This is a genomic window from Burkholderia sp. SR8, from assembly GCF_052851275.1.
The window spans coordinates 1-57,671 of sequence record NZ_JAULUC010000017.1 but is presented as its reverse complement, the minus strand read 5'-3'; the positions used below and the strand labels follow the sequence as shown (position 1 = coordinate 57,671).

At 68.0% G+C, this 57,671-nt stretch carries 47 protein-coding genes (1 of these 47 running past the window's edge); 23 read left to right on the top strand and 24 right to left on the bottom strand.

Going from position 1 to position 57,671, the window contains the following annotated elements; all coding sequences use genetic code 11:
- Window positions 1-530, bottom strand: partial view of an MFS transporter gene (locus Q3A80_RS21195; RefSeq protein WP_060097608.1) — the 5' portion only. It extends 808 nt beyond the left edge of the window; 530 of the gene's 1,338 nt are visible here — the first part of the coding sequence; its start codon is at window positions 528-530; its stop codon lies off the left edge, out of view.
- Window positions 531-809: 279 nt separating this feature from the next.
- On the opposite strand from Q3A80_RS21195, the gene Q3A80_RS21190 reads away from it, so the two are divergent.
- From Q3A80_RS21190 to Q3A80_RS21170, 5 genes are all read left to right on the top strand, one after another.
- Window positions 810-1,772, top strand: coding sequence for a PDR/VanB family oxidoreductase (locus Q3A80_RS21190; RefSeq protein WP_446330845.1), 963 nt, complete (start codon window positions 810-812; stop codon window positions 1,770-1,772).
- Window positions 1,773-1,858: 86 nt separating this feature from the next.
- Complete coding sequence (locus tag Q3A80_RS21185) at window positions 1,859-3,190, top strand: Rieske 2Fe-2S domain-containing protein (protein WP_446330844.1); 1,332 nt, start codon at window positions 1,859-1,861, stop codon at window positions 3,188-3,190.
- 16 nt (window positions 3,191-3,206) lie between these two features.
- Entirely contained in the window at window positions 3,207-4,385 is a 1,179-nt protein-coding gene (locus Q3A80_RS21180) for a Gfo/Idh/MocA family protein (protein ID WP_446330843.1), read from the top strand.
- A gap of 413 nt (window positions 4,386-4,798) precedes the next feature.
- The gene (locus Q3A80_RS21175) at window positions 4,799-6,652 is read left to right on the top strand and encodes an ABC transporter ATP-binding protein (protein ID WP_446330842.1); all 1,854 of its coding nucleotides are present in this window, start codon (window positions 4,799-4,801) and stop codon (window positions 6,650-6,652) included.
- A 199-nt stretch (window positions 6,653-6,851) separates the two neighbouring features.
- Complete coding sequence (locus Q3A80_RS21170; protein ID WP_446330841.1) at window positions 6,852-8,024, top strand: porin; 1,173 nt, start codon at window positions 6,852-6,854, stop codon at window positions 8,022-8,024.
- 73 nt (window positions 8,025-8,097) lie between these two features.
- Here Q3A80_RS21170 and Q3A80_RS21165 read toward each other — a convergent pair whose 3' ends face one another.
- From Q3A80_RS21165 to Q3A80_RS21150, 4 genes are all read right to left on the bottom strand, one after another.
- A complete protein-coding gene (locus Q3A80_RS21165; RefSeq protein WP_446330840.1) occupies window positions 8,098-8,568 on the bottom strand; it encodes a hypothetical protein in 471 nt (156 codons plus the stop codon).
- A gap of 155 nt (window positions 8,569-8,723) precedes the next feature.
- Window positions 8,724-9,191, bottom strand: coding sequence for a sodium:proline symporter (locus tag Q3A80_RS21160; protein ID WP_446330839.1), 468 nt, complete (start codon window positions 9,189-9,191; stop codon window positions 8,724-8,726).
- 40 nt (window positions 9,192-9,231) lie between these two features.
- Window positions 9,232-9,894, bottom strand: coding sequence for a nitroreductase (locus Q3A80_RS21155; protein WP_446330838.1), 663 nt, complete (start codon window positions 9,892-9,894; stop codon window positions 9,232-9,234).
- A gap of 162 nt (window positions 9,895-10,056) precedes the next feature.
- Window positions 10,057-11,037, bottom strand: coding sequence for a LysR substrate-binding domain-containing protein (locus Q3A80_RS21150; RefSeq protein ID WP_446330837.1), 981 nt, complete (start codon window positions 11,035-11,037; stop codon window positions 10,057-10,059).
- 57 nt (window positions 11,038-11,094) lie between these two features.
- On the opposite strand from Q3A80_RS21150, the gene Q3A80_RS21145 reads away from it, so the two are divergent.
- The 3 genes from Q3A80_RS21145 to Q3A80_RS21135 all read left to right on the top strand — a co-directional run bounded on the left by Q3A80_RS21145 (window position 11,095) and on the right by Q3A80_RS21135 (window position 14,167).
- Window positions 11,095-11,997 carry a DMT family transporter gene (locus Q3A80_RS21145; protein ID WP_446330836.1) on the top strand — a complete coding sequence of 301 codons (903 nt, stop codon included), beginning with the start codon at window positions 11,095-11,097 and terminating at the stop codon, window positions 11,995-11,997.
- A gap of 624 nt (window positions 11,998-12,621) precedes the next feature.
- A complete protein-coding gene (locus tag Q3A80_RS21140) occupies window positions 12,622-13,776 on the top strand; it encodes a branched-chain amino acid ABC transporter substrate-binding protein (protein ID WP_446330835.1) in 1,155 nt (384 codons plus the stop codon).
- A gap of 88 nt (window positions 13,777-13,864) precedes the next feature.
- Window positions 13,865-14,167: a hypothetical protein gene (locus Q3A80_RS21135; RefSeq protein ID WP_038571482.1), complete on the top strand. Its 303-nt coding sequence runs from the start codon at window positions 13,865-13,867 to the stop codon at window positions 14,165-14,167.
- A 132-nt stretch (window positions 14,168-14,299) separates the two neighbouring features.
- On the opposite strand, the gene Q3A80_RS21130 is transcribed toward Q3A80_RS21135, so the two are convergent.
- Window positions 14,300-17,896, bottom strand: a complete 3,597-nt coding sequence (locus Q3A80_RS21130) for an indolepyruvate ferredoxin oxidoreductase family protein (RefSeq protein ID WP_446330834.1) — start codon at window positions 17,894-17,896, stop codon at window positions 14,300-14,302.
- A gap of 103 nt (window positions 17,897-17,999) precedes the next feature.
- Between Q3A80_RS21130 and Q3A80_RS21125 the strand changes: the two genes are divergently transcribed.
- On the top strand, window positions 18,000-18,905 hold the full coding sequence (locus tag Q3A80_RS21125; protein ID WP_446330833.1) for a LysR family transcriptional regulator: 906 nt from the start codon (window positions 18,000-18,002) through the stop codon (window positions 18,903-18,905).
- Between the two features lie 90 nt (window positions 18,906-18,995).
- On the opposite strand, the gene Q3A80_RS21120 is transcribed toward Q3A80_RS21125, so the two are convergent.
- The 4 genes from Q3A80_RS21120 to ydiJ form a co-directional block, all read right to left on the bottom strand.
- Window positions 18,996-20,441, bottom strand: a complete 1,446-nt coding sequence (locus Q3A80_RS21120) for an MFS transporter (RefSeq protein ID WP_446330832.1) — start codon at window positions 20,439-20,441, stop codon at window positions 18,996-18,998.
- 67 nt (window positions 20,442-20,508) lie between these two features.
- A complete protein-coding gene (locus Q3A80_RS21115; RefSeq protein WP_446330831.1) occupies window positions 20,509-22,482 on the bottom strand; it encodes an aconitase family protein in 1,974 nt (657 codons plus the stop codon).
- A 107-nt stretch (window positions 22,483-22,589) separates the two neighbouring features.
- Window positions 22,590-23,477 carry a LysR family transcriptional regulator gene (locus tag Q3A80_RS21110; protein WP_446330830.1) on the bottom strand — a complete coding sequence of 296 codons (888 nt, stop codon included), beginning with the start codon at window positions 23,475-23,477 and terminating at the stop codon, window positions 22,590-22,592.
- Between the two features lie 187 nt (window positions 23,478-23,664).
- A complete protein-coding gene (ydiJ, locus tag Q3A80_RS21105; protein WP_446330829.1) occupies window positions 23,665-26,736 on the bottom strand; it encodes a D-2-hydroxyglutarate dehydrogenase YdiJ in 3,072 nt (1,023 codons plus the stop codon).
- Window positions 26,737-26,889: 153 nt separating this feature from the next.
- On the opposite strand from ydiJ, the gene Q3A80_RS21100 reads away from it, so the two are divergent.
- Entirely contained in the window at window positions 26,890-27,780 is an 891-nt protein-coding gene (locus tag Q3A80_RS21100; RefSeq protein WP_446330828.1) for a LysR substrate-binding domain-containing protein, read from the top strand.
- Between the two features lie 22 nt (window positions 27,781-27,802).
- Here the strand turns inward: Q3A80_RS21100 and Q3A80_RS21095 are convergent, their stop codons facing one another.
- On the bottom strand, window positions 27,803-28,654 hold the full coding sequence (locus tag Q3A80_RS21095; protein WP_446330827.1) for a LysR substrate-binding domain-containing protein: 852 nt from the start codon (window positions 28,652-28,654) through the stop codon (window positions 27,803-27,805).
- Window positions 28,655-28,760: 106 nt separating this feature from the next.
- Here Q3A80_RS21095 and Q3A80_RS21090 point away from each other — a divergent pair, with 106 nt between their 5' ends.
- Window positions 28,761-29,408, top strand: coding sequence for a LysE family translocator (locus Q3A80_RS21090; protein ID WP_446330826.1), 648 nt, complete (start codon window positions 28,761-28,763; stop codon window positions 29,406-29,408).
- Between the two features lie 189 nt (window positions 29,409-29,597).
- Here the strand turns inward: Q3A80_RS21090 and sfnG are convergent, their stop codons facing one another.
- Window positions 29,598-30,701 carry a dimethylsulfone monooxygenase SfnG gene (sfnG, locus tag Q3A80_RS21085; RefSeq protein WP_446330825.1) on the bottom strand — a complete coding sequence of 368 codons (1,104 nt, stop codon included), beginning with the start codon at window positions 30,699-30,701 and terminating at the stop codon, window positions 29,598-29,600.
- 36 nt (window positions 30,702-30,737) lie between these two features.
- Complete coding sequence (msuE, locus tag Q3A80_RS21080; protein ID WP_446330824.1) at window positions 30,738-31,298, bottom strand: FMN reductase; 561 nt, start codon at window positions 31,296-31,298, stop codon at window positions 30,738-30,740.
- A gap of 522 nt (window positions 31,299-31,820) precedes the next feature.
- On the opposite strand from msuE, the gene Q3A80_RS21075 reads away from it, so the two are divergent.
- The gene (locus Q3A80_RS21075; protein ID WP_446330823.1) at window positions 31,821-32,945 is read left to right on the top strand and encodes a sigma-54 interaction domain-containing protein; all 1,125 of its coding nucleotides are present in this window, start codon (window positions 31,821-31,823) and stop codon (window positions 32,943-32,945) included.
- A 219-nt stretch (window positions 32,946-33,164) separates the two neighbouring features.
- Here Q3A80_RS21075 and Q3A80_RS21070 read toward each other — a convergent pair whose 3' ends face one another.
- Window positions 33,165-34,463: a collagen-like triple helix repeat-containing protein gene (locus tag Q3A80_RS21070; protein WP_446330822.1), complete on the bottom strand. Its 1,299-nt coding sequence runs from the start codon at window positions 34,461-34,463 to the stop codon at window positions 33,165-33,167.
- A gap of 327 nt (window positions 34,464-34,790) precedes the next feature.
- Between Q3A80_RS21070 and Q3A80_RS21065 the strand changes: the two genes are divergently transcribed.
- Window positions 34,791-36,491, top strand: a complete 1,701-nt coding sequence (locus Q3A80_RS21065) for a dihydroxyacetone kinase family protein (protein ID WP_446330821.1) — start codon at window positions 34,791-34,793, stop codon at window positions 36,489-36,491.
- Between the two features lie 19 nt (window positions 36,492-36,510).
- Here Q3A80_RS21065 and Q3A80_RS21060 read toward each other — a convergent pair whose 3' ends face one another.
- Complete coding sequence (locus Q3A80_RS21060; protein WP_446330820.1) at window positions 36,511-36,798, bottom strand: DUF1330 domain-containing protein; 288 nt, start codon at window positions 36,796-36,798, stop codon at window positions 36,511-36,513.
- Window positions 36,799-37,060: 262 nt separating this feature from the next.
- Here Q3A80_RS21060 and Q3A80_RS21055 point away from each other — a divergent pair, with 262 nt between their 5' ends.
- Window positions 37,061-38,443, top strand: coding sequence for an MFS transporter (locus Q3A80_RS21055; protein ID WP_446330819.1), 1,383 nt, complete (start codon window positions 37,061-37,063; stop codon window positions 38,441-38,443).
- 439 nt (window positions 38,444-38,882) lie between these two features.
- Here Q3A80_RS21055 and Q3A80_RS21050 read toward each other — a convergent pair whose 3' ends face one another.
- Window positions 38,883-39,857, bottom strand: a complete 975-nt coding sequence (locus Q3A80_RS21050) for a LysR substrate-binding domain-containing protein (RefSeq protein ID WP_446330818.1) — start codon at window positions 39,855-39,857, stop codon at window positions 38,883-38,885.
- Window positions 39,858-39,988: 131 nt separating this feature from the next.
- Here Q3A80_RS21050 and Q3A80_RS21045 point away from each other — a divergent pair, with 131 nt between their 5' ends.
- From Q3A80_RS21045 to Q3A80_RS21035, 3 genes are all read left to right on the top strand, one after another.
- Window positions 39,989-40,843: a class I SAM-dependent methyltransferase gene (locus tag Q3A80_RS21045; protein WP_446330817.1), complete on the top strand. Its 855-nt coding sequence runs from the start codon at window positions 39,989-39,991 to the stop codon at window positions 40,841-40,843.
- Window positions 40,840-41,676: an MFS transporter gene (locus Q3A80_RS21040; RefSeq protein ID WP_446330816.1), complete on the top strand. Its 837-nt coding sequence runs from the start codon at window positions 40,840-40,842 to the stop codon at window positions 41,674-41,676. Before Q3A80_RS21045 ends, Q3A80_RS21040 begins: the two co-directional genes overlap by 4 nt.
- 206 nt (window positions 41,677-41,882) lie before the next feature.
- Window positions 41,883-42,644 carry a hypothetical protein gene (locus Q3A80_RS21035; protein WP_446330815.1) on the top strand — a complete coding sequence of 254 codons (762 nt, stop codon included), beginning with the start codon at window positions 41,883-41,885 and terminating at the stop codon, window positions 42,642-42,644.
- Between the two features lie 141 nt (window positions 42,645-42,785).
- Here the strand turns inward: Q3A80_RS21035 and Q3A80_RS21030 are convergent, their stop codons facing one another.
- From Q3A80_RS21030 to ehuR, 8 genes are all read right to left on the bottom strand, one after another.
- The gene (locus Q3A80_RS21030) at window positions 42,786-44,180 is read right to left on the bottom strand and encodes an aminotransferase (protein WP_446330814.1); all 1,395 of its coding nucleotides are present in this window, start codon (window positions 44,178-44,180) and stop codon (window positions 42,786-42,788) included.
- A gap of 20 nt (window positions 44,181-44,200) precedes the next feature.
- The gene (locus Q3A80_RS21025; protein WP_446330813.1) at window positions 44,201-45,679 is read right to left on the bottom strand and encodes an NAD-dependent succinate-semialdehyde dehydrogenase; all 1,479 of its coding nucleotides are present in this window, start codon (window positions 45,677-45,679) and stop codon (window positions 44,201-44,203) included.
- Between the two features lie 123 nt (window positions 45,680-45,802).
- On the bottom strand, window positions 45,803-46,273 hold the full coding sequence (locus tag Q3A80_RS21020) for an Lrp/AsnC family transcriptional regulator (protein ID WP_446330812.1): 471 nt from the start codon (window positions 46,271-46,273) through the stop codon (window positions 45,803-45,805).
- A gap of 13 nt (window positions 46,274-46,286) precedes the next feature.
- Window positions 46,287-47,312 carry a N(2)-acetyl-L-2,4-diaminobutanoate deacetylase DoeB gene (gene doeB / locus Q3A80_RS21015; RefSeq protein ID WP_446330811.1) on the bottom strand — a complete coding sequence of 342 codons (1,026 nt, stop codon included), beginning with the start codon at window positions 47,310-47,312 and terminating at the stop codon, window positions 46,287-46,289.
- 4 nt (window positions 47,313-47,316) lie between these two features.
- On the bottom strand, window positions 47,317-48,525 hold the full coding sequence (gene doeA / locus Q3A80_RS21010; RefSeq protein ID WP_446330810.1) for an ectoine hydrolase DoeA: 1,209 nt from the start codon (window positions 48,523-48,525) through the stop codon (window positions 47,317-47,319).
- A gap of 10 nt (window positions 48,526-48,535) precedes the next feature.
- Window positions 48,536-49,540 carry a cyclodeaminase gene (locus tag Q3A80_RS21005; RefSeq protein ID WP_446330809.1) on the bottom strand — a complete coding sequence of 335 codons (1,005 nt, stop codon included), beginning with the start codon at window positions 49,538-49,540 and terminating at the stop codon, window positions 48,536-48,538.
- 1 nt (window position 49,541) lies between these two features.
- Window positions 49,542-50,513 (bottom strand): hydroxyectoine utilization dehydratase EutB, encoded by a 972-nt coding sequence (eutB, locus tag Q3A80_RS21000; protein ID WP_446330808.1) that lies wholly within the window; start codon window positions 50,511-50,513, stop codon window positions 49,542-49,544.
- Between the two features lie 105 nt (window positions 50,514-50,618).
- Entirely contained in the window at window positions 50,619-52,031 is a 1,413-nt protein-coding gene (ehuR, locus tag Q3A80_RS20995; protein WP_446330807.1) for a MocR-like ectoine utilization transcription factor EhuR, read from the bottom strand.
- Between the two features lie 238 nt (window positions 52,032-52,269).
- Here ehuR and Q3A80_RS20990 point away from each other — a divergent pair, with 238 nt between their 5' ends.
- From Q3A80_RS20990 to Q3A80_RS20965, 6 genes are all read left to right on the top strand, one after another.
- Entirely contained in the window at window positions 52,270-52,431 is a 162-nt protein-coding gene (locus Q3A80_RS20990) for a hypothetical protein (protein WP_446330806.1), read from the top strand.
- Between the two features lie 49 nt (window positions 52,432-52,480).
- A complete protein-coding gene (locus Q3A80_RS20985) occupies window positions 52,481-52,960 on the top strand; it encodes a MarR family winged helix-turn-helix transcriptional regulator (RefSeq protein ID WP_446330805.1) in 480 nt (159 codons plus the stop codon).
- The gene (locus tag Q3A80_RS20980; protein ID WP_446330804.1) at window positions 52,957-55,107 is read left to right on the top strand and encodes an FUSC family protein; all 2,151 of its coding nucleotides are present in this window, start codon (window positions 52,957-52,959) and stop codon (window positions 55,105-55,107) included. Before Q3A80_RS20985 ends, Q3A80_RS20980 begins: the two co-directional genes overlap by 4 nt.
- 34 nt (window positions 55,108-55,141) lie before the next feature.
- Window positions 55,142-55,354 carry a DUF1656 domain-containing protein gene (locus Q3A80_RS20975; RefSeq protein ID WP_446330803.1) on the top strand — a complete coding sequence of 71 codons (213 nt, stop codon included), beginning with the start codon at window positions 55,142-55,144 and terminating at the stop codon, window positions 55,352-55,354.
- Window positions 55,355-55,356: 2 nt separating this feature from the next.
- The gene (locus Q3A80_RS20970; RefSeq protein ID WP_446330802.1) at window positions 55,357-56,322 is read left to right on the top strand and encodes an efflux RND transporter periplasmic adaptor subunit; all 966 of its coding nucleotides are present in this window, start codon (window positions 55,357-55,359) and stop codon (window positions 56,320-56,322) included.
- Window positions 56,319-57,671, top strand: a 1,353-nt coding sequence (locus Q3A80_RS20965; RefSeq protein WP_446330801.1) for an efflux transporter outer membrane subunit, incomplete at its 3' end; no start/stop codon positions are given. The genes Q3A80_RS20970 and Q3A80_RS20965, both read left to right, overlap by 4 nt.

Below are 57,671 nucleotides of genomic sequence, written 5' to 3'. Positions count from 1 at the left end.
CCCGACAGCGGACCGCCGATGATGCCGGCGACCGCGATCGCGAGCAGGAACCGCGACGTGATGCGCGCGCGCCGTTTCGCCGGATACCAGTACGACAGATACAGAATGATCCCCGGCCAGAACCCGGCCTCCGCCGCACCCAGCAACGTGCGCGCCAGATAGAACTGCCACGGCGCGGTCATGAATGCCATCGCCGTGGAGATCGTGCCCCATAGCAGCATGATGCGAGTGACGGTGCGGCGCGCGCCGATTCGCCTGAGCAATAACGTGCTCGGCACTTCCAGCAGGATGTAGCCGATGAAGAACAGGCTCACGCCGAGCCCGTATGCGGCATCGCTCAGGCCGAGATCGTGCTTCAACTGCAATTGCGCGAAGCTGACGTTGACGCGATCGAGATAGTTCAGCACCCAGCAAAGGAACAGGAAGGTCATCAATCTCAGGGTGACCTTGCGATAAGTCGCTTCCACGACTGCCGAATCGGCGACCGGAGGTCGGGTCGCGTCGTCGTAGCTCAACGTTGAATCTGCCATTTCTGCATGTCTCCGGGTGTCACTCATGGGGTCGGCGAAAGCGGGCGGGCACGCTCGCCGAGTATCGGACACGTCGCGTTGTATCGCGTCCGCATCAATATAATTAGAAATCTAACTATAAGACTACGAAGCGCCGTCACCGATGACAAGAGCGGGTTTATACCGACGGGCGAAACACGCCGATTCCCGCGTCGCACACTTGCATTGTTAGATCTCTAGCAATATGATGCGCTCATGGCTGGTGCCGAACGACACAGGATCGGACAGAAGGAGACGGACATGACGACGGACGAAGACGGTTTTCTGCATCTGAAGATTGCGGAAAAGCACAACATTGCGCGCGACATCTGGCGCTTCGAGCTGGTCGACCCGCACGGCGCACTGCTGCCGCCGTTCGAGGCCGGCGCGAACCTGACCGTCGTCGTGCCCAACGGCGCGCGCCGCAGCTATTCGCTGTGCAACGATTCGCAGGAGCGCAACCGCTACGTGATCGCGGTGAAGCGCGATGCCAACGGGCGCGGCGGCTCGATGAGCGTCGTCGACGAGACGTGCGTCGGCGACACGATCGCGGTCTCGCTGCCGCGCAACGAATTTCCGCTCGACGAACGCGCGAAGGCCTTCACGCTCGTTGCGGGCGGCATCGGCATCACGCCGATGCTGTCGATGGCGCGGCAGCTGAAGACGGAGGGACTCAGGCCGTTCCGGCTCATCTACGTCGCACGCGATCCTGAAAGCACCGCGTTTCTCGACGAACTGGCCAGCGACGACTGGCGCTCGGTGGTCACGATTCACCACGACTTCGGCGATCCGTCGAAAGCATTCGATTTCTGGAAACTGTTCGAGCGGCCGAAGGCGGAACACGTCTACTGCTGCGGCCCGCAGCCGTTGATGGACGCCGTGCGCGACATGACCGGCCACTGGCCGTCCGGCAGCGTCCACTTCGAAAGCTTCGGCGCGAGCGGCACGGCCGCACGCGACAACACGCCGTTCACCGTTCGCCTGAAAAGCAGCGGCGCTTGTTTCGAGATCCCGAACGATCGCTCGATCCTGGACGTGCTGCGCGCCGCCGACGTCCGCGTGCCGAGTTCATGCGAAAGCGGCACGTGCGGGTCGTGCCGGACCGGGCTCTGCGCAGGCGAGGCCGATCATCGCGACCTCGTATTGCGCGACGACGAGAAGGACACGCAGATCATGGTCTGCGTGTCGCGTGCGCGGTCCGGCGAACTGGTGCTGGATCTCTAGACGCGGGGCCGGCCGCGCGCGGCGCAAACCCGATCCGCTTTGGACACACCCATTGACAGAGGCGACCTATCGCCAGGAGACATCCGATGTTGACCCACGAAGAAAACGAACTGCTGTGCCGCGTCGAAGGCGATGCCCCGATGGGGCAACTGATGCGCCGCCACTGGACGCCTGTGTGCCTGATCGAGGAAGTGAGCGAGCCGGACGGTGCGCCCGTGAAGGCGCGCGTGTTCGGCGAAGACCTCGTCGTGTTCCGCGACACCGCAGGCCGCGTCGGCGTGATGGACGAGTATTGCCCGCACCGCCGCGCGTCGCTCGTCTACGGCAGAAACGAGGACTGCGGGCTGCGCTGCCTGTATCACGGGTGGAAATTCGACGTGAAGGGTAACGTGATCGAGATGGTGTCGGAGCCGGCCTCCAGTTGCATGACGGACAAGGTCAAGCACAAGGCCTATCCGACGCACGAATGGGGCGGCATGGTATGGGCGTACATGGGGCCGCAGGATGCGGTGCCCGAATTCGTCGCGCCTGCATGGGCGCCGACCGCCGACACGCGCGTGAGCATCGCGAAAGCACTTTTGCCGTGCAACTGGGCGCAGATCCTCGAAGGCGCGATCGACTCCGCGCACAGCTCGAGCCTGCATTCGTCGGACTTCGTGCCCGCGCGCGTCGGCGGCGCGGAAGCCACGTCGAAGAACTGGCTGCGTCCGTCCACCGACAAGGCGCCGCGCCTGCAGGTCGAGCGCACCGGCTACGGCTTCCGCTACGCGGCACTGCGCCGTCCGATCGTCAACGCGACGACGCACGACTACGTGCGTTCGACCGTGTTCGTCGCGCCGGCCACCGTGCTGATTCCGCCGAACAACCTGTACAACGTCGCGAACATCAACGTGCCGATGGACGACACGAACACCGCGTTCTACTTCATCGCATGGGGCGATGCCGAGACCACGCCGGAAACCGAGACCTGGCGCAAGTTCCTGCGTCAGCAGGTCGGCGTCGACCTCGACGAACGCTACCGTCCGCTGCGCAATCACGAGAACCGCTTCTGGCAGGACCGCGCGGCGATGGCGGCCGGCAATTTCACGGGAATTGCCGGCTTCCCGAACCAGGACATCGCGATGTGGGTGACGATGGGGCCGATCGCGAACCGCTCGGACGAGCGGCTCGGCGCGAGCGATCTCGCGATCGTCGAATTCCGGCGCCGCATGCTGGATGCGATCGCCGACTTCCGGCAAGGCAGCGATGCGATCGGCACCGGTGCGCATGCGATTCCGCCGGAGATCTGCTCGTACCAGGCGATCGTGCCGAAGGAAATCGACTGGCGCACGCACGCGGTCCGCTATGTCAGCGCGAAGCATCCGCAACCGGCCGGCGAGCCGACGGTCGCCGCGACCGACTATCAGGTGTCGCAATAACCGGAGGGACAGCATCATGACGCAGCGCCGCTTGCGCATCGGAGTAGCGGGACTCGGCCGGGCATTCTCGCTGATGCTGCCGACGTTCCTGCGGGATCCGCGGGTTCAGCTGGTCGCCGCATGCGACCCGCGTGCCGAGGCACGCGACCGGTTCGCGGCCGACTTCGGCGCGCGAACGTATGCGGACGTGCCGGAACTGGCGAACGATCCGGACGTGGAGGTGATCTACGTCGCGAGCCCGCACCAGTTCCATGCGCGGCATACGGAGATCGCCGCATCGAAGGGCAAGCACGTGCTCGTGGAAAAGCCGATGGCGCTCGACGCTGCCGACTGCGACCGGATGATCGCCGCGTGCCGCACGGCAAACGTGAGCCTGATCGTCGGCCATTGTCACAGCTTCGATACGCCGTATCTGCGCACACGGGAGCTGATCGGCCTCGGCGATTTCGGCGCGGTGAAGATGATCCACGCGTTCAACTACACCGACTATCTGTACCGTCCGCGACGCCCCGAAGAACTGCTGACGGCCGAAGGCGGCGGCGCCGTGTTCAGCCAGGCCGCGCATCAGGTCGACATCGTGCGGCTGCTCGCCGGTTCGCGTGCGATCAGGCTGCGCGCGAGCGTCGGCCGGTGGGATCCGTCGCGGCCGACCGAGGGTGCGTATTCGGCGCTGATCTGGTTCGAGAATGGCGCGCATGCGTCGCTGTCGTACAACGGCTACGGCCACTTCAACAGCGACGAGTGGACCGGCTGGATCGGCGAGATGGGCGAACATACCCGGCCCGACGCATATGGTGCGGCGCGCCGCCGTCTCGCGACGCTCGCGTCGTCGCACGATGAAGCGCGGTTGAAGGCGGCCGGCACCTATGGCGGGGCGGCGTACCAGCCACCACCATCCCCCGGCGACGAGCCGCCGCGCCACCATCAGCATTTCGGCCCGGTTATCGTGTCGTGCGAACGCGCGGACCTGCGGCCGCTGCCCGATTCGATCGTCGTGTATGGCGACCAGCGGCGCGACACGCTGCCGCTGCTCGCGCCCGCCGTGCCGCGCGCCGAAGTCATCGACGAACTGTACGGCGCCGTCGTCGCAGGACACGCGCCGCTGCACGACGGCGAATGGGCGAAGGGCACGCTGGAAATCTGTATCGCGATCCTGCGATCGAGCGAGAGCGGCGAAGACGTGGCGCTCGGATAATCAGAAAGAAACCCACTGCCGCAAACCGGGCGGCAGTGGCCGCACCGTGCGCCGACGCCCGTTTTGCAGCGTCGTCTCCGCGGACGGGACGCAAAGTCCCGCTCGAACACCGTCCACCCGCATCGCCGCTGCGGGCTCGGATTCACTTCATCGACACGCGCGCGCCGCCGCCTGAGCAGCCGTTTTCCCCGCCTGGCCGGGCCATCCGGCCACACGCACGCGATGCAGCAGCCCCCCTTCGGCGTGCCGTCCCGCGCACGCACCCTGCCCCGTCGCGCCGCCCTCCCCCAACCGCCATGCAGCCGAATCGAATCGATGCGACACTCGCAGCCGAACCGGCGATATCGCGCCGGTCACCGAACGTGCATGACCGCGCAGGCCGCCCGCCCGCGCCGCATCAAGGAGAGGTATCAATGTTTTCGTGGTTTGAACGGCGCTTGCCGACATTCCCGCTCGAAGATCCCGTCACGCCGCCGAAGGGCTTCTTCTCGTTCGTCTGGGCGTGCACGAAAGGCGCGCGCAGCTGGATCCTGCTGATCGCGCTGACGTCGGCCGCGCTCGCCGCGTACGAGGCCGCGCTGTTCGCGATGATGGGGCGCGTGGTCGACTGGCTGTCGTCCGCGACGCCGGCCGACTTCGGCAGCCGCCATTTCGGCACGCTCGCCGGCTTCGCGGCGATTCTCGCCGGCAGCGCGCTGCTGATCGCGCTGCATACGATGGTCAAGCATCAGGTGCTCGCGATCAACTTCCCGATGCGGCTGCGCTGGCTGTTTCACCGGCTGATGCTCGACCAGAGCCTGTCGTTCTACGCGAACGAGTTCGCGGGCCGCGTGACGACCAAGATCATGCAGACCGCGCTCGCGGTGCGCGACGCGCTGTTCATGTCGGTCGACGTCGTGATCGGCGTCGCCGCGTACCTGATCGGCATTCTCGCGCTCGCGGCAAGCTTCGACTGGCGGCTGATGATTCCGCTCGTGCTGTGGGCGCTCGGCTATGGCGCCGCCTGCGCGTTCTTCGTGCCGCGCCTCGGCCGCGTCGGCAGCCAGCAGGCCGACGCGCGCGCGCTGATGACGGGCCGCATCACCGATGCCTATTCGAACATCACGACCGTGAAGCTGTTCTCGCACACGCGCCGCGAAGCCGATCACGCGCGCCGCGCGATGGAGGCGTTCAAGGTCACGGGCGATGCGCAGATGCGGCTCGTCAGCGCGTTCGAGATCGTCAACCACCTGCTGTCGACGCTGCTGCTGGTCGGCTCGACCGGCCTCGCGCTGTACCTGTGGCTGCACGGCGAGGCGAGCGCGGGCGTGGTCGCGGCCGTGATCGCGATGGCGCTGCGGCTGTCGAGCTATTCGCACTGGATCATGTGGGAAATGACCGAGCTGTTCGAGAACGTCGGCACGATCCAGGACGGCATCAACACGCTGACGAAGGTGCGCAGCGTGGTCGACGCGCCCGGCGCGAAGACGCTCGCGGTGCCGCGCGGCGAAATCGTGTTCGACGACGTGCGTTTTGCGCACGACGACAACGACACGCCCGTGTTCGACGGACTGAACCTGACGATCCGGCCCGGCGAACGGATCGGCCTGATCGGCCGCTCGGGCGCCGGCAAGTCGACGCTCGTGAACCTGCTGCTGCGCTTCTACGACGTCGACGGCGGCACGATCCGGATCGACGGGCAGGACATCGCGCACGTGACGCAGGACAGCCTGCGCGCGGCGATCGGGATGGTCACGCAGGACACGTCGCTGCTGCACCGGACGATGCGCGAGAACATCCTGTACGGCCGCCCCGACGCGACCGAGCACGAGATGCGCGACGCGGCCGTGCGCGCGGAGGCGTCGGACTTCATCGAGCGGCTGCGCGACCGGCATGGGCGCAGCGGCTACGACGTCGAGGTCGGCGAGCGCGGCGTGAAGCTGTCGGGCGGCCAGCGGCAGCGCGTCGCGATCGCGCGCGTGATGCTCAAGGACGCACCGATCCTCGTGCTCGACGAAGCGACCAGCGCGCTCGATTCCGAAGTCGAGGTCGCGATCCAGCGCAGCCTCGACAGCCTGATGAGCGGCAAGACCGTGATCGCGATCGCGCACCGGCTGTCGACGATCGCGGCGATGGACCGGCTGATCGTGCTCGACGAAGGCCGCATCGTCGAGGAAGGCACGCACCTTCAGCTGCTGCAGGCCGGCGGCATCTATGCGGCGCTGTGGGCGCACCAGAGCGGCGGCTTTCTCGGCGAAACGGCGGAAGCGGAAGGCGCGGAACAGTAACGCGTGCCGAGGCTTCGGGCGTTCCGCGCACGACGCGGCGCTCGAAGCCATGCAACAGCGAACCGGTTGCTCGCGCAACGAAACGGCGACCGCCGCCGCCCTTCATAACGATTCGACAATTTATTGGTTCCCTTGACGATGCGCGGTCCGTATCGTTCACCGATTCGTCAGACTTATCGACCAACGGGGGAATCCAGCAATGAAACGAATCCGGTCACTCGCGCTGCTCGCCGTTCCGGCGTCGCTCTGCGCCACCGTCGCGCACGCGCAAAGCAGCGTCACGCTGTACGGCATCGCCGATGCGGGCATCGCGTACGTGCATAACGTGCAGAACGCCAACGGCAGCAACGCGTCGAACCTCGTCAGGTTCAGCAGCGGGAATCTGTCCGGCAGCCGCTGGGGGCTGCGCGGCATCGAGGATCTCGGCAGCGGGCTGTCCGCGCTGTTCCAGCTCGAGAACGGCTTCAACCTCGGCACCGGCGCGCTCGGCCAGGGCCAGCGCGAATTCGGCCGCAAGGCCGTCGTCGGCCTCGCGAGCAGCACGTACGGCACCGTGACGCTCGGCCGCCAGTACGATCCGGTCGTCGATCTCGTGCAGGGCCTCACCGAGGACAACTATTTCGGCGGCGTGTTCGCGACGCCGGGCGACCTCGACAACTACGACAACAGCCTGCGCGTCAGCAACTCGGTGAAATACACGAGCCCGCTGATTTCGGGCTTCCAGTTCGCCGCGCTGTACGGTTTCGGCGGCGTCGCGGGCGCGACCGGCAGCGGCCGCACCTACAGCTTCGGGCTGAGCTACGCGAACGGCCCGCTGTCGCTCGGCGCAGGCTACTTCTTCGCGAACGGCGGCTCGAGCGTCGCGAGCGGCGTGCGCACGTGGTCGAGCAGCTCGGACACGCTGTTCAATACCGTGATCAACCAGGGCTTCTCGAGCGCGAAGTCGATCCAGATCGTGCGCGTGGCCGGCCAGTACGCGGCCGGGCCGGCGACCTTCGGGCTCGCGTATTCGAACACGCAATACGGCGCGGACACGCTGTCGGCCTTCACGCAGAACGCGAAGTTCAACAACGGCTCGGCGTTCTTCAACTGGCAGTTCTCGCCGGCGCTGCGCGCGGGCGTCGGCTACAACTACACGTCGCTGACGGGCCCGGCTTCCGCGCACTACAACCAGGTGAACGTCGGCGCGGACTACGCGCTGTCGAAGCGCACCGACCTGTATGCGTTGTTCGGCTATCAGAAGGCCAGCGGCAACACGCTGAACGCGAGCGGTGCGATCGTGAAGGCCGCCGCGTCGGTCGGCTCGTATGGCGTGAACTCGGGCACCGATACGCAGGAACTCGCGATCGTCGGGATCCGCCACAAGTTCTGACGGCTCGCGTCGCATCGCGATGAACCGGCGGGCGCACACTGCGGTGTGCGTCCGCCGTATCTTTTGCGCCGCTTCAATGGCGACGCATGCCGCCGAACCCGTGGCCGCCGGTGAAGGCCGGCTCGCGATGCAAGCCCGCGCCCATCGGCACGCCGACGCGGCCGCGCACGCCGCCGTCGAAGTGACCGGGGCGACCGAAGCGGTCGAAGTGATGCCGGCGATGGAACCGGTCGATGAACACGAAACTCGCGCCCGTGCCGATGAAAACGGCCGGCCCCCAGTACCACGGGTCGGCGTACGGATACGCGGTGTCGGGGTACCACACGATGCTGCCGTCCGCGCCTTGCATCATCTGCCACGTGCCGTCGCCTTGCCGGCATGCCCGCCCGACGACCTGCTGTTCCGAGCCGTCGATTTCGGCCTGCATGACGACCGCCCGGCAGATCGCGCCGTTATCCGCCGGGTCGTCATGCGTTTGTGCGAGGCCGGACATCGAACATCCGACGCAAACGATACCCATCCCGAACCGCAGCAAGCTGCACATGATCGGCTCCTGCCATGTTGCCCACGAACGCTCGACCCTGCGCGTCGTTGACGGCGCACGCTTCGTATCGGGTCACTCGACCACTAAACGACAGGACACGCCGGATTATTCCTGGGGTCGGGATGCGCAAGGACGGCGTGGGAACCGCCGACCGGTCATGCGCGCGGCGCGCGCCGGACGAACTGGTACACGCCGGCCGCGGTCACGCCGAACACGACGTGGGCAACGAGCGTGATCGCGCCACGCGCCTGAACGAACCACGGGAAGATCGCGGTGAACGCATGCAGGTTGACGCCGTACAGCACGAGCCCGAATACGCCGCCCGCGAGCAGCGCGGTGCCGGGCGACAGAGTGCGGACGAGCTTCACGAGCACGGTCGCGTAAGCCAGCGACAGCACGGCATGCACGAGCGTCGCGACGCCCATGATGACCGGATCGAAGCCCGCGGGCGCGCCGAGCACGCGTCGTCCCAGCGCGATTGCCGCGGTCAGGCGTGCATCGCGAAACAGGTTGCGAATCGGGTCTTCGCCGGCAATCGGCCAGAGCAGCAGTTCGATGACGGTCGACGCGACCGCCGCGCCGAACGCCACCCACAGAATCGGGACCGGACCGTTGCGCTTCACGTGTCCGCCTCCGCGATCGGTGACAGTCCGCCGTGCGGACTTACAACGGACGTTCGCAGTCCGTCCAGTACGCGAACGGATCGCGGTGCTTCGGGTAGTGCTCGTCGAGCCATTTCAGCAGCGTCGCGCGCGCGTTGTCGAGATCGGCCTTCGACGACGACGTCGTCAGCTCGTGCACTTCGACCGACTTTTCCCGGTCCATCACGTAGCAGTTCCAGTCGGGGCCGTCGAGATCCGGATCGTCGGACGCCTTCGACGCCTTGCGAAAACCGAAGCCCTTGCGCGCATCGATGTAGTAGCGCGGATGCACTTTCAGATACGACATTTCGCCGCCCTGCAGGCTGCTTTCCGCACGCACCACGTCGCGCTGGTCGACGATCTGCGTGACTTCGGGCAACCGGCGCGAGCGCCAGCCGGCCGGCAGCGTCGCCGTCGCGCGCACCGCGTCGTACGCGCCCCACGTGAGGCCCCAGGCCTCGGCCATGCGCTTCATGAACGCATCCGCGCCCGGATAGCCGCGCAGCTGGATTCTGGTCGACAGCGTGACTTCGACGCGGCCGTCGGCGCCGGTCGCGTCGGCCGCCGCTTCGAACGGGTTGCCCGGACGCGACGACGCGCGCTGCTGCGCGTCCGCGGGCGCCATGCCCGAAAACAGCTGGTCGAGCGCCGCACGCGCTTTCGACGACTTGTCTGGTCTATTCATTCCTCATTCCCTTGCATTCGAACGGCTCGAAACCCTCGATTCTCGCTCATCTTGCGGATCGGCCGGTTTTTCGCGCACGCATTGTCGGCGATGCGCCCTTCGTGGTCGAGCCGCAGCAACGTTCATGCCGTCGCGTCGCACGTCCCGAGCACCCGTTTGTCGTTATCCCAGCGCCGCCCGCATCCGCTCCATCAGCGCGAGCACCTCCGGACGATTCTCGCCCTTCGCATGCACGAAGTGATAGCGGAGCAGCGATTCGACCTCGTGACGGCTCACGCGCACGAGCGCGCTGCGCTTCAGATACGCATCCGCGAGCGGCACGCGCGCCAGCGCGATGCCGAGCCCCGCTTCGGCCGCCGCGAGCACCAGGTTGTAATCCTCGAAGCGGCGATCCTGCGCGCGCGGCTTGAACGCAATGCCGAGCGCGTCGAACCACGTGCGCCAGCCGGTCACGTCGGAGTCGTGCAGCAGCGGCATCTCGAGCAGCGCGGCATCGCCGCTGCGGCGCCGCAGCGCAGCCAGCTGCGCGGCGAGCCGCGGATGCGCGACAGGATAAAGCTGTTCGGGCATGAACTCGCGCGTCTCGAGCTGGCGCCAGTTGCCGCGCCCGTACCGGATCGACAGGTCGGCTTCGCCGGCGGCAATATCCACGTTGCGCACCTCGATGCCGAGCTCGATGCGCAGCGCGGGTGCTGCGCTCTCCAGCGCATGCTGCCGCTCGAACAGCCACAGCTGCGCGAAGGCCGGCACGACGCTCATCCTGACGAGACGCGGCGTGCGTGGCGAGCGCCACTGATCGGCCGCGCTGTCGATGATCGCGAACGCCTGCTCGATCCGGCCGACGAAGCGCTGGCCGTCCGGCGTCAGCCGCACGCCGCGCGCATGACGTTCGAACAACGCCATGCCGAGCCAGTTCTCGACCGCGGCCACGCGCCGGCTGATCGCGCCGTGCGTGACACCGGACACGTCGGCGGCCGCCAGAAACGAGCCCTCGCGCGCGACCGTACATACCGTCTCGAGGCTCGCGAGCGGCGGCCGCGGGCCGGGTGCCGGCGTGACGGCCGGCAGCAGGTCCGTTGCACGCTGCCGCGTGCGCGTCGAACCGTCGGTCCGGCGGCGCACCGAGCTGTGAGCCATATTCATATTCGTGTGTTGATCTGTGCGCTAGCTTAACATCTCGCGACGACGCACCATGGCCGCATGAACACCCTTTCATCCCCGACGTCGCGCAATGCGCGACTGCCGCTCGTCGCGGCCGGTGCGGTGGCGTTCACGATCGTGTCGTGGGCCGCCGCGTTCCCGTTCATCCGGATCGGCCTGCACGGGCTCGCGCCACTGCAGCTCGCGGCCGCGCGCTTCGCGACCGCCGCCGTGCTCGTGATCGCCTGGCTCGCGTGGCGGCGGCCGCCGAAGCCGTCCGCGCGCGACGCGCTGCGTTTTCTCGTCTGCGGCTTTCTCGGGATCGCGCTCTACAACGCGCTGCTCAACACCGGCGAGCAGACCGTGTCGGCCGGCGCGGCGAGCTTCATCGTCAACACGCTGCCGATCTTCACCGCGCTGCTGGCCGCGGTGTTCCTGCGAGAGCGCTTCAACCGCTGGGGCTGGCTCGGTTCGCTGGTCAGCCTCGCCGGCATCGCGGTGATCGCGCACGGACAGCCGGGCGGCCTCGTGCTCGGCTCCGGCAGCACGCTGATCCTCGGCGCGGCGCTGTGTTCGGCCAGCTATTTCGTGCTGCTGCGCCGGATGATTCCCGTGTACGGCGCGCTGCCGTGCGCCGCGTACACGCTGCTGGCCGGCGCGGTGCTGCTGACGCCGTGGCTGCCGGGCGCGCTGGCGTCGCTCGGCGGCAGCGCGTCGCACGACACGGCGCTCGCCGTACTGGTGCTCGGCGTGTTTCCGGCCGCGCTCGGGTATGCGACGTGGACGTTCGCACTCGGCTACTTCGGCGCGGCGCGCGCCGCCAATTTTCTCTATCTGACGCCGGCGGTCGCGACCGCGCTGTCGATGGCGCTGACCGGCGAGCGGCCCGGCGTCGAGACGGTGTGCGGCGGGCTGCTGGCGATCGCGGGCGTGGTGTTCGTGGCGTTGCGCGGGCGGACGTAGAGCGCGAGCGGGTGGACGGCAGTGCCGGTGTCAACGAACGGGTAGCCGAAAGCCGGCCGCTGCCCGTTCAAGCCGGGCCCCGCGATCTGGAAGGCGGAATACACGCGTTGCCGGTGTGAGCCCATGCCGATTCGTCGACGGTACGAGACTTGACCGTTAGTTGCATCAACGAGGCGACTGCTGCACCGCCTGCATTGCGATGACCGCGATCGATCGCATCCGTGCAGCGCGGGAAAAGTGTGCAGACAAATCGACCGAACAGTTCGCGATTGATTGCATCGCACTGTCCATGGTCAGCGGTATCGGCGCGGCCGAATAATCGGAGCAATCGAAGGTGCGGGCAGTCCGCACGCCTGCACGACGCAGCGCGCAACCGCTGCACGACCGAATCATCAAATTTGCGCAAGCCTGCGTAATTCGCCGAAGCGGCCGCAAACGGGTTCGGATATATTCATACCAATTGCGTGTCGTCAGACGAAATCGCCCGCTCGCCCGGGCGCGACCCGGCGACATGCAAGCCGAACCCGTCACGGGTCATGGAGACTCGTCCGGCCACCTGCCTGCCTCACAAGGGCGCGCGGCCGGCCGGACGGCACTAGAAATATCAATCAACGGAGATGGCAGATGGAACGAAGCACTGTCGGCATGCGCTGCAAACCCCTGATCACGGTCGCACTGGCCGCCGCCGCATTCGCGGCCGCGTCGGGCGCGATGGCCGACCAGGTCGTGAAGATCGGCAGCGTCGAACCGACGACGGGCGGCATTTCGCACCTGGGCAAGGACAACGAGAACGGTGCGCGCCTCGCGGTCGAGGAAATCAACGCGAAGGGCCTGACGATCGGCGGCAAGAAGATCACGCTGCAGCTCGACGCGCAGGATGACGCGGCCGACCCGCGCCAGGCGACGCAGGTCGCGCAGAAGCTGGTCGACGACAAGGTCGTCGCCGTGATCGGCCACCTGAACTCGGGCACGTCGATCCCGGCATCGAAGATCTACAGCGATGCGGGCATCGTGCAGATCTCGCCGTCGGCCACGAACCCGACCTACACGCAGCAGGGCTTCAAGACGACCTACCGCGTGGTCGCGACCGACGCGCAGCAAGGCCCGGCCCTCGCGAGCTACGCGCAGTCGAAAGGCGTGAAGAGCGTCGCGGTGATCGACGATTCGACCGCGTACGGCCAGGGCCTCGCGAACGAATTCGAGAAGAAGGCGAAGGCGCTCGGGCTGAAGGTGCTGTCGCACGACGCGACCAACGACAAGGCCGTCGACTTCCGCGCGATCCTGACGAAGATCAAGGGCGAGAACCCGGACGCGATCATGTACGGCGGCATGGACGCCACCGGCGGCCCGCTCGCGAAGCAGGCGAAGCAGCTCGGCCTGCGCGCGAAGATCCTGTCCGGCGACGGCGTGTGCACCGACTCGCTCGCCGAACTCGCGGGCCCCGCCGCGGACAACGTGCTGTGCTCGCAGGCCGGCGCGGCGCTCGAGAAGATGCCGGGCGGCGCGGCGTTCCTCGCGAAGTACCAGAAGCGCTTCAACCAGGGCATCAAGTTCGATGCGCCGTTCGCGTACGACGCGGTCTACATCGCGGTCGACGCGATGAAGCGCGCGAACTCGACGGACCCGGCGAAGATCCTCGCGGCGATGCCGGCGACGAAGTATGACGGCGTGATCGGCACGACGACCTTCGACGCGAAGGGCGACCTGACGCACGGGATCATCTCGATCTACGGCTACAAGACCGGCAAGAAGACCTTCCTCGACCAGGTGAAGATGTAATTCCCCGTGACGCCGGCCCGACGGGAACGCCACCCGTCAGCGCCGGTGCCGCGCGGGGCCGATTCAAGTTTTGCGGAGACGAAGCGACATGTGTGCGATGGCGTATGCGGAATTTCAACAGGAGTTGAAGAAAGCGCAGTTGACGGCGCGGGAATTCGCCCGGCTGATCCGGATGAACGAAAGCTCCATCACCAACTATTCGAGCAAGGGCACCGTCCCTTCCCACCTCGCGGTCATCGCGACCCTGATCGGCGCGCTCGCCGCGCACGAGATCGATTTCCGGCACGTGATCGGCAAGACCGGCATCGAGCCGAAACGACCGCGCGGCGTCGGCGCGTTTCCGGCGGCGGCCAAGCCGCGGTCTGCAAAGCGCCGCAACGGCGATTCGTGAACGCCGCGGCCGCTCGGCCGCTCGGCCGTTGCGCTCCGCCCGCCGCTCACTGCACGCCGCGCCAATTCACTCCCCCGCGCAGATGACGGCGAGCCCGGCCTGAAACCCGACCTCGCCCGCCGTCGATGAACGTCACGCGATCGCGACGGATCGCATCGGCGTCCGGTAGGCTTCGAGCAGCCGTTCCCTTTTCTTCTCGGCCGCCGCCATGTTGCGCGCCTTCACGTGGCCGAAGCCGCGGATATCGTCGGGCAGGTTCGCGAGTTGCAGCGCGACCGGAAGACGCCCGGTATCCAGCGTCGCGCAGAATTCGTCGACGAGCGCGATGTAGTCGGCAATCAGCCGGCGCTCGTCGCGCCGCTCGGCCGTATGCCCGAACACGTCGAACGGCGTGCCGCGCAGCGCCTTCAGTTTCGCAAGCACGCGGAAAGCCGGCAGGATCCACGGGCCGAAGCGCTTCTTCTGCAGGTGCCCGTGTTCATCGCGCTTCGCGAGCAGCGGCGGCGCGAGATGGAAGTACAGCTTGTAGTCCCGCCCAGGCACGCCGTCGAACTGCTGACGCAGCTTCTCCAGATACGCGGGATCGGCATACAGCCGCGCGACTTCGTATTCGTCCTTGTACGCCATCAGCTTCGCGAGGTTCGCCGCCACCGCTCGCGTGAGCGGCAGTCCCGACGCGCCGCCGATTCCCGATTCCTTGGCCCGGATCCGCTCGACCACGTCGCGATAGCGCCGCGCATACGCACCGTTCTGGTATGCGCTCAGCAACGCCTCGCGCGCGCCGATCAGCGTGTCGAGCGACTCCGGCATCTGCACGACGATCCGTTGCGGCGCGGCGGCGGGCTCGACGAGCGGCTGGACCGCCGCCACGCCGTGATGCGCGATATGGCGCCCGAGATTGAACGCATGCTGATTCTTGTCGACCGATACGCCATTGAGTTCGATCGCACGCAGCAGGCTCGCGAGTTCCAGCGGCAGCCAGCCCTTCTGCCACGCGAAGCCGAGCAGCAGCGGATTGCTGTAGATCGAATCGCCCAGCAGCGCCAGCGCGAGCTGGTTCGCGTCGATGAACGCACACCCGTCGCCGATGCTGTCGCGCAGTTCGGCTTCGGTCTGCGTGCCCGGGAACGTCCATTTCGGATTCTTGACGAATTCCGCGGTGGGCGTCGCGCCGCTGTTGATCGCGGCGACCGTCACGCCATGCCGCGTGCGCGACAGCACGTCGTTCGATGCCGACACGATCGCATCGCAGCCGATCACGAGCCGCGCTTCACCGGTCGCGATGCGCGTCGCGTGCAGCGCGTCGGGCGTCGCCGCGATCTGCACGTGGCTGAGCACCGCGCCGCCCTTCTGCGCGAGGCCGGCCATGTCGAGCACCGTGACACCCTTGCGTTCGAGATGCGCGGCCATGCCGATCAGCCCGCCGATCGTCACGACGCCGGTGCCGCCGACGCCCGTCACGAGAATCCCGTACGCGCCCGCAAGCGCCGGCAGCGTCGGCATCGGCAGCGCGTCGAAGTCGAATGCGTCCGCACGGCCGCCGCGTGCCGCCGCCGGCTTGCGCAGCTGCGCGCCCTCGGCCGTCACGAAACTCGGGCAGAAACCCTTCACGCACGAGAAGTCCTTGTTGCACGACGACTGGTTGATCTTGCGCTTCGTGCCGAGCGGCGTGTCGAGCGGTTCGACGGACAGGCAGTTCGACTGCACCGAACAGTCGCCGCAGCCTTCGCACACCGCGTCGTTGATGAACGCGCGGCGGGCCGGATCCGGATACGCGCCGCGCTTGCGGCGCCGGCGCTTTTCGGTCGCGCAGGTCTGGTCGTAGATCAGCACCGTCGTGCCCGCGATGTCGCGCAGCATCCGCTGGACTGCATCGAGCCGGTCGCGGTGATGCACGTCGACGCCCGCAGGCAGCGCGACGCCGCCATCGTACTTCTCCGGCTCGTCGGTCACGATCACGATCCGCTTCGCGCCTTCCGCGCTCACCTGGTGCGCGATCTGCGGCACGGTCAGCACGCCGTCGACCGGCTGGCCGCCCGTCATCGCGACCGCGTCGTTGTAGAGGATCTTGTACGTGATGTTCGCGTTCGACGCGATCGCCGCGCGAATCGCGAGCAGGCCGGAATGGAAGTAGGTGCCGTCGCCGAGGTTCACGAACACGTGCTTGTCGCCGGAGAAGTGCATCTGGCCGAGCCACGCGACGCCCTCGCCGCCCATCTGGCTGAACGTTTCGGTCTTGCGGTCCATCCACATCGACATGTAATGGCAGCCGATTCCCGCCAGCGCGCGCGAGCCTTCCGGCACGTTCGTCGACGTGTTGTGCGGGCAGCCCGAGCAGAACCACGGCTTGCGCTCGACCGACACGCGCGGCTTCGCCGCATCGCGCTCCTTCGCGTCGATGATCGCGACGCGCGCGAGCATGCGCGCGCGCACGTCGTCGGGCAGGTCGGCCCGCGCGACGCGCCGTGCGATCGCCTTCGCGATCAGCGCCGGCGACAGCTCGTAGTGCGCTGGCAGCAGCCAGTCGCCGCGCGGCACCGACCATTCGCCGCCTTCGTTGTCGCGTTCGTCGAACTTGCCGTAGATCTTCGGCCGCACGTCCTCGCGCCAGTTGTACAACTCTTCCTTCAGCGCATATTCGAGGATCTGGCGTTTCTCTTCGACGACCAGGATTTCCTCGAGGCCCGTCGCGAACGCACGCGCGTCCTGCGCGTCGAGCGGCCACACGCAGCCGACCTTCAGCACGCGCAAGCCGATCTTCGCGCAGGTCTCGTCGTCGAGACCGAGGTCGCTCAACGCCTGGCGCACGTCGAGATACGCCTTGCCCGCGGTGATGATGCCGATGCGCGGCGTCGGCGAATCGATCACGATGCGGTTCAGCCGGTTCGCACGGACGTACGCGAGCGCCGCGTACCACTTCTCGTCGAGCAGCCGCGCTTCCTGCGCGAGCGGCGAATCGGGCCAGCGGATGTTCAGGCCGCCTTCCGGCATCGCGTAGTCGGTCGGCGTGACGATCTCGACGCGATCGGGATCGAGGTCGATCGATGCGGTCGATTCGATCACGTCGGTCACGCACTTCATCGCGACCCATAGCCCCGAATAGCGGCTCATCGCCCAGCCGTGCAGCCCGTAGTCGAGGTATTCCTGCACGTTGGCCGGATACAGCACCGGAATGCCCGCCGCGATGAACGCGTGTTCCGACTGGTGCGCGACCGACGACGACTTCGCCGCATGGTCGTCGCCGGCGAGCACGAGCACGCCGCCGTGCGCATCGCTGCCGGCCGAATTCGCGTGCTTGAACACGTCGCCGGTACGATCGACGCCCGGACCCTTGCCGTACCACATGCCGAACACGCCGTCGCGCGTCGCGCCCGGCCACAGGTTGATCTGCTGCGTGCCCCACACGGCGGTCGCGGCCAGATCCTCGTTCACGCCGGGCTGGAACACGATGTCGTTCGCCTGCAGGTGGCGCTTCGCCTTCCATAGCGACTGATCGAGCGCACCGAGCGGCGAGCCGCGATACCCGGATACGAAACCGGCCGTGTTCAGGCCGGCCTTCCGGTCGCGCGCCTTCTGCAGCATCGGCAGACGCACGAGTGCCTGCGTGCCGCTGATGTAGACGCGGCCCTTTTCGAGCGTGTACTTGTCGTCGAGCGACACGGATGAATCGGACGTCGGGGCCGCATCGGCCGGCGGAAGCGACGCAACAGCGTGATCTGGCGCGTTCATGGCGGGACTGTCTCCGGGGGAATCGTGATTTTTCAGCGCAGTATAGGAAGCCGATTTGCTATCGTAAAATCACAAATAGACAATCCTGGTATCCGAAAATCAGATGGCATTCGATCTCACGCTCAGGCAGTTGCGCTACTTCGCGGCCGCCGCGCAGACCGGCCAGTTTTCGATGGCCGCGGCGAACGAACACGTGTCGCAATCGGCGATCACGAACGCGGTCCTGGCGCTCGAACACGGTCTCGGCACCCGGCTGTTCGAGCGGCTGCCGCAGGGCGTCGCGCTCACGCCCGACGGCCAGGATTTCTACAACCATGCGCGCCGCGTGCTCGACGCCGCGCGCGACGCGGTGCACAAGCCGCCGTTCCGCTCGCACGACATGCGCGGCACCGTGCGGATCGCCGCGTCGTATACGGTGCTCGGCTACTTCCTGCCCGAGCTGCTCGCACGCTTTCGCGCGACCTATCCGTTCATCGAGTTCGACCTGCGCGACATGGAACGGCCCGATACCGAACGCGCGGTGCTCGACGGCGACGTCGACATCGGCGTCGTGCTGTTGTCGAACGTCGACAAGCTGAGCCGCTTCGGCAGTCAGGTGCTGATCCGCTCGCGGCGGCAGCTGTGGGTCGCGCCGACGCATCCGCTCGCGCAGCTCGACGCGCCGTCGCTGAAGGACATCGCCGCGCATCCGTACATCCTGATCACGGTCGACGAAGGCGAGCAGTCGACGCTGCGCTACTGGAAGAAGAAAGGGCTCGCGCCGAACATCGCGTTCCGCACGAGCTCGATGGAAGCGCTGCGCGGGCTGGTCGCGCACGGCTTCGGCGTGACCGTGCTGTCCGACATGGTGTTCCGGCCGTGGTCGCTCGAAGGCAAGCGGATCGAAGCGCGGCCGATTCTCGATGCCGTGCCGCAAATGGACGCCGGGATGATCTGGGCGAAAGGCGCGCAGTTGAGCGCGCCGGCCGCCGCGCTGCAGCAGTTCCTGATTCACGCGTGCGGGACGTGAACCGGGGCGTGCGCAGCGGCATGCCCAGCAGCGTGCGCGGCGGCGTGCATAGCAGCCCGCACATCCGCCGCCGCACGCACGGCCTGCCGCTCAGTGAGAAATGCGCTCGAGCGACTGGCCGAGCGTTTTCGGGCCCATCAGCCCGATCGCGAGAATGACAAGCGTCATCGCGCCGGCAATGAACACGAACACGCCGGTCACGCCGAATTCCCTCAGCGTGAACGCGATGACGAACGAGCTGAACACCGCCGACAACCGGCTCCACGAATAGACGAAGCCGACCGCGCGCGCACGGATCGCGGTCGGATAAAGCTCCTGCTGGTACGCGTGATACGTAAACGAAATGATGTTGCCGGCCAGCGTCAGCAGCACGCCGAGCGTGACGATCGCCACCGCCGCCGACGCCTGGCTGAACAGCAGCCCGCTCACGATATTGAGCGCGGCCATGCACACGATCACGTGCTTGCGTTCGAAACGGTCCGCGATCCAGTAGCCGAGCAGCGGCCCGAGCGGCGCGGCGAGGCCGATGATCGTCGTATACAGCAGGCTCGACGTCACGGTGATGCCCTGCTTGACGAGCAGCGTCGGCACCCAGTTCGCGAAACCGTAGAACCCGACAGTCTGGAAGATGTGGAAGATCACGAGCATCAGCGTGCGCGTCCGGTACGGCGGCCTCAGCATGTCGGCAAACCCGGCGTCGCGCGGCACGGGGCCGGCCGGGCCGGGTTCGGGCAGCGGCCGGCCGTGCTGCCGTTCGACTTGCGCCTCCAGCCGCGACAGCACTTCATCCGCTTCCCGGATGCGGCCCTTGCCCGCGAGCCAGCGCGGGCTTTCCGGCAGGTTGCGCCGGAAGTACCAGACGAACAATGCGCTCACGCCGCCGAGCAGCACGACCCAGCGCCAGCCGTCGACGCCGAACGGCGCCGCGGGCACCAGCAGGTACGACAGGAACGCGACGACCGGCACGGCCGAGAAGCCGATCGTCTGGCAGATCGCGAACGCGCGGCCGCGCAGATGCTTCGGCGCGAGTTCCGACATGTAGGTGCCGATGGTGATCAGTTCGACGCCGATGCCCATGCCCGACACGAAGCGCCAGAAGTTCAGGCCGCTCGCCGTATCCTGGAACGCCATCACCGTATTGGCCGCGACGTACCACAGCAGCGACCACGTGAAGATCGACCGGCGGCCGAAGCGGTCGGCGAGGAACCCGCATGCGGCCGTGCCGAGAAACAGCCCGCAGAACAGCGCGGCGATGAAGCTCGCGACGCCCGACGTGCCGAACAGGCCGGCGGTCGTCGGCGTGAGGATGCGGCTCTTGACGAGACCGGGTGCGATGTAGCCGGTAAACAGCAGGTCGTACAGCTCGAAAAAGAAGCCGAGACTCAGCAGCAGGATCAGCTTCCATACCGCGCGCGTCGCGGGAAGCCGGTCGAGCCGCGCCGAAATCGCGCCCGTGCCGGCTGCGGCCGCGGCCGCCGTGGCGGCGCCCGGGTGCTCGGTGACGCGCAGGTTCGATGCGCGCTCCACAATGGCCATGTCTGTCTCCTGTCTCGTCTTTGGAATGTGCGACTGCTGCGTTGCCGCGCCGGCGGCAGCGGCGCGCTTACGGGTACTGCGCCTGCAATTCGGCAAAGGACGCGATGCGGCCGGCGAGCGCGCTCGCGACCACGGTCGGCGGGCTCGCGAGCCATACCTGCCCGGGCCCGGACCGGCCGGGGAAGTTTCGATTGATCGCGCTGATCGTCACTTGCCCGGCATTCGTCGACGCGCCCGGTCCGCAGTTCGCGCACGCACCGCACGACGGCTGCAACAGAATCGCACCGACCCGTTCGAACGTGTCGAGGTAGCCGCGCCGCGCGCAGTAGTCGCGCACGTCCGACGTGCCGAACTGCAGATAGAGGTTCACGTCAGCCGGCACGCGCAGCCCGCGCGCCGCTGCCCATGCGAGCACTTCGTGGTAGTGATCGAAGTCGTCGCGCTTGCCTGCCGTACACGAACCGCCGTACGCGATGTCGATGCGCGGACGTTCGGCCAGTTCGCCCAGCGCGACGCCGTTGCCGGGATCGCCGGGCGCCGCGAGCATCGGCGTGATGCGCGCGCAATCGATGTCGATCACGTCCGCGTACGGCGCGCCGGCGTCGCTGCACATCCACGGCTCGATCGCGAAGTCGATCCCGCGTCGCTCCTTCAGGAAGCGCACCGTTTCCGCATCGGGTGCGACGATGCCGGTGAAACCGCCGAGTTCGGCGGTCATGTTCGTGAGCGTCGTACGTTCGTCGGTCGACAGTTGCGCAATCGCGGAGCCGGCGAACTCGAACACCTTGCCGACCCCGGCGCCCGCACGGATCTTCGGATCGGCGAGCAGATGCAGCACGAGATCCTTCGCGGTCACGCCCGGCGCAAGCGAGCCGTGGTACTCGATCCGCAGCGACGGCGGCACGGTCATCCGCACCGCGCCCGTCACGAATGCGTTCGCCATGTCGGTGGTGCCGACGCCGAATGCGATGCAGCCGAGCGCGCCGCTGTGCGGCGTATGCGAATCGGTGCCGACGACGACCTGCCCCGGCAATGCATGGCGCTCGGCCATCATCGCGTGCGAGATGCCTTCGGAACCCTCTTCGATGCCGATGCCGTCGCCGGCTTCCGACAGGTAGCCGTGATTCGTCAGCCCGTAGTCGCTCGCGAACTGCCGGTGTGCTGCCGACAGCTCGCGCACATCGGGAAGCAGCCCGTTGCGCACGTGCAGTTCGCTGCGATGCGCATACGACAGGTGATCCTCGAACGCGAGGATCGTCCCGGGGTCATGCAGCGCGAGCGGCTTGCCGAACGCCGCGTGCAGCATGTGCGTGGCCATCCCCGTGTAGTACTCGTGGATGAAGCGCCAGTCGGCGCGAACGAACACGCCCGCGCCCGGTGAAATCGCCGTTCCGGTGCCTTCGGTGCGCAGCACGTGGCGCGCCAGGATCTTCTGCGCGAGCGTGCGGGGCGCGCGCTCGGTCGTTTCGCCGGTGTCGCCTGCGGCGTCGATGTTGCGCATGTGCTGCACACCGTAGCGCAGCAGGCCGCCGCTGCGCAGGATCGACGCGGCGAGGCTGTCGCGCGACGCGACCAGTTCGTCGACGTCGATCGGCTCGCCGCGGCGGATACGCTCGATCAACCCGAAATCCGTCGACGTGAACAGTCCGAGGTTGTCTGCGTTCTGCCGGTAGATCCGCTCGAAGCTCTTCGCGATCACGAGCCGGATGCCCGCGCGGTATTCGGCAAGCGGGCTGTGCTCGCGCGACGAGCCCTTGCCGTAGCGATGCCCGGCAACCGTCACACGAAAGCCGCCCGCGCGCACGGCATCGGGCCCGACCGGATTGCGGCCGCCGGTCCGAAAGCCGAGATACGGGAAGCGTCCGAGGCGCTCGTCGAAGCGGGTGAGCACGCTCATCGGCGTGATCTCGTCGGTCGACACGTCGTCGCGCAGCGGTCCTGCGTCTGCCTCCGTCAGGTCCACGCCGCCGAGTTGCCGTTCGACCCGCTGCGGATCGTCGCAAAGAAACAATATCCGGCCCGCCACATCCACTGTCGCCATCCGATTTCTCCTTGAACGGAAATCTAGACGGCTGGCGCGGCAGCAACGAAGTGCTTGATCGGCAAGCGGGGCATCGCGATTCGCGATGTCCGCGTAAACCCGCTGCGTCAAGCGGCCGCGAGCGCGTCGATCAATGCCTGGACGGCCTTCAGGCGCGACGACTTCCTGAGCGCATGGACCTGCAGCGCGCGTTCGCGCGCCCACGGCTCGTCGAGCGGCCGGCGCACGAAGCCGTTCGAGCCGGCGAACGCCGACGCCGCGCTGGTCGGCACGATCCCGATGCCGAGCCCCGCTTCGACCATCCGGCACTGCGCATCGAAGCTGTTGACCGTCACCGACACGTTCAGCGCCATGCGCGCGGCGTCGGCGCGTTCCTTCAGCGTCCGGTCCAGCGAGCCGCCCGCCTGCAACGCCACGAGCGGAAAACGCAATACGTCGCCGAACGTCGGCGCGGGGAGCGCGGCGAGTTCATGATCGAGCGGCAGCACGACCATCAGCGGATCGTCGGCGAAGTGCCACGATTCCAGTCCGCCCGGGATCTTCGCGCACGCCGAGATGCCGACGTCGGCACGGTCGTCCACGCATGCGCGGATCACTTCGTCGCTGATCTTCTCCGTCAGCGCGATCTGCACGAGCGGATAGCGCGCCTGGAACGCCTTCAGCCGCTCCGGCAGGAAGCCGACGATCGCCGACGCATTCGCGTGCAGACGCACGACGCCGGCGACCTCGCCGCTCAACGACTGGACCTCGCGTGCGAGCGACTGCAGCTGGTCGTGAACCGATACCGCGCGGGAAAACGCGTGACGGCCGGCTTCGGTCAACTCGACGCCCGACGGCGAGCGGATCAGCAACGCAACGCCCATCGCCGCTTCGAGATCGGCGATGCGCCGGCTGAGCGCGGAAGGCGCGATGTGGTTGCGGCTCGCGGCCCGAGCGATCGAACCTTCCTGGACGACGGAAATGAACAGCTCGAGGCTGTACGGATCGATACGCATGCGGGTGGATCCCTGGAGTGTGGACGCGCACGGGCCGGCAACGCGGCCCGTCTCCCGGAATATTAGCAGCGGCGATGCGGGACGCTCATCGGTGCTAGCCGCGCTACGGCTGAAGCGCCGACGCGCTCGTGCGGCCGGACACGGGATCACCGAACCGCACCGCGCTGCGCCCCGCGCAAACCCGACGTCACCCCGCCGCCCTCACGTGATCGAGCAGCGCCTGCAGCGGATGACGCAGCTGTCGCGCGGACATGCGCTTCACCTGGCTGCGGCATGAATACCCGGTCGCCAGCGCTTCGCCGTGCTCGTCCGGCGCATCGACGTGCGCGGCCCATGATTGCGCATAGATCGTGCGCGACGTCTGCAGGTTGCGCGCCTCGTGCCCGTAGGTGCCCGACATCCCGCAACAGCCGGTCGCCTGCACCGCCAGACGCAGGCCGCGGCGCGCGAATAGTTGCGCCCACTGCCTGCCGCTGTCCGGCGCGTTGGTCTTTTCGGTGCAGTGCGGCAGCAGCCGGTACGCGGCCGAAACGCCGGCCGCGGCCGCGGCCGCGCCCGCACCCGCGCCGGCTTCCGGCAGCGCGTCCAGCAGCCACTCCTGCGGCAGCGCGACCTTCGGCACGTCGGCGAGCGCCGTGACCTTCAGGTACTCCTGCCGGTACGTGAGCGTCATTGCCGGATCGACGCCGACCAGCGCGACACCCGAGCGTGCGAGCGCGGCCAGTTGCGTCGCGTTGCGGATCGCCGCCTGCTCGAACGCGCGCAGAAAGCCCTGCACGTGCAGCGCCTTGCCGTTCGGCGCGAGCGGCGCGAGCCACACGTGGAAGCCGATGCGCGCGGCCAGTTCGATCAGCGTCGCGAGCTGCCCGGTGTCGAAGTAGCGCGTGAACGTGTCCTGCACGATGACGACGCTGCGCGCGCGCTGCGCATCGGTCAGCGCGGCGAGCGCGTGCGGATCGGCCGGCCGCACGTTCCATTGCCGGATCACGGCTGCGAGATCGAAGCGGCTCAACAGCGGGCTGTCGACCATCCCGACGTGCCGCTCGAGCAGCGTGCGCACCCAGCCGGCGCGCATCAGCCCGTTGTACAGCGCCGGCACGCGCGCCATCCACGGCATCGTGAATTCGAGCGAGCCGATCAGGTAGTCGCGCAGCGGCCGAAGGTAGCGCTGGTGATACAGCTCGAGAAAGCGCGAGCGGAACTCGGGCACGTTCACCTTGACCGGGCACTGCCCCGCGCACGACTTGCACGCGAGGCAGCCGGCCATCGCGTCGTACACCTCGTGCGAGAAGTCTGCCGCGCCGTTGCGCGCTTCGCGGCTGTTGCGCCAGCGCGCGGCGAAACCGCGCAGGAACGGCTGCCGCGCACGCGCCGCCGCGACGACGTCGACGCCGGCCTGCCCTTGCAGACGCAACCATTCGCGCATCAGCGACGCGCGCCCCTTCGGCGACTGCACGCGCTCGCGCGTCGCCTTCCACGACGGGCACATCGCGTCGTCCGGATCGAAGTTGTAGCACGCGCCGTTGCCGTTGCAGTGCATCGCGGTGCCGTAGCTCTGCCACACGCGCTCGTCGATCTGCCGGTCGTGGTCGCCGCGGGTCGGCACCTCGTCGATCTTCAGCAGCCGCAGCGTGGCGTCCGGCGGCGTCGCGATCTTGCCCGGGTTGAACTGGTTGTGCGGATCGAACGCGGCCTTCAGCTGCTGCAGCGACGGATACAGTTCGCCGAAGAACGCCGGCGCATATTCGGAACGCACGCCCTTGCCGTGCTCGCCCCATAACAGGCCACCATGGCGCTGCGTGAGCTCGGCCACCGCGTCCGACACCGGCCGCACCAGCGCGGCCTGCTTCGGGTCCTTCATGTCGAGCGCCGGGCGCACGTGCAGCACGCCCGCATCGACATGGCCGAACATCCCGTACTGCAGCCCGTAGCCGTCGAGCAGCGCGCGAAATTCCGCGATGTACGCGGCGAGGTTCTCGGGCGGCACCGCGGTGTCCTCGACGAACGGCTGCGGCCGCGCCTCGCCCTGCACGTTGCCGAGCAGGCCGACCGCGCGCTTGCGCATCGCATACACGCGCTTCACCGCGTCGTCGCCGGTCGCGATCGTGTGACCGAGCCGCTCGACGCTCGTGTCGGTGCGCAGGTGATCGACGAACGCGCGCACGCGTGCATCGACGTCGCCGGCATCGTCGCCGCAGAATTCGATCAGGTTGATGCCGAGCGTCGGGCGCGCGTCGTCCTGCGGGAAATACTCGGCCACGCTGCTCCACACGAAGTCCTTCATCGCGAGCATCAGCACCTTCGAGTCGACGGTCTCGATCGACAGCGGCTCGAGTTCGAGCAGCGCGCGCGCATCGCGCAGCGCGTCCATGAAGCCCGCGTAGCGCACGTTGACCAGCACCGAATATTTCGGGATCGGCAGCACGTTCAGCTTCGCCTCGACGACGAAGCCGAGCGAGCCTTCCGCACCGCACAGCACGCTGTTCAGGTTGAAGCGGCCGTCCGGTTCGCGCAGGTGCGCGAGATCGTAGCCGGTCAGGCAGCGGTTGAGCTTCGGAAACGTCGCGTCGATCAGCGCGGCCTTCTCGTCGCTGATGCGGCGCGCGGTGCGATACACCTTGCCGACGCGGTCCTGCCGCGCGCAGCGGCGCGCGAGTTCGTCGTCGTCCAGCGCGACGCTATGCAGCTGCTCGCCGCCCATCAGCACGAAGTCGAGCGCGAGCACGTGGTCGCGCGTCTTGCCGTACGTGCAGCTGCCCTGCCCGCTCGCATCGGTGTTGATCATCCCGCCGACGGTCGCACGGTTCGACGTCGACAGTTCCGGCGCGAAGAAGAGCCCATGCGGCTTCAGCGCGGCATTCAGCTGATCCTTGACGACGCCCGCCTGCACGCGCACCCAGCGCTCGTCCGCGTTGATTTCGAGGATCCGGTTCATGTTGCGCGACAGGTCCACCACCACGCCGTCGGTCAGCGACTGTCCGTTGGTGCCGGTGCCGCCGCCGCGCGCGGCCACCGCGACGTCGCGGTGCGCGGGTTCGGCGAGCACGCGCGCGACGAGCCGCACGTCGTCCGCGTGCGCCGGGCAGATCACCGCTTGCGGCAGGCGCTGGTAGATCGAGTTGTCGGTCGCCTGCACGGTCCGGTTCGCATGGTCCGCGCGGATCTCGCCGGCAAATCCGGCGGCCTGGAGGGCCGCGAGAAAGTCACGGTAACGGCCCTCGGGCGGGCTGACGGGACGGGGCAACGGAGCGATCGACATGGGATGAAAGCGCGAGGTGGCTGGAACCGGTGCGCGGCCTCGATCAGAATCATGAGTTTTGAGCAAGGTTCCGCGCGGCCCGGAAATCCAGTATCTTGCGAACGAGCGCGAGAAACAAACGAATTCTCCCCCGACAAAACTTGCATAAAACTCATGAATTACCGTCGCCTGACCCCGTCGATGTCGCTGTTGCTGGTGTTCGAGGCCGCCGCGCGCCACGAAAGCTACACGCGCGCGGCCGATGAGCTGTCGCTGAGCCAGAGCGCGATCAGCCGGCAGGTGCAGACGCTCGAGGATCAGCTCGGCGTGCCGCTGTTCCGGCGCGAGGGCCGCTCGGTGAAGCTGACCGAAGTCGGTCGGCGCTACTTCGTGGAGCTGAGCGGCGCGCTCGGCCGGATCCGCGGCGCGACGCTGCAGGCGATGTCGCACCAGGCCGGCGCCGGCACGCTGCGGCTCGCGACGTTGCCGACGTTCGGATCGAAATGGCTGCTGCCGCACCTGCACGGCTTCTACGCCGCGCACCCGGGCGTGACCGTGCACCTGCATTCGCGGATCGGCGACATCGATTTCCACACCGACGATCTCGACGCGGCAATCACCGTCGGCGCCGGCGACTGGCCCGGCCTGCACGCGCACCGGCTGTACAACGAGTTCCTGATCGCGATCGCGAGCCCCGACGCGGCCGGGCGGCGCAAGGCCGAAGCGCGCGCGCCGGCATGGGCGGCCGGGCAGACGCTGCTCGGCGTGACGAGCAATCAGCACGCATGGGCCGAATGGTTCGCGCATTTCGGGCTCGATCATCGCGAGATGCGGATCGGCCCGAGCTTCGAACTGACGTCGCACCTGATCCAGGCGGTGCGGGCCGGGATGGGAATCGGCCTCGTGCCGAAGGTGCTGGTGGAAGACGAGCTGTGCCGCCGCGAGCTCGTGGCGATCGGCGACGCGATCACCAGCCAGCGCAGCTACTACCTCGTGTATCCGCCGGAAAACGATACGTTGCCGTCGCTGGTGGCGTTCCGCGAGTGGCTGATGAAATCGTGCTGACGCGCCGGCGGACGCGGGCCGCTCACGCGCGCCATTCGCCGAGAATCTGCTCGGCGAGGTAATCGCACGGCGGCCGCGCGGACTGCGCGCTGCGCGCGAGCACGACCTCGAGTTCGCCGAGCGACGGCAACCCGTGGCTCTCCGACAGCTGCAACAGATGATCGGGCACGCAGCAGCGCGCGAGCGGCGCGACGGCGAGGCCGGCCTCGACCATGCTGAGCAGCCCGAGAAAGCTCGGGCTTTCGTAGGACATCCGGTATGGAATCTTCCGCCGGTTCAGCGCCTTGACCGCGTGATCGCGCGCCATGCTGCCGCCGTGCGTGAAAAACGCCACCGGCAGCGGCCGCTCTTCCCACACATCGCGTTTCGGCGACCCGGCCCAGACGAGCGGTTCCATCCGGATCAACTCGCCCGTCACGCCCTTGATCCGCGTGAGGCACGCGAGGTCGACCGTGTTGTCCTTCAGCATCGGCACGAGCGCGCTGCTCGGCTGGCCGATCACGCGCACTTCGACGCGCGGATGCATCGCGGCGAACTTGCCGAGCACCTGCGGCAACAGCGACGACATGTAGTCGTCCGGCACGCCGATCGTCACGCGGCCGCGGATCTCCGGCCGCACGACCGACGCCCACGCCTCGTCGCGCAGCGCCAGCATCCGGCGGCCGTAATCGGCGAGCATGCGGCCGTCGTCGGTGGCCGTCACGTTGCGCGTGTCGCGGATGAACAGCGGCTTGCCGAGCGCATCCTCCAGCGCCTTGATCTGCATGCTCACCGCCGACGGCGACCGGTGCACCGCCTGCGCACCCTGCGCGAACGAACCGGACTCCGTCACCGCCACCACCATCGCCAGCACGTCGAGATCGAGCTTTTTCATCGAGTTCAGAAAATCTGATCAATCGATTCAGTTTATCCCGTTTTACTGTCCGGCTCCATGATCGGACAATGCATGTCATCGACGTTCATCGCAGAAAGCGGCAATCATGCATACCTCCGGCTCGCTGTACGGATTTCTGGTCATCGGCGGGATGCTCGCGGTCACGCCCGGGCCGAACATGGTCTACGTGATGTCGCGCTCGATCGCGCAGGGGCGCACCGCCGGGCTGATTTCGCTGGCGGGCGTGATGGTCGGCTACCTGTTCTACATGTTCGGCGCCGCGTTCGGGATCACGACGCTGTTCCTGAGCGTGCCGTATGCCGGCCCCGTGCTCGGCGTGGTCGGCGCCGCGTATCTGCTCTATCTCGCGTGGCAGGCCGTGCGGCCCGGCGGCCGTTCGCCGTTCGAGGTGCAGACGCTGCCGACCGAGCAGCCGCTGCGGCTGCTCGCGATGGGCGCGACGACCAGCGTGCTGAATCCGAAGCTCGCGATGCTGTTCGTGTCGCTGCTGCCGCAGTTCATCGATTACCGGCAGGGCAGCGTGTTCGGCCAGTCGCTGTTTCTCGGTTCGTTGTTGATCGCGGCGTTCGCATCGGCGAACGGGCTCGTCGCGATCTGCTCGAGCGGCATCGCGACGTTCCTGCGCGGGCGGCCGGCGCTGCTGCTCGCGCAGCGCTGGGCGATGGGCGCGGTGCTCGGCGGGCTCGGCGTGGAAATGCTCGTCGATGCGGCGAGAATGGCGGCGGTGGCGTGACGCGGGACGAGGAGCAGTCGGTGTCCTCCGCCTACTTCACGTCCTCCGCGCCGGACGCGCTGCACGCGCCGCACGCGCTGAAGCAGCGAACGTCGACGGCCGGCGACACGCGCCGCCGGCCATGACGTTCACCTGATTGCGCGAACCGTGGCGCGGCTGCGATAGGCCGCAGCGCGCCGCTGACCTGCATCACGCAGCCACCGCCTGCCGCTGCGCTTCGAGCTCGCGCACGAGCGGCAGCACGCGCTTGCCGAAGTACTCGACTTCCTCGATGAAATGCAGGAACCCGGCGAGCACGAGGTCGACGCCGATCGCCTTCAGCGCGACGATCCGTTCGGCGATCTGCCGCGGCGTGCCGATCAGGTTCGTGCGGAAGCCGTCGTTGTACTGCACGAGATCCTCGAACGTCGACTTCGCCCAGTTGCCCTCGCCTTCCGGCGACGCCTTGCCGGCCTCCTTCACCGCGTCGCCGAACGCGTGCACGGCCTCGACGTGCGCATGCCGGATGATGTCGTCGAGCACGGCCCGCGCTTCTTCCTCGGTGTCGCGTGCGATCACGAACGCGTTGACGCCGATCCGCACGCGATGGTTGTTCGCGGCGGCCTTCGCGCGGATGTCGTCGATCTGCGCCTTCAGGTTCTCCGGCGTATTGCCGTTCGTGAAGTACCAGTCCGACACGCTGGCCGCGTTGTCGCGCGCCGCGCGCGAGCTGCCGCCCTGGAAGATCTCCGGGTGCGGCTTCTGCACCGGCTTCGGGCTCAGCGTGTAATCGTTGAAGCGGTAGAAGTCGCCCTTGAACGTGAAGTTGTCCTGCGTCCAGATGCCCTTCAGCGCCTGGATGAATTCCTTCGAGCGCCGATAGCGTTCGTCGTGCTCCAGCCACGGCTCGCCGATCGCGGTGAATTCGCCCTTGAACCAGCCGCTGACCACGTTGATCGCGATCCGGCCGTTCGAAATGTGGTCGATCGTCGCGAGCTGCTTCGCGACCACGGCCGGATGCCACGGGCCCGGCAGGATCGCGGCGAGCACCTTGAGTTTCGTGGTTGCGTGCAGCAGCGCCTGACTGAACGACACCGACTCGTGCTGGTATTCGGCGCCGTAGCCGGCCGTGAAGCGGATCTGGCTCAACGCGTAGTCGAAGCCGGCCGCCTCGGCCGTGCGCGCGAGCGTCTGGTTGTATTCGAGACTCCAGTCGGTACGCTGCTCGATCGTGCTGACGACGAGGCCGCCGCTGACGTTCGGCACCCAGTACGCGAATTTGACGCCATCGGCCGAAGGTTCGTGAATGCTCATGAGGGATCCTGATCGAAGGGAGAAACGAAACGTGCGTTACGCGGCCACGGCCGCCGGCGCGCGCCGCTGCAGTTGCGGCACCGCGCGGTCGACCGCGAGCGCGATGCGCGCGCGCAATGCGGGATTCGCGATCTCGTAGCGGTCGAAATCGCTTTCGGATGCGTACACGCCGAGCGGCAGCGTGCGCGCCTGGAAGAAGCTGAACAGCGGGCGCAGCTGATGGTCGATCACGAGCGCGTGGCGCTCGCTGCCGCCGGTGGCAGCGAGCAGCACCGGCACATCGACCAGCGATTCGTGATGCACGAGATCGAACAGATGCTTGAAGAGCCCCGTGTACGACGCGCGATACACGGGGCTCGCGACGACGAGCGCATCGGCCGTCTCGATCGCGCGGATCAGCGCATCGAGATCGGGCGGAACCTGGGCGCGCTTCAGCGCGCCGGCCAGCCCGGTGCCGATGTCGCCGAGTTCGATCAACTGCGTGCGGACCGGAAGAGCGTCGCCGAGCGCCGCGACGATCGCGTTCGTCAGCGCCAGCGTGCGCGACGGCCGTTGCAGGCCGCCCGAAATGGCGACGACGTCGAGGGTGTTGCTCATGCAATGCGTTCCCGTGGTCGAGCGGCGCGGGATCGCGCCGGTAGCGTGTCGGGTTCGCAAGGAGCGTGCCATTGTCGACGGATGCGGGATCGCGCCGATCATCTGCCATGCGACATTCAGGCGGGCGCCCGGCATACATGGCATCGCGCGCGATATAGCCGGATGTGGCAAGCGTTCCGGCCATTGCGTCACATCGATATTCCGCCACGCGATGAACCGGCGGAAACAGTGTTGCTGCTGCGCTGCTGCCCGATCAGCAGTTTTTCACGGACGGTTGCTTCCATTTACCGCATGCGCGACGTTCGGGCACCGCCGCAGCGAACGCGATGACATCGAATGCGCTGGCGCAACAGCGCGCGTCCACGCCGCCGCATCCTGCGCAGCAATCCCGCTTTGGTTATCAGAAATCGATGTTTCCCGTCCGGCGCAAAACGCTGAACACTTTGCTGACCACGCAGCAGCCGGACCGCGGCGCCCGTCGTCGCCGTCCGGCCCGTTCGATCGACTCTCGCCTTCATCGCCATGACTTCCCTGTTCGCCCCGCCGCGTCCGGTCAGTCTCCGTGTCGTCGCCGCGCAACCGGCCGACTCGCGCGACGCCCCCGTCCTTCGACTTCCCGCGCAATCCGCGCCGGCCCGCGCCCGCGCGCACGTGTTCGTCGATCCGCGTTCGCTCGCGCTGCTCGAGCGCGTGCGGCGCGTCGCGCCGAGCGACGCGAACGTGCTGATCGTCGGCGAGACCGGCACCGGCAAGGAGCTGATTGCGCGCCACGTGCACGACCTCAGCGGGCGCGGCGACCAACCGTTCGTCGCCGTGAATTGCGGCGCGCTGTCGGAAACGCTCGCCGACAGCGAACTGTTCGGTCATGAGAAAGGCGCATTTACCGGCGCGGCCGGCGCGAAGCCGGGCTGGTTCGAGGCCGCGAACGGCGGCACGTTGTTTCTCGACGAGATCGGCGACCTGCCGCTGTCGATGCAGGTCAAGCTGCTGCGCGTGCTGCAGGAGCGCGAAGTCGTGCGGCTCGGCGCGCGCGCCGGCATCCCGATCGACGTGCGCGTCGTCGCCGCCACCAACGTCGACCTGCAGCAGGCCGTCGTGGCCGGGCGCTTTCGCGGCGACCTGTTCTACCGGCTCAACGTCGTGCGGCTCGACGTGCCGGCGTTGCGCGAGCGACCCGCCGACATTCTGCCGCTCGCACGGCACTTCTTCGACGAATACCGCAGCCGCGCAGGTTACGGACCACGCAGCATCGATCCGCGCGCGGCGCGCCGGCTCGAAGCGCATGTGTGGCCCGGCAATATCCGCGAGCTGCAGAACGTGATGCATCATGCGCTGCTGGTGAGCCGCGACGACACGCTGAAGGACACCGATCTGAACCTGTCGTCGTCATGCGTGCCGGCCGCGGCTGCGGGGGCACACGCTGCCGGCAGCGGCGTTTCCGCTCAGCAGGCGTTCGAGGAAGCGCTGTGCGCGCTGTTCGACGACGCGCACGGGAACCTGTTCGAACGGATCGAGGACACCGTGATGCGCGTCGCATTCGACTTCAGCCACCGCAACCAGATCCAGGCCGCGCGACTGCTCGGCATCAGCCGCAACGTGCTGCGCGCGCGGCTGATTCGCGCGAAGGTGATCGCGGCGGTCAAGTAGGGCGGCGCGCGTCCGCGATGCGACGGCGAGCGGTGCCGACAGCTCGCGGCGATTCGTCTGCGGCGTGGGCGAGGAAAGCGAGCGATACATACTCGCCTGCGCGAACAACGAACAACGAACAACGAACAACGAGCAACGAACAGCGAGCGGCGAGCGGCGAGCGGCGAGCGGCGAGCGTAAAACCGCACACCGCCCTGCCGCTCACGACTCCGTGCGTCGCTACTTCCCGATACCGCCAAGCAGCGACGTGACCGGCGCGAGCGGATTCGCCGCGGTGCCCGCGCTCGAGCCCGCGCCGCCCGCCGCACTGCCAAGCGTGCCCGTCACCGTCGATACCAGACTGGTCACGGGCGCCAGCGGACTCGCCGCGCCCGCACCCGCGGCGCCGCCAAGCGTACCCGTCACCGTCGACACGAGATTCGTCACCGGCGCGAGCGGGCTCGCCGCGCCGGCGCCGGCCGTACCGCCGAGCGTGCCGGTCAGCGAACCGAGCGGTGTCGATCCGAGTGCCGACAGCACGCCACTGAGCGGCCCCGACGTACCCGAGCCGCTCGGCGGCGGGCCATTCTTCACGGTCGCGACCGACGCGCCGGCGAGGCTCACGATCAGGCCGGGAATCGGCGCCGCGCCGTTCGGGCCGTTGTAATCGACGAGGCCGCCCGCGTTCGTCACTGTGTTGCCGACCGCGCCGACGACCGCGCCGGCCGCCGCGGCAAGCTGATTCGCGGGGCCGACCGCCGGCTGCGTCGGCATCCCCATCCGCCAGCCGACCGTCGACAACGCGCCGCCGACCTGTCCGAGCACGCTGGCCACCGGCTGCCCGAGGCCCGTCGTCGCGCCGATCTGCTGCGTGGCCTGCCCGGCCGTGATGACGAGCGGCGTGACGGCCGAGCTGATCTGTTGCGTGACCTGCTGCACGGGCCCCGACGACAGCGTCGAGCCCAGCGTGCCGCCCGCGGTGCCGAGGCCGCCGGCCACGGTGTCGAGCGCCGCGCCGACGGGCGTCGTGACCGGTGCGAGCGGCGCCAGCGGTCCGGAACCGAGCGCGCGGACGGTCTGCGCCAGGCCGGCCACCGGATTCGCGGTCTGGCTGACGACGTCGCCGAGGCCGGCCACCGTCGTGCCGACCGGATTGGCAATCGAGCCGATCTGCCCGAGCCCGTCGCTGAGCGCGTTCGACGCGGCGCGCGTGATCGTGCTGACGCTGGCGATCGTGTCGCCGGCGCTGCGGGTCACGCCGTTGCCGAGGCCGGGCAGCGTGATGTCGCCGACGATCGAGCCGGTCGTGATGGCGAGCGCGCCCGCCGTGCTGACGACGCCGCGCGTGCCGGGCGCGCCGCTGGTGCCCCAGCCGCCGTCGGTCACGCCATCCGGGCCGGGATTGGTGGTAGTGACGGTCGCGCCGCAGGTGCTGGCGGCCGCGCTCGACGGCGCGGCGACATCGCTGCCGCCGCAGGCGGTCAGCACGCCGGCGGCGGCCAGCACCGCAGCGGACGTGAAAATGCGGGTTCGATACATGATGGTCTCCTCGCGGTCCGGGCGATGGAATGTTATGAAGGACCGGGGAACGATCAGCATTTTTCGTGCCATTGGCGCGCGCGCACGGCCGGGTGCACCGCCGACCCACGCCCCGCATGCGCATGCGCCGCATCCCCGCTATCCGGTTCTACGCGTTGCCGGCCCCATGAGCGCCGTCGTTTTGGTTACATTCGTGCTACGAATGCTTCGATGTTACGTAACGTCGGCGTGCGCGGCGCCGTATGCTGGCCGCACCGCCTGCTCTTCACCGTGTTGCCGGCCCGCGCCGCACGCGTGCCGGCACCCCACCGTCAGGAAACCGTCGCCATGAAACAGCTCGTGAACCGCCCGTCCGATGTCGTGCGCGAAATGCTCGAAGGCATCGCGCGGCAATCGCCGCATCTCGCGATCCTCGGCAACGAGCACGTGCTCGTCCGCCAGCCGCTGCCCGAGCCGTCGCAACGCCCCGTCGCGATCCTGTCCGGCGGCGGCAGCGGCCACGAGCCCGCGCACGGCGGTTACGTCGGCGAAGGGATGCTCAGCGCGGCCGTGTGCGGCGAGGTGTTCACGTCGCCGTCGACCGATGCGGTGCTGGCCGCGATCCGCGCGAGCGCCGGCCCGAACGGCGCACTGCTCGTCGTGAAGAACTACACCGGCGACCGTCTCAATTTCGGGCTGGCCGCCGAACTCGCGCGCGCCGAAGGCATTCCGGTCGAGACGGTGATCGTCGCCGACGACGTCTCGCTGCGCGGCCGCGTCGAACGCGGCCAGCGGCGCGGGATCGCCGGCACCGTGCTGATCCACAAGCTGGCCGGCGCGGCCGCCGCGCGCGGGCTGCCGCTCGCCCGCGTCGCGGCCATCGCGCGCGACGCGGCCGCCGAACTCGGCACGATGGGCGTCGCGCTCGATGGCTGCACGATTCCCGGCGCCGACAGGTCCGGCTTCAGTCTCGGCGCTCACGAAATCGAGCTCGGCCTCGGCATCCACGGTGAAAAGGGCGTCGAACGCACCGCGCCGCTGCCGGCCGACGCGCTCGTCGACACGCTGCTGTCGAGCATCGTCGCCGATCTCGTGCTCGATCGCGGCGAGCGCGTCGCGCTGCTCCTCAACGGCCTCGGCGCGACGCCGGACATGGAACTGGCGATCGTACTGCGCGCCGCGTACGACAACCTGAGCCGGCGCGGCATGATCGTCGCACGCGCATGGGCCGGCACGTTCCTGTCCGCGCTGAACATGCCCGGCTGTTCGATCTCGCTGCTGCGCCTGAACGACGAACGCGCCGCGCTGCTCGACGCACCGACGCAGGCGCGTGCATGGCCGGGCGGCGGCGCCGTCAACGAACGGATTCGCGTGGCGGCCGCGGCGGCCGCGGACACGCCGCTGCCGCCGCTCGATGCGGCCGGGCGCGCATGGGCGGCCCGGTTGCAGCCGGCGCTGCAGGCGGTCGCGCAAGCGCTGATCGACAACGAAGCGACGCTGACCGAACTCGACACGGCCGCCGGCGACGGCGATCTCGGCGCGAGCATGCACCGTGCCGCGCAGGCGATCCTCGCGTTGCCGGAAGCCGCATTCGGCACGCCGGCCGGTGCGCTGGCGGCGCTCGGCGCAGCATTGCGCCGCGCGATCGCAGGCAGCTCGGGACCGTTCTATGCGACCGCGCTGCTGCGCGCGTCGCGGCGCCTCGCCGGGACTGCCGAGCCGTCGGCGCGCGACTGGGCCGCGGCGTTTCGCAGCGCGGTGGATGCGATCGCCGAGCTGGGCGGCGCACGCGCCGGCGATCGCACGATGCTCGACGCGCTGATACCGGCCGCCGATGCGTTCGACCATGCGCTCGACGACGACCGCGACCACGCGAGCGCGTGGGCCGCAGCGGTGCAAGCCGCGGAACGCGGCGCGCAGCAGACGGCCGGCATGACGCCGCGCGCGGGCCGCGCGAGTTATCTCGGCGAGCGCGCGATCGGCACGCCGGACGGCGGTGCGGTGGCCGTCGCGTGCTGGCTGCGGGCGCTGCTGCCGCACATCGAGTAAAGCGCGCGCGCGCCTGCGCTCAGACGCCCTCGACCAGCACCGCGCGATAGCGCGCGCCCTTGAACCGGTGCTGGACGACCGTCTGGTATTCGGGGCCGTGATACCACGCGTGCGCGGCCTCCTTCGACGGGAACTCGACGATCACGACGCCTTCCGGGCCTTCACCCTCGAGGATCTCCTGCTGCCCATATGCGGCGAGCACCTTCACCGGATGGCCGGCAAGGGTCGCGCCGACCTTGCTTCCGTAAATGTCGAGCTCACGCTGGTCCTGCGTGCTTTCCCGTGTAAAGACGATGTAGGTCGCCACGATATGCGCTCCTGATGAGTTGCGAAAAATGGGGGCGCCACGCGCGGCACTGCCCGAGAAACGCTGCGTGGCTGCGCGCAGCTTACAGGTGTTCGCGGACCGGCGCCGCGGCAGGCCGGGCACGGCCCTGCCGGCCTCGCCCATGGCGCGGGAAAACCCCGATCTCCACATCGTCCTATGACATCGGGCATCGCTAATTGGCGGGATTACTTTGATCCTCGTCGGCGCCCATCCGGGCGCATGCTGATAGCGAGGACCCCTCATGCGTTACGTGCCATCGTGGACTTCCGTTTCCGCCGCCGCGTCCGTTCCGGACGAGACGGCTTCCCGCGGCGACGAGCCGCACAGCCTGCCGCGCGTCGCGATCGCGGCTGCCGCCCTCGGCAATGCGACCGAATGGTTCGATTACGGCATTTACGCGTACGGACTCGCGTACATTTCCGCGGCGCTGTTTCCCGGCAACACGGCCAGTGCGACGCTGTTCGCGCTCGGCACCTTCGCGATCTCGTTCCTGATCCGCCCGCTCGGCGGGCTGTTCTGGGGCCCGCTCGGCGACCGTCTCGGCCGCAAGCGCGTGCTCGCGCTGACCGTCCTCACGATGTCAGGCGCAACGTTGCTCGTCGGCTTGCTGCCGACCTACGCGAGCGCAGGCTGGCTCGCGCCCGCGGCGTTGATCGTGCTGCGCATGATCCAGGGCTTCTCGACCGGCGGCGAGTACGGCGGCGCGGCGACCTTCATCGCCGAATACGCGCCGGATTCGCGGCGCGGCCTGTGCGGCAGCTTCCTCGAATTCGCGACGCTCGCGGGCTTCTCGCTCGGTGCGCTGCTGATGCTCGGATTTGCGCTGCTGCTCGGCGATTCCTCGATGCATGCGTGGGGCTGGCGCCTGCCGTTCCTCGTCGCGGCGCCGCTCGGGTTGATCGGTTTCTACCTGCGCTCGCGGCTCGAGGAAACGCCGGTGTTCCGCGAACTCGAGGAACAGGCGCACCGTCGCGAGCAGGCCGCGCCGACCGCGCTGCCGATCGGGCAGTTGCTGGTGCGCTATGCGCGGCCGCTGCTGCTGCTCGGCGGGCTGGTCGTCGCGCTGAACGTCGTCAACTACGTGCTGCTCGCGTACATGCCGACCTACATGCACAAGGAACTCGGCGTCAGCGAGAACATGTCGCTGCTGATTCCGCTGATCGGCATGCTCGCGATGATGGTGCTGCTGCCGTTCGCCGGCTGGCTGTCGGATCGCGTCGGCCGCAAGGCGATGTGGTTGATCTCGCTCGTCGGGCTGTTCGTCGCGGCCGTGCCGATGTTCACGCTGATGACGCACGGCGTGCTCGGCGCATTCGTCGGCTTCGCGGTGCTCGGGCTGCTGTACGTGCCGCAGCTGGCGACCATTTCGGCGATGTTCCCCGCGATGTTCCCGACCCACGTGCGGTATGCGGGCATGGCGATCGCGTACAACGTGTCGACGTCGCTGTTCGGCGGCACCGCGCCGATCGTCAACGACTGGCTGATCGGCAAGACCGGCAACACGATGATTCCCGCGTACTACATGATGGCGGCGTGCGCGGTCGGGCTGGTCGCGCTGTCGGCGGTGATCGAGACGCGCGGATGCTCGCTGCGCGGCGACACGGTACCGGGGCAACCGGGCTGACGCATTCGCGACGAAGCGCGTCCGGCTTCCCATAAACGGCATCCTTCGCATCGCCCGCCTTCCGGCAACGGAGGCGGGCGATGTGCGTTTCGGGCGGGGACGCGGCGGGCGCGGCGGGCGCAGCGCGGTTGCGCCGGCGCTCGAGCCGGACGTATGCACGGTCGACGGCGCTGCGCGCATCGACGAACAGGCGCGGGCGTGAAATCGGACTGTTCGCAACCCAGTCGAAACCATGGACTGAATGGCGCTGTTCGGCGAGCAGCAACCGTTCGCCATCGCGACAACGCGCTGATCCGAGCGACTGCTTCGCCCGGACCACGGACCTCGATGCCCGGGTGGGGTTGAACTGGTCAGCGGCGCTGCGTTCGTCGATGCCGATCCAGTCACGATGGCGGCTCGATGCTCGTTCGCAGCGCTGACGGCCCCATGAAGGCAAACGTCATCCTCCTTTCGTCGATCCTGCATGCCCAGCGTCGTCAGGGCCGGCCTGGCCTTTACCCTGGCGCGCCGCGTAGCTCTTCACGTGATCGATGAACGTACGCAGCTTCGGCATGATCTGCCGACGGCCTGGATAGTAGAGACACACACCGGGTATCACCGGCGCGAACGGCTCCAGCACCTGCACCAGTTTTCCCGTTCTCAGCCCTTCGGCGGCCATTGGCCCGGGCAACTGGGCAAGGCCCAGGCCTTCGACCGCCGAACCCAGCATGGTAGGGAAATCATGCGCGATGAGCGGACCCGATACGACGACCTCGAGCGCGCGGCCGTCGTCGTTGAATGACCACGGGGCGAGCGCGCCGTTGGATCGCCGCCATCGCAGACATGCATGTTCGCGCAGATCCTCTATGTGTTCGGGATGGCTTCGGCATGCGAAGTAGGCAGGGCTGCCGACGACGATGAGCCGAAACGGGGGCGTCAACGGCACCGCGACCATGTCGGCGGCGACGAACTGACCGAGCCGGATGCCGGCGTCGAACCCTTGCGCCGCAAGATCGATCAGCTCCTCGCTCGCGGCGATCTCCACTTCGACCTCGGGATAAGCCTTGCAGAAGGATGCAATCAGCGGTTCCAGCAGGATCGGCACCACCGCGCGCGGCACTGAGAGACGCAACAATCCGACGGGCCGCTGGCCGAGTTCGCGCGCAACCTCACCGGCGGCGACCAGTTCTTCGAAGGCGGGCTTCGCACGCGACAGAAACCGTTCGCCGGCTTCCGTCAGACCGACACTGCGTGTGGTGCGAATGAAGAGCGCTGCGCCAATGCGCGCTTCAAGCGCACGCACCACCTGGCTGACGGCCGACGGCGTCACGCCGAGTTCGGCGGCTGCCCGGCGAAAACTGCGATGCCGGGCAACGCTGAGGAACACCTCCACACCATCGAGCGCACCCTGCCTCACTGTGAAGTTCTGCTTCATGGCCCGTCAACATTGTGATGAATAGTCGCTCGGTAAGCGCCATGGTACACCTACGCCTGCGGATGAGGCGGTGCGCCGATCCCGACTCGCCAGTCCCGAACAATCCGCTGAAGACCGTGGAGGAAATCGCAATGAACGACGCGCTCGATGGCATACGCGATCACTATCGCGCGACTGGCCTGACCGAACGGCTGAAAGTCGCACTCGCGGTCCTTGGACCGGAGAATCAGCCGCTCACACCGCAGCAATTGGCCCCCGTCGACCAGTTTCACACCCGCGGGATGGCTGCCACCGCCGAACTGGCCGGGCTGGCCGGGATCCGCGCCGACCTGTCGGTGCTGGACGTCGGTTCGGGCGTCGGCGGGCCGGCCCGTTTTCTCGCTGCTGCCCATGGCTGCCGGGTGACGGGTATCGACCTCAGCGAACCGTTCGTGGAAGCCGCTCGCTATCTCACCCGGCGCACCGGGCAGAGCGAACAGGTATCGTTCCAGGCCGCCAACGCGCTGGAACTCCCCTTCGACGACAGCCGCTTCGATGTCGTGTTGTTGCAGCATGTGGCGATGAACATTGCCGATCGCGCTCGGCTTTACCGAGAGATCCGCCGCGTGCTGAAGCCCGGCGGCAAATTTGCGACGTTCGACGCCGTCGCAACCGGCAGCGAACTGCACTATCCCGTTCCCTGGGCGCGAACCCCGGCCACGAGCTTTCTCCTGACGGCCGAAGCAACACGCGATGCAATCGAGCAAGCAGGTTTCCGCACGTTGGCGTCGCAAGACGATACCGACGCCGCAAAAGCCTGGAGCACCCAACTGCGCGCGTCCGGGCCGCCGCCCTCGCCAAATCTTGGCGTGGTGCTGGGGCCGGACTTCCCGCAGCTTGTCGCCAACCTCGGACGCAATCTCATGGAAGGCCGACTCGGTATCCTCACTGCGGTGTTCGAGGCCGCTTCGACTCAGTCCAGCAATCACACGGAGTGCCGATCATGACTTCTGCCGCTGTTCCCGCCGGTATCGTCCCGCCGCGTCTTCCTTGGCGGGGCTTGCTCTGGATCACGCCGCTGACGGTCCTGTGGATCGGCTTGATCTACTGGCAGCCGATCATCCCCGCCAGCGGCGTTCCGACCACCGCTCACCAACTGACGGCCCATGCGGTCATCGCGGTCGGCTTATGGCTCGGCCTCGACAGCACCGACCTGACGCCGAGCCAACGCCGCACGACCTGGCTTGCGGTCACGATCCCCTACACGCTTTGGTTCGCTGTGGCCTGGAGCGCCGCCATCAACGGCGTCTTCCGCGCGAACACCTTGCCTTCATCGGCGCCGTTGCTGCCGTTGGCGATCGTTCTACCGGTGCTGATCGGTGCACCCCTGTTGCTGTTGTCGAAGCGGGTGGGGCAGGTGCTCGATGCGATGCCGGTGACCTGGCTCGTCGCCATTCAGCTTTACCGCGTATTCGGCAGTTGGGCGCTCGCTGCGTGGCTGCGTGGGGTGATGCCCGGCGTGTTTGCGTTGCCGGCGGGAATCGGCGATGTGCTGACCGGGGTGTTCGCCATACCGGCGGCAATCGCGGTTGCAGCCGGCACGGCGCAGGGCCGGAAAGCGGCGATCATCTGGAACATCTTCGGCCTCGCGGACTTCGCCATTGCAATCAGCCTGGGGTTGATCACTTCGCCGGGCCGGTTCCAGCTGATCGTTCCGAACGTGCCAAGCATCGGCGCCGGCGCTTATCCGGATGTGCTGACCCCGGCATTCGTGGTGCCAAGCTCGATCCTGCTGCACGCGTTGTCGCTGCGTCAGTTGTTCCGCCGGTCCGCCGGGTGAACGCGTCGCTGCCCGTGGTCGAGGATCCTGTCCGGCCCGTTGCGCAACGTCGCACATGCCCGTTCCGGTTCTCGCGCCGAGGCCGAGGGGCGCTTCGAGTTGCTCGCCAGTCCCGTGGGCGCCGCTCAAGCTTTTCGCCAATGATCCGATAACCCGTGCGTCCGGCAAATATTTGGCCAACGAACAGGCGTGGAGATAGAACGCACATGTTATTGAACAAACGAAGCATCGCCGCGCTGATGCTCCTGATTTCCATCGCGAGCCATGCGAGCGATACGACGTCCGAAGTCGACCGTGAAAAACTGGCCGCGGTCAGGACCGTGACGGTCGTCTATCCCGGCAAAGCGGTGTACATCGCATTCGGCCCGTCGGGCCCCATTCACATCCCGGTTCCAATTCCAGGTGCCGGCGTCGTCGGCGCGCTGGCAACGGGAGCCGTCGCGGGCGCCGTCAACGCCGGGCTCAACAAGCACGACAACGACTCGCCGACATCGCTCAACGACCTCGTGACGGCCCAATTAGGAGATACGGGGCTCAACCGGCGCTTCACCGACAGTATTGAAGCGGTTCTGCGAAACCACGGCTTCACCGTAAAGGAGGTCGATGCGTCATCGCCGGGTCTGCCCACGATCAAACCGGACGGGCACCGCCTCTGGCAGGCAAGCGGCACGCCCTACCAAGGGAGCGATGCGGTTTTGTTCGTGCGCGTCGGAACAGGTTATGTCACGCCGGGCGCTCGCCACGCGTACACGCGCAGAGTCATCGGCGACATCGTCATGTTCAGGAGCGACACGTATGATGCCGTTCTCCGCCAACATGTCAACTGGAAGCAGTCCGACGACCCATACAGCTATTCGTCAATCGAATCGTTGGAAAGCGATCTTCGACATGCAATCGATGGCCTCAACGAAGGCCTGATGGCACAGGTTGATCCGTTCGACAAGTTGCTGGACTCGCTTCAGCGCTGAAGAATATCGAAGCGTTCGCACGAGAAGCAATGCCGCGCGGCTACCCGAACGCGCGAACGAACAACTGCAAAAAACGCCGCCGCACTTTCGTGCGGCGGCGTCATATCATGCGCCTGCGCGCGCCTCAGAACCGCGGGACACTCATGCGACCGCCGAAAGATTGCGCTCCGCGACTTCGTCCACCGCTTCCTTCACGATCCCGACGATCTCGTCCGCTTCCGCACGCGTCATCACGAGCGGCGGCGCAAAGCCGAGAATGTCGCCGTGCGGCATCGCGCGGGCGATCACGCCGCGCTGCAGCGCCGCGGCCGATACCTGCGCGCCGATCTTCAGCGCCGGGTCGAACGGCGTGCGCGCGTCCTTGTCGGCCATGAACTCGAGCGCGGCGAGCATCCCGACGCTGCGCACCTCGCCGACGAGCGGATGCGCGCCGAATACGTCGCGCAGCTTCGCGCCGAAATACGCGCCCACTTCCGCCGCGTTGCCGACCAGGTTCTCGCGTTCGAGAATCGCGAGGTTCGCGAGCGCGGCGGCCGCGCACACCGGGTGGCCCGAATACGTCCAGCCATGCCCCATCGGCCCGTGTTCCTGCGAGCCGCGCGCGATCACGTCCCACACCTTCTCGCCGACGATCACGCCCGACAGCGGCGCGTATGCGCTCGTCAGCCCCTTCGCGACCGTGATCAGGTCGGGTTCGATCCCGAAGTGCTGCGCGCCCATCTTCGAGCCGAGACGCCCGAACCCGCAGACGACTTCATCGGAGATCAGCAGGATGTCGTGCTTGCGCAGCACGGCCTGGATCGCGGGCCAGTAGCCGACCGGCGGCTCGATGATGCCGCCCGTGCCCATCACCGGTTCCGCGATGAATGCGGCGATCGTGTCGGCGCCTTCGCGCGCGATCAGCTTCTCGAGTTCGTCGACGCAGTACGCGACGAACTGCGTTTCGTTCATGCCGGCCGGCGCCTTCCGATACCAGTGCGGACACACGGTGTGCTTCACGCGATCGATCGGCAGGTCGAAATGCTGATGGAAGCTCGGCAGGCCCGTGAGGCTGCCCGTCACGATGCCCGAGCCGTGATAGCCGCGCTCGCGCGAGATGATCTTCTTCTTGTTCGGGCGGCCGAGCACGTTGTTGTAGTACCAGACGATCTTGACCTGCGTCTCGTTCGCGTCGGAACCGGACATCCCGTAATAGACCTTCTTCATCCCGGCCGGCGCCCAGTCGATGATGCGCGACGACAGCTCGATGATCGCGTCCGACGAGTGGCCGACATACGTGTGGTAATACGCGAGCTGCTTCGCCTGCTCGTACATCGCGTCGGCCACTTCGGTGCGGCCGTAGCCGATGTTCACGCAATAGAGGCCGGCGAACGCGTCGATATAGCGCTTGCCCTGGTGATCCTCGATGCGGATGCCTTCGGCGCCGCGCACGATCTTGCCCGGCAGCGCGCCACTCTCGTGGTCGTACGCGTGCGTCGACGGGTGCATGAAGTGGGCGCGGTCCTCGCGCAGCAGTGCGTCGATCGATTGTTTCATGATGAACTCCTTTGATTGGGTCAGGCCGACGCCGCGACGGGCAGGCCGAGATTGCCGAGGCAAAAGTATTTGGTTTCGGTGAACGGTTCGAAGCCTTCGCTGCCGCCTTCGCGCCCGAGGCCCGATGCCTTCATTCCGCCGAACGGAATCGGCGCACCGGTGAATTTCACGCCGTTGACCGACACCATCGCGAAGTCGAGCCGCCGCACCAGCTGGAAGATCGTGTCGATGCGCGTCGCGCACACGTACGCGGCAAGCCCGTACTCGGTGCCGTTGGCCTTTTCGACGACTTCGTCCAGCGTGTCGAAAGCACACACGGCCGAAATCGGCGCGAAGTTTTCCTCGTCGTACACGCGCATGCCGGGTGCCGCATCCGCGATCACGGTCGGTTCGTAGAACCAGCCGCCGAGCGCGTGCGGCCGGCCGCCCGCGACGATCCGTGCACCGCGTGCGCGTGCATCGTCGACACGCGCCGCCGTCGCATCGAACGCGGCCTGGTGCATCAGCGGGCCGACGTCGACGCCCGGCTCGAACGCGGGGCCCGTCTTCAGTTCGCGCACCGCGCGCGCGTAACGGCTGACGAACGCCTCATAGCGCGGCCGTGCGACGAAGATCCGGTTCGCCGCGCAGCAGTCCTGGCCGGACGTCTGGAACTTCGCGCCGACGGCGATTTGCACCGCCTGATCGAGATCCGCGTCCTCGGTCACGATGAACGGCGCGTTGCCGCCCAGTTCAAGCGCGATCTTGCGAATGCCGGCCTTCGCGGCCGTCTCGGTGACGAGCCGCCCGACGCGCGTCGATCCGGTGAAGCTCACCGCGCGCACGCGCGCATCGCCGACGAGCGTTTCCATCGCCATCTGCGGTTCGCCGAGCACGACGTTGAACACGCCGGCCGGGAAGCCGGCCTCGTCGGCCAGCTGCGCGAGCGCGAGCGCCGAGAACGGCGTCTCGTGCGCCGGCTTCACGACCACCGTGCAGCCCACCGCGATCGCGGCCGCGGCCTTGCGCGTGATCATCGCCACCGGGAAATTCCACGGCGTGATCAGCGCCGCGACGCCGACCGGCTCCATCACCGTGCCGAGCTGCGCGCCGTCGATATGCGTCGGGATCGTGCGGCCCGCGACACGTTTCGCCTCGTTCGCGAACCATTCGACGAAGCTCGCCGCATAGCGGATCTCGCCGCGCGATTCGGCAAGCGGCTTGCCCTGCTCGAGCGACAGCAGCGCGGCGAGATCGTCGAGATGCCGCAGGATCAGCGCATGCCAGCGCAGCAGCGCGGCACTGCGCACGGACTGCGGCGTCCAGCGCCACGCGCCGAACGCGCGCTGCGCGGCATCGACGGCGCCGACGATCTGCGCGCGCTCGAGCATCGGCACGTGGCCGATCACGGCCTGGTCGGCGGGGTTCACGACGGCGACCGTCGCGGCACTGTCGCTGTGGATCCAGCGACCGTCGACGTAACACGTCGACTTGAACAGAACGGGGTGTCCGGGCAACATCCTGCGTCTCCTCGTTTGGGTGGGCACGAGCTTCATTCTGTCGTGCCGGCGGGCGCGGAAATTTCGGTTTCGGCGCCCGCTTCTTGCGGTTTTTTCCGTATTGCCGCGCGTTCGCGCGAAGTTTCAGAGCCAGTCCGGCGCGCCGCCGGATTCGCACTTCACGACCTTCGTCACGATGTACGTGAAGTAGCGCTCGATGCCGAGGTCGTCCATCAGCAACGCGTCGATGAAGCGCTGGTAGTGGTCGATGTCGCGCGCGACCACGTGCAGCACGTAGTCGACGCCGCCGCCCGTCGCATAGCACTGCGCGACTTCGGGCGCCGCGCTCACGCGCTCCTCGAAGCGCCGCATGTCGGGCGCGGTATGACGCGACAGCGTCACCTCGACGACGATGCGGCTGCCCGAGAACGCGCCGATCCAGTCGACGTCCGCCCGATAGCCGCGGATCACGCCGCTTTCCTCGAGCTTGCGCACGCGCTCCCACGCAGGCGAGATCGACAGGTTCACGGCCTCCGCGAGCTTCGACTTCGTGATGCGTCCGTCGCGCTCGAGAATCCGCAGGATCGCCAGGTCGTATCGGTCGAGCTTGATCACGGCGTGCGCGTCCTTATACGGTCACCGGAATGTTGCGCTCGACGATGTCGGCGACCACCGCGATCGTGTCGCCGGCCTGCACGATGCCCGGGAAGTGCCGGGCCGCGAGCAGCCCGCGCCGCCGCGCGACGTATTCGACCGGCGCGACGCCCGTGCGGTCGATGTCGTGCACGCGCGCAAGCACGTCGCCGGCGTCGACCTCGCTGCCGAGATCGCGGCACATCTCGAGCAGCCCGCGATGCTCGCTCGTCGTGAAGCACGAGCCGTCCGGCATGTCGAGCAGCGTCGTCGTGCGCGGCGCGCTGCCGTCGACCACGTCCTTCGCGATCACGCCCGCATGCGCGAGAAATCCGTACACGCCGCGCTCGGCGATCGCGACGCTCGCGGCAGTGGACGAGCCGCCGCCGCCGAGCTCGGTCGACACGAACACCTTGCCGGCTTCCTCGGCCGCGGTGTCGAACAGGCCCACGCTGTCGAGCTCGAGCATGCGCATCGAGTACGGCGCGCCGAACGCGCGCATCGCGCGCTCGCAGCGCGCTTCCTGATCGCGATTCTCCAGCACGTGGATCGCCGCGAACGGCACGAAATCGAGCGTGCGGCCGCCCGCATGGATGTCGAGCACGTGCGTCGCGAGCGGCAGCAGATGCCGCTGGAAGTAATCGGCGATCTTCTCGGTGACGGTGCCGTCCGGCCGCCCGGGAAAGCTGCGGTTCAGGTTGCCGGCGTCGATCGGCGACGTGCGGCAGCCGGCCCGAAACGCCGGGTAGTTCATGAACGGCACGACGATCACGCGGCCGGTCACGTCGGCCGCCTTCAGCGAACCGGCGAGCTTCGACAATGCAACCGGCCCCTCGTATTCGTCGCCGTGATTGCCGCCGGTCAGCAACACCGTCGGCCCGTCGCCGCGCTTCACGACGGTCACCGGAATCATGATCGCGCCCCACGCGGAATCGTCGCGCGAGTAAGGCAGCTTCAGGAAGCCATGCTGTTCGCCGTCCGCGTCGAAATCGACGGTCGGCGTAATCGGAGAAGCACGCATCGTCCTACTCCTTCACGAACAGCTTGCGCGGCACGTTGCAGAACGTCTCGACGCCGGTCTCGGTGATCAGGATGCTTTCCGTGATCTCCAGCCCCCAGTCGTCGAGCCACAGCCCCGGCATGAAATGGAACGTCATGCCGGGTTCGAGCACCGTGCGGTCGCCCGGACGCAGGCTCATCGTGCGCTCGCCCCAGTCCGGCGGATAGCTCGCGCCGATCGGATAGCCGCAGCGGCTGTCCTTGTCGATGCCCGCGCGGCGCAGCACCGCGAAGAATGCGTTCGCGATGTCCTCGCACACGTTGCCCGGCTTCGCGGCCGCGAGCCCCGCCTCGATCCCCTCGACCACTGCACGCTCGCCTTCGATGAAGTGCGCGGGCGGCTTGCCGAGATAGACGGTGCGCGACAGCGGGCAGTGATAGCGGCGGTAGCAACCCGCAATCTCGAAGAACGTGCCTGCGCCGCGCGCGAACACCGAGTCGTCCCAGGTCAGGTGCGGTGCCGCCGCGTCGGCGCCGGTCGGCAGCAGCGGAACGATCGCCGGATAGTCGCCGCCATAGCCGTCGGCGCCGCCGATCCCGGTCGCGTAGATCTGCGCGACCAGGTCGCTCTTCTTCATGCCCGGTTCGATCGTATCGACGATGTGCGCATGCATGCGCTCGACGATTCGCGCGGCGACACGCATGTACTCGATCTCGCGCGGCGACTTCACCGCGCGCTGCCAGTTCACGAGCGCCGTCGCATCGACCCAGCGGGCGGCCGGCAGATGCTTCTGCAGCGACGCGTAGGCCGCCGCGCTGAAGTAGTAGTTGTCGAGCTCGACGCCGATGCGCAGCGTGCTCCAGCCGCGCGCGGCAATCACCTCGGTCGACAGGTAGTCCATCGGGTGACGGGCCGTCGACTGCACGTAGTGATCGGGGTAGCCGACGATGTTGTCGTGCGCCATGAACACGGTGCGCTTCGCGCCGTTCGCGTCCTGGCCGCGCCCGTACCAGACGGGCTCGCCGTCCATCGGCAGCAGCACGCACTGGTGCACGTAGAACGACCAGCCGTCGTAGCCGGTGAGCCAGGCCATGTTGGTCGGGTCGGTGACGATCAGCAGGTCGATGCCAGCCCGCTGCATCGCCGTGCGCGTCTTCGCGATGCGCGCAGCGTATTCGCTGCGCTCGAACGCGAGACGCGGCACGGCTTCGTGGGTTTCGATGACTGCGGCCATCTGTCTCCTCTCAAGTCGTGAGGTCGTTGTGGAAAATCGTGCCCACCTCTGCCGCGCGGGCGCGCTGCAGTGCGAGCACGGCAATGGCGGTGTCCTGCGCGCCGGTACCGGTCAGGTCGCAGATCGTGATGTCGTCGCGATGCGTGCGGCCGTCGCGCTGCCCGGCGATGACCTGGCCGAGTTCAGGGAACACGGCATCGGCCGGCACCGCACCGGCCGCGATCGCATGCGCGAGTTCGCCGGCCACGCGGGTCTGCTGCAGCCGGTCGCAGAAGTAGCGCGCGGCGCCGAACACCGACGGCGCGAGCTCGGTCTTGTAGTCGGCATCGGAGCCCATTGCCGTCACGTGCAGCCCCGGATGCAGATCCTCGGCGTGCACGAGCGGCTCGCGGCTCGGCGTGGTCGTCACCGCGACGTCCGCATCGGCGAGCGCCGCGTGCACCGAGCGCGCGACGACCGCGTCGATTCCGTGCGCTTCGCGCACGTCGGCCGCGAATCGCGCGGCACGTTCCGCATCGCGCGCCCAGACCGTCACATGCGTGATGTCGCGCACGAGCATCAGCGCATCGAGCTGCAGCCGCGCCTGTTCGCCCGCGCCGACGATCGCCGCGCGGCGCGCATCGGCGCGCGCGAGCCGGCGCGCGGCGACCGCGCCAGCCGCTGCGGTGCGCACGGCCGTCAGGTAACCGTTGTCGAGCAGCACGGCTTCGGTCAGGCCCGTGCGCGCGGACAGCACCAGCATCAGCCCGTTCAGGCTCGGCAGCCCGAGCGACGGGTTGTCGAAGAAGCCGGGGCTCACCTTGATCGCGAAGCTGTCGAAGCGCGGCAAGTATGCGGTCTTCACGTCGACTTCGCCATGACGCGCGGGCAGCGCGAGATTCAGGATCGGCGGCATGACCACCGCGTCGGTCGCGAGCGACGCGAATGCGGCCTCGACCTGGTCGATTGCGGCCAGATCGAGCGGGACCAGCGCGCGCAGTTGCGTCTGTCCGAGCAGTGTGACGGGATGGGTCATGTCAGTTCTCCGAAACGAGCCGGCGATGCACGGCCATGTCGATGTTCGCGCCGCTCACCACCACGACGATCGGGCCGTCGCGATCGCGGCGCGCGATCCGTTCGTCGAGCAGTGCGGCGATGCCGACCGCGCCCGCGCCTTCCACGACGAGACGCTCTTCGCGATACGCATGCGCGATGCCGCGCGCGATCGCCGGCTCGTCGAGCAGCACGACGTCGTCGGCCAGCGCGCGCGTCATGTCGAACGTGTAGCGGTTGTCCAGGCCGATGCCGCCGCCGAGCGAATCGGCGAGCGTCGGTTGTTCGTCGACGTCGACCGGGCGGCCGGCCGCGAGGCTCGCATGCATTGCGGCGCCGCGCGTCATCGACACGCCGATCACCTCGATCGACGGCCGGATCGCCTTCGCGGCGAACGCAACGCCGCTGAACAGCCCGCCGCCCGACAGCGGCACGACGAGCGTGCCCGCGTCGGGCAGCGCCTCGAGAATCTCGACGCCGATCGTCGCCTGCCCGGCGATGATCCGCGGATCGTCGAACGGCGGCACGTACGCGTAGCCTTCGTCGCGCACGAGGCGCCGCGCCTCGACCTGTGCATCGTCCTGGCTGTCGCCGGCGATCACCACCCGCGCGCCGAGCGCGGCGACCGCGTCGACCTTGTTCGCCGGCACGAGCGACGACATGCAGACCGCCGCGTCGATGCCGAATGCGCGCGCCGCGTGCGCGACCGCGCGGCCGTGATTGCCCGTCGACGCGGTGACGACACGCGTCACGCGCTGCGTCGCGAGTTCAGCGAGCGCATTGGTCGCGCCGCGCAGCTTGAAGCTGCCGGTCGGCTGCAGCGTTTCGAGTTTCAGGTGGACGGGTGCACCGACGCGCGCGGACAGCGCGGCGGATGCGACGAGCGGCGTGACGCTCGCATGCCCGGCGATGCGGCGGCGCGCGCGGTAGACGTCGGACAGCGACAGGAAGGACATGGAACGCACGCCTCATTGATGTGGTGCGATCCAGTCTAATGTTCCAAATTGCGCTTTCGAATGTCCTGATACATTGTGCGTCGCGTGCGCGACGCCGGCGTCGCTTCAATGAAAATCGTGCACGTGCGGATACTGCTCGAACACGCCCGCGATCGTCTCGAGCGCCGCGTTGCACGCGGCATCCGTCGTCTCCGCGCCGATGCACACCCGCACCGCGTTCGGCCGCTCGGTGCTGCCGACGAGAAACGGATCGGGCGAGGTCACCGCGATCTTGCGCGTACGCAATTCGCGCACGAGCCGGTCGGCCTGCCAGTAGTCGGGCACGCGCAGCCATGCCGACAGCGCGTTCGGATGCGCACCCAGCACATACGGGCCGAGCGCGGCCTTCACCATGTCCTGGCGCACCGCGAGCCGCTGCCGCTGCAGTTCGACGAGACGTCGCGCGGTGCCGTCGGCGATCCAGCGCGTCGCGATTTCCGCGATCGGCGACGTCGCCATCCAGCTGCTCACGCGCAGCACGCTCTCGACGCGCAGCGCGAGCCGCCTCGGCATCGCGAGGTAGCCGGTGCGCAGGCCCGTCAGCACCGACTTCGTCATGCTCGTGCAGTAGAAGCCGAGATCCGGAATCAGGCTCGCGATCGGGGTGGCCGTCTTGGCGGGCAGCGGGCCGTACACGTCGTCCTCGATCACGTACACGCCATAGCGCGACGCGATCCGCGCGATCGACTTGCGGCGCGAATCGGACATCATCGAGACCGTCGGGTTATTGAGGGTCGGCGTGCAGACGAGCGCGCTGATCTTCTCGCTGTCGCACATTTCCTCGAAATGTTCGGGACGGATCCCGTGTTCGTCCATTTCGAGTCCCTTCAGCGTAAACCCGAGTACGTTCGCGGAGCCGATCACGCCGTGATCGGTCAGGCTCTCGCACAGCACGGTGTCTCCGGGCCCGACGATCGACGCGAGCGCGAGAAAGATCCCATGCGCGGCGCCATTCGTGATCAGCAGCGATTCCGGATGAACCGGCATGTTCAGCGCGGCCAGCCACGCGGCGCCGGCCTCGCGATGCGCATCGAGGCCCGCGATCGGCCGGAACGAGCGGATCCACGGCTGGTCATCGGTATCGGCGAGCGCCGCACAGACGGCGCGCCACGCGGCATCGTGCTCGGGCGTGTGCACGATGCGCGCGATCGAGAAGTCGACGAGTTCGCGCTCGGTCGTGTCGAGGATGTAGTTCGACATCGACTCGGTCACGCGCGCGGCCACGAAGCTGCCGCGTCCGACTTCGCAGCGGATCAGGCCCTGTCTTTCGAGTTCCTTGTATGCATTGGTGACGGTCTGCACGCTGACGCCCAGGCTCGACGCGACGTCGCGCTGCGGCGCGAGCCGTGCGCCCGGAGCGAGCGCGCCGCTCTCGATGTCGGCGGCGATCGCCTTCACGAGCCGCTTGTATTTCGACTCGATGCCGTGCACCGCGCCGATCGCGTCCTGCCAGCGCGCCGATACCTCGGTCCGTCCCATCTCGATGTCTCCGTCGTTGCTTCCGCATGGTCGCTCAGAAAGACACCCGGAAATTATTGTTCTAGTGCAATTGCGTGTGAACCGGGACGGTGGGGAGAGCATCGCAATACATTCATTCTTGTGGCTGCGGCTGTGCTGGAGCGATCGCGACGGGGGTCGCATCGCGTCGGAACCCATCGAAGCCCGTTTCATTTGACTTGCAGCCGCGCCGCCACCGGGCGCCCGCGGTCAGACCGGTATGGTCGGCCCGCTGATTTCCGCCGCTCGGCTGCGCATCAATGCGGCGATGCAGCGGGCTCCCCGCGCGCTCACGATCTTGCAGCTTGACCGGCCGGAAGCCGGGCGCCTGAATGGCTCGTTGAAGACTGCGCCGTCGGCCCGCGCGATGACACCCGGGTGACAAAAACGATAGTTTGCTATCGAATTGTTTTGCCCCTATCATCTCGCCCATGACCAATCTGCACGATCTTCGCCTCGCCGTCAGCAGCCAGCTGGTGCTCACCGCGCGCAAGTGGCGGCGCACGAGCGACGCGGTGCTGACCGCATACAACGTGTCCGAAGCCTGCGCGACGCCGCTGCTGATCGCCGGCCGCCTCGGCGAAGGCGTGCGCCAGGGCACGCTCGCCGAACACGTCGGCATCGAAGGGCCGTCGCTCGTGCGCCTGCTCGACCAGCTGTGCGCGGCCGGCCTCGCGCGCCGCGACGAGGATCCGCACGACCGCCGCGCGAAAACGATCTCGCTGACGGCCGCCGGCCGCGCCGTCACCGCGAAGATGGAAGAAGACCTGCGCGTGCTGCGCGCGCAGGTTCTGAAGGGCGTCACGCGCGCCGATCTCGAAGCGACGCTGCGCGTGCTGAACGCGTTCAACGCGGCCGACGCGCAGCATCCGGCGTCGCGCCCTGCCCGCCCCGCCGATTCCGCGTCATGACCTATCCGAGCCTTCGCGACTGGCTGTTCTCGGGCAAGACGTTCGCCGCGTCGATGCTCGCGCTGTACCTCGGCCTGTATTTCCAGTTGCCGCGTCCGTACTGGGCGATGGCGAGCGTGTACATCGTGTCGAACCCGTTCGTCGGCGCGACGCGCTCGAAGGCGCTGTATCGCGCGCTCGGCACCGCACTCGGCGCGGCGGCCGCGATCCTGTTCGTGCCGCCGTTCGTGGAAACGCCGTTCCTGTTCAGCATCATCGTCGCGACCTGGTGCGGTACGCTGCTCTACCTCGCGATCTCCGATCGCACCGCACGCAGCTACGTGTTCATGCTCGCCGGCTACACGATGCCGCTGGTCGCGCTGCCGACGGTCACCGATCCGTCGACGATCTTCGACGTCGCGATCGCGCGGACCGAGGAGATCGTGCTCGGCATCGTGTGCGCAAGCGTGGTCGGCAGCGCGGTGTTTCCGAACCGGCTCGCGCCGACGCTGATCGAGCGCACCGATGCATGGTTCAAGGACGCCGCGTTCTACGGCCGCGAGACCTTGTCCGGCCACCTCGCGGGCAAGGCGCTGTCCGCATGCCGGCAGCGCCTCGCCGCGACCATCACCGGCCTCGAATTCCTGCTGAGCCAGCTGAGCTACGACCACGCGCACCCGCGCGTGCTCGCTCGCGCGCAGGCGCTCGCGGGACGGATGCAGCTGTTCCTGCCGCTGATGTCGTCGCTCGCCGATCCGCTGATCGCGCTGATGCGCGACCTGCACGTGCGCCCGCCTGCGCTCGACGCGCTGCTCGCCGACGCCGCGAAGTGGTTCGACGCGCCGCTGCCGTCCCTGAAGACCGACACCGACGGCGCAACGGCCCACGACCCCGTCGCGGACGACCTGCGCGAGCGCATCGCGTCGCTGCAGCCGCCCGACAGCGCGCTGGCGAGCTGGGAGGGCGCGCTGCTGTCGAACGCGCTGTGGCGGCTGCGCCAGGTCATCGACATCTGGCAGGACTGCCGCTCGCTGCGCGCGCTGATCGCGAACGAGTCCGGCGTGTGGCAGCCGCGCTACCGGCACTGGCGGCTCGGCGGCACCGAGCGCTTCTTCGATCGCGGCATGATGCTGTTCTCGACGCTGACCGTGGTCGGCGCAATCGTGTTCGCGTGCTGGCTGTGGATCGAGTCCGGCTGGCACGACGGTGCCGGCGCCGTCACGCTCGTCGCCGTCGCATGCAGCTTCTTCGCGGCGCTCGACGAGCCCGCGCCGCTGGTGTTCAAGTTCTTCCTCGCCACCACCGCGAGCGTCGTGTTCGCGGGCCTCTACCTGTTCGCCGTACTGCCGCACGTGCACGACTTCCCGATGCTCGTGCTGATGTTCGCCGGCCCGTTCATCCTGATCGGCACGCTGCTGCCGCGGCCGCAGTTCAACATGGTGACGATGCTCGTCGCGGTGAACACCGCGACCTTCGTCAGCATCCAGAGCGCCTACGAGGCCGATTTCTTCGTGTTCCTGAACAGCAACCTCGCCGGCGTCGCCGGGCTGCTGTTCGCGTACGTGTGGACGCGCGCGACGCGTCCGTTCGGCGCCGAGCTCGCGGTGCGACGCCTGCTGCGCTCCGGCTGGGAGGACGTCGCGCGTTCCGCGTCGACGCAGCCGCTCGACGATCAGCGCAACCACGCGTCGCGCATGCTCGATCGCGTCACGCAACTGCTGCCGCGGCTCGGCGCGTCGGACGATCACCGCCATCCGTCGATCGAGAGCTTCCGCGACCTGCGCATCGCATTGAACGCGCTCGACCTGCGCCGCTCGCGCCGCCGGCTGTCGGGCGACGTGTCCGACGCGATCGATCGCGTGCTCGCCGGCGTCACCGAGCACTACACGCGCTGCGCGGCCGCGAACGCGCGTCAGCCTGCGCCGCCGGCACTGCTCGCGTCGATCGACGACGCGCTGCGGCGCGTGGCCGGCCGCAATCTGCCGGGTACGTCGACGGTCCCGGCGGACGGCTCCATGGCTCCCGCCGCGCCTGCCGCCCCGGCCGCGCCCGCGACGCACCGCCGGATGCGCGACACGCTGCACGCGCTCGTCGGCCTGCGGCTGTCGCTGTATCCGGCCGCGTCCGCGCAACCGCCGCAGGCTGCCCCGGACGGAGCACGCGCATGATCCCGCTTTCCAACCCGTCTTTCCGACCGCGACCATGATCGGCGAAATCGACATCTTCGGCGTATTCGTGCCGGCTCCGCTCGTGCTGATGCCGATCGCCTACCTGATCAACATCGTCGTGCGCGCGCTGCTCGAGCGCGTCGGCTTTTACCGCCTCGTCTGGCACCGTTCGATCTTCGACCTCGGCATCTACGTGTTCGTGTTTGCCGCCGTCGTCATCGTGTCTCACCATCTCGTGGCTAGCTAACCGTGAAAAAAACCTGGCTCTCGGCAGGGCAGATCCTGCTCACCCTGATCGTCGTCGTCGTGGCCGCCCTCGTGCTGTGGCGGATCATCAACTACTACATGTTCTCGCCGTGGACACGCGACGGGCACGTGCGCGCCGACGTGATCCAGGTCGCGCCCGACGTGTCGGGCCTCATCACCTCGGTGCAGGTCGCCGACAACCAGGAGGTCAGGCGCGGCCAGGTGCTGTTCGTGATCGACCAGGCCCGCTACGCGCTCGCCGAGCGGCTGGCCGAAGCGACGCTCGCGCAGCGCCGCGCGACGCTCGCCCAGGCGAAGCGCGAATATGCGCGCAACGTGCAGCTCGGCAATCTGGTCGCGAGCGAACAGGTCGAGGAAAGCCGGACGCGCGTCGAGCAGGGCGAAGCCGCTGTCGCCGATGCGCAGGTGTCGCTCGACACCGCGAAGCTGAACCTGCAGCGCACGACCATCGTGAGTCCCGTAGACGGCTACCTGAACGATCGCGCGCCGCGCGTCGGCGAATACGTGCCGGCCGGCCGCGCAGTGCTGTCGGTCGTCGACCGCAACTCGTTCCGCGTCGACGGCTACTTCGAGGAGACCAAGCTGCGCGGCATCCATATCGGCCAGCCGGTCGACATCGTCGTGATGGGCGAGCCGCATCCGCTGCGCGGCCACGTGCAGAGCATCGTCGCCGCGATCGAGGATCGCGACCGCACGCAGGGTGCGAACCTGCTGCCGAACGTGAACCCCGCATTCAGCTGGGTGCGGCTCGCGCAGCGCGTGCCGGTGCGCGTCGTGCTCGACGAAGTGCCCGACGACTTCCGGCTGATCGCCGGCCGCACCGCGACCGTCGCGGTGCGCGCGCCCGATACGCGGCGCGACGACAACGCCAGGCCGGCCGCCAGCGCTTCCGCGGCAGCGTCGGCCTCCGCACCGGCGGCCGTCAGCGCGACCGGAGCGTCGCAATGAACCGGCACGGCCTGCGCCTCGCCGCGGCCCTCGCGCCGCTCGCGCTCGCCCTCGGCGCGTGCAAATCCGTCGGTCCCGACTACAAGCTGCCGCAGCAGGCGTACGTGAATGCGCCGCTCGCGAACCATGCGCTCGACGATGCAAATGGCGCGCTCGTATCGCGCGATGCGGTGCCCGGCAACTGGTGGCAGCTGTATGACGATCCGGTGCTCGACGCGCTCGTGCGCAGCGCGCTGAAATCGAACACCGACCTGCGCGTCGCCGCGGCCAACCTCGCGCGGTCGCGCGCGGCGCTCGAAGTCGCGAACGAACAGGGCGGCTTCTCCGGCCGTGCGGAAGCGGCCGTGCAGCGCGCACAGGAATCGGCCGAGCAATATCTGCTCGAAAACAAGCTGCCGGTCGTGAACGAAGGCACGGTCGGCATCAGCGTGTCGTACGAACTCGATCTGTTCGGCAAGCTGCGGCGCGGCGTCGAGGCTGCGCGCGCGGACAGCGAAGCCGTGCAGGCTGCCGCCGACCTGGCGCGCATCACCGCCGTCGCCGATGTCGTGCGCGCGTACGTCGAATCGTGCTCCGCCGGCGACGAACTCGCGATCGCGAAGCAGTCGCTCGCACTGCAGCAGCAGCGCGTGAAGCTGTCGCAGCGGCTGCGCGATGTCGGACGCGGCAACCAGACCGACGTGACGCGCGGCGTCACGCAGGTGCGCACGCTGTCTGCCGACATCCCGCGTTTCGAAGGCCGGCGCAAGATCGCGCAATACCAGCTCGCCGCGCTGCTCGCGCGCTCGCCGGCCGACCTGCCGAAGGCAGTCCTCGAATGCGAGCGGCTGCCGAAGCTGCGCCAGCCGATTCCGATCGGCGACGGCGCGGCGCTGCTGCGACGCCGCCCCGACGTGCGCGAGGCCGAGCGTCAGCTCGCCGCCGCGACCGCGCGGATCGGCGTCGCGACTGCCGCGCTGTATCCGTCGATCAGCATCGGTGCGTCGGCGGGTTCGGTGGGCGTCGCTGCCGACCTGTTCTCGTCCACCACGAATCGCTGGTCGTTCGGACCGCTGATCAGCTGGTCGTTCCCGGTCAACGGCCAGCGCGCGCGCGTGCGCGAAGCCGAAGCCGCGACCGGCGGCGCGCTCGCGCACTTCGACGGCGTCGTGCTGAATGCGTTGCGCGAAACGCAGTCGAGCCTCGCGACGTATGCAGCCGACGTGCAGCGCACCGATGCGCTGCGCACGGCCTACGAATCGGCGCGCAATTCCGCGGACGAAACGCACCGGCTCTTCATGGCCGGCCGCGAGTCGTTCATCTCCGATCTCGATGCGACGCGTACGCTGACGAGCGTGCGCGCGCAGGTC

Excerpts from the sequence above, each read along its gene's own strand:
- Q3A80_RS21075 (WP_446330823.1), top strand. The coding sequence starts at position 31,821 with ATGACTTCCCTGTTCGCCCCGCCGCGTCCGGTCAGTCTCCGTGTCGTC.
- Q3A80_RS21025 (WP_446330813.1), bottom strand. The coding sequence starts at position 45,679 with ATGTTGCCCGGACACCCCGTTCTGTTCAAGTCGACGTGTTACGTCGAC.
- doeA (WP_446330810.1), bottom strand. The coding sequence starts at position 48,525 with ATGGCCGCAGTCATCGAAACCCACGAAGCCGTGCCGCGTCTCGCGTTC.
- ehuR (WP_446330807.1), bottom strand. The coding sequence starts at position 52,031 with ATGGGACGGACCGAGGTATCGGCGCGCTGGCAGGACGCGATCGGCGCG.
- Q3A80_RS21125 (WP_446330833.1), top strand. The coding sequence starts at position 18,000 with ATGGCATTCGATCTCACGCTCAGGCAGTTGCGCTACTTCGCGGCCGCC.
- Q3A80_RS21135 (WP_038571482.1), top strand. The coding sequence starts at position 13,865 with ATGTGTGCGATGGCGTATGCGGAATTTCAACAGGAGTTGAAGAAAGCG.
- msuE (WP_446330824.1), bottom strand. The coding sequence starts at position 31,298 with ATGAGCAACACCCTCGACGTCGTCGCCATTTCGGGCGGCCTGCAACGG.
- Q3A80_RS21170 (WP_446330841.1), top strand. The coding sequence starts at position 6,852 with ATGAAACGAATCCGGTCACTCGCGCTGCTCGCCGTTCCGGCGTCGCTC.
- Q3A80_RS21175 (WP_446330842.1), top strand. The coding sequence starts at position 4,799 with ATGTTTTCGTGGTTTGAACGGCGCTTGCCGACATTCCCGCTCGAAGAT.
- Q3A80_RS21165 (WP_446330840.1), bottom strand. The coding sequence starts at position 8,568 with ATGTGCAGCTTGCTGCGGTTCGGGATGGGTATCGTTTGCGTCGGATGT.
- Q3A80_RS21145 (WP_446330836.1), top strand. The coding sequence starts at position 11,095 with ATGAACACCCTTTCATCCCCGACGTCGCGCAATGCGCGACTGCCGCTC.
- Q3A80_RS21005 (WP_446330809.1), bottom strand. The coding sequence starts at position 49,540 with ATGACCCATCCCGTCACACTGCTCGGACAGACGCAACTGCGCGCGCTG.
- doeB (WP_446330811.1), bottom strand. The coding sequence starts at position 47,312 with ATGCGTGCTTCTCCGATTACGCCGACCGTCGATTTCGACGCGGACGGC.
- Q3A80_RS21155 (WP_446330838.1), bottom strand. The coding sequence starts at position 9,894 with ATGAATAGACCAGACAAGTCGTCGAAAGCGCGTGCGGCGCTCGACCAG.
- Q3A80_RS21095 (WP_446330827.1), bottom strand. The coding sequence starts at position 28,654 with ATGAAAAAGCTCGATCTCGACGTGCTGGCGATGGTGGTGGCGGTGACG.
- Q3A80_RS21115 (WP_446330831.1), bottom strand. The coding sequence starts at position 22,482 with ATGGCGACAGTGGATGTGGCGGGCCGGATATTGTTTCTTTGCGACGAT.
- Q3A80_RS20975 (WP_446330803.1), top strand. The coding sequence starts at position 55,142 with ATGATCGGCGAAATCGACATCTTCGGCGTATTCGTGCCGGCTCCGCTC.
- Q3A80_RS21190 (WP_446330845.1), top strand. The coding sequence starts at position 810 with ATGACGACGGACGAAGACGGTTTTCTGCATCTGAAGATTGCGGAAAAG.
- Q3A80_RS21030 (WP_446330814.1), bottom strand. The coding sequence starts at position 44,180 with ATGAAACAATCGATCGACGCACTGCTGCGCGAGGACCGCGCCCACTTC.
- Q3A80_RS21055 (WP_446330819.1), top strand. The coding sequence starts at position 37,061 with ATGCGTTACGTGCCATCGTGGACTTCCGTTTCCGCCGCCGCGTCCGTT.
- Q3A80_RS21185 (WP_446330844.1), top strand. The coding sequence starts at position 1,859 with ATGTTGACCCACGAAGAAAACGAACTGCTGTGCCGCGTCGAAGGCGAT.
- eutB (WP_446330808.1), bottom strand. The coding sequence starts at position 50,513 with ATGTCCTTCCTGTCGCTGTCCGACGTCTACCGCGCGCGCCGCCGCATC.
- Q3A80_RS21150 (WP_446330837.1), bottom strand. The coding sequence starts at position 11,037 with ATGAATATGGCTCACAGCTCGGTGCGCCGCCGGACCGACGGTTCGACG.
- Q3A80_RS21140 (WP_446330835.1), top strand. The coding sequence starts at position 12,622 with ATGGAACGAAGCACTGTCGGCATGCGCTGCAAACCCCTGATCACGGTC.
- ydiJ (WP_446330829.1), bottom strand. The coding sequence starts at position 26,736 with ATGTCGATCGCTCCGTTGCCCCGTCCCGTCAGCCCGCCCGAGGGCCGT.
- Q3A80_RS21180 (WP_446330843.1), top strand. The coding sequence starts at position 3,207 with ATGACGCAGCGCCGCTTGCGCATCGGAGTAGCGGGACTCGGCCGGGCA.
- Q3A80_RS21090 (WP_446330826.1), top strand. The coding sequence starts at position 28,761 with ATGCATACCTCCGGCTCGCTGTACGGATTTCTGGTCATCGGCGGGATG.
- Q3A80_RS21070 (WP_446330822.1), bottom strand. The coding sequence starts at position 34,463 with ATGTATCGAACCCGCATTTTCACGTCCGCTGCGGTGCTGGCCGCCGCC.
- Q3A80_RS21110 (WP_446330830.1), bottom strand. The coding sequence starts at position 23,477 with ATGCGTATCGATCCGTACAGCCTCGAGCTGTTCATTTCCGTCGTCCAG.
- Q3A80_RS21130 (WP_446330834.1), bottom strand. The coding sequence starts at position 17,896 with ATGAACGCGCCAGATCACGCTGTTGCGTCGCTTCCGCCGGCCGATGCG.
- Q3A80_RS21065 (WP_446330821.1), top strand. The coding sequence starts at position 34,791 with ATGAAACAGCTCGTGAACCGCCCGTCCGATGTCGTGCGCGAAATGCTC.
- Q3A80_RS21045 (WP_446330817.1), top strand. The coding sequence starts at position 39,989 with ATGAACGACGCGCTCGATGGCATACGCGATCACTATCGCGCGACTGGC.
- Q3A80_RS21100 (WP_446330828.1), top strand. The coding sequence starts at position 26,890 with ATGAATTACCGTCGCCTGACCCCGTCGATGTCGCTGTTGCTGGTGTTC.
- Q3A80_RS20985 (WP_446330805.1), top strand. The coding sequence starts at position 52,481 with ATGACCAATCTGCACGATCTTCGCCTCGCCGTCAGCAGCCAGCTGGTG.
- sfnG (WP_446330825.1), bottom strand. The coding sequence starts at position 30,701 with ATGAGCATTCACGAACCTTCGGCCGATGGCGTCAAATTCGCGTACTGG.
- Q3A80_RS21050 (WP_446330818.1), bottom strand. The coding sequence starts at position 39,857 with ATGAAGCAGAACTTCACAGTGAGGCAGGGTGCGCTCGATGGTGTGGAG.
- Q3A80_RS21040 (WP_446330816.1), top strand. The coding sequence starts at position 40,840 with ATGACTTCTGCCGCTGTTCCCGCCGGTATCGTCCCGCCGCGTCTTCCT.
- Q3A80_RS20980 (WP_446330804.1), top strand. The coding sequence starts at position 52,957 with ATGACCTATCCGAGCCTTCGCGACTGGCTGTTCTCGGGCAAGACGTTC.
- Q3A80_RS20990 (WP_446330806.1), top strand. The coding sequence starts at position 52,270 with ATGGTCGGCCCGCTGATTTCCGCCGCTCGGCTGCGCATCAATGCGGCG.
- Q3A80_RS21120 (WP_446330832.1), bottom strand. The coding sequence starts at position 20,441 with ATGGCCATTGTGGAGCGCGCATCGAACCTGCGCGTCACCGAGCACCCG.
- Q3A80_RS21035 (WP_446330815.1), top strand. The coding sequence starts at position 41,883 with ATGTTATTGAACAAACGAAGCATCGCCGCGCTGATGCTCCTGATTTCC.